The organism is Anatilimnocola aggregata, assembly GCF_007747655.1.
Lineage (GTDB): Bacteria > Planctomycetota > Planctomycetia > Pirellulales > Pirellulaceae > Anatilimnocola > Anatilimnocola aggregata.
Window position 1 is genome coordinate 8649147 of the sequence record NZ_CP036274.1, and the last position, 57671, is coordinate 8706817.

Here is a 57671-nt window from a genome sequence, read left to right on the forward strand (position 1 = left end):
TGTTCATGGTGATAACTTTGCGAATAGTGTCGATCGAGGTGAATGAGCAATTCGACAAGCGATTTTAACATGATCGTGGTCAGAATTTGGTGAGTCGCTGGTGAGCTGGCATTTGGTTCAGCATTAAGCCGCCAAACCGTGAAGTTCAGCACAAACGAAGCTGTGCGGCTATTCTCGCGGCAAATCCGGTTCGAACTTGAGAAGTTCTGGATGCGAACAGAACGGCGCTGCGGGTAGTCCGTCGCGGTTATAGAGGCGGCATTGCTGCGGATTGATTGCGTAGGCGTAACGCACGGCTGCCGGGCGTGGCAGACGCTCGTTGCGGACGATGACTGTCGCGCCGCGAATCGTCGCGTCGGCCGGATGCCAATTTCCTTCCTGGTCCGCCAACTCGAAGTGCGCCAGCGCGACCGCACGATCTTCCTTGGGTTCCGCCAGACCGTCCTTGATCGCGGTCATTAGACCGCTATCTACCTGCGTGAAGAACACAACGGCCCGGCCGTCCGCGATTTCCACACGGTCAAATTGCGGTCCGCTTGAAGGGACTTTTCGGCCGTATTCATCGGCCAGAGCCAACCGGGCGAGTCACTTCCCGACATCGAACTTGTTTGGCGGATGAATGTCCTCGTGAAATAGATCAATGGTCACCGCCATTCCCGTGTGCGGCAGACCCATGCTCAGACGCTGCTGTTCGCGCAGATACGGCCAACCGGCCCGAGCGCCGCTGCCGGGAAGCTGGACGAAGTAGACGGGAAGAGCGTCGTTCCCCAATTCGGTTCGCCAGCCGGTGATCAGCGCCCGCATCTTGTGTCGGTAGTCGCGTGGATCTTCGCCATCGCCACAGTTCGATTCCCCCTGATACCAGATTGCGCCGCGCACCGCGAACCGATTGATCGGCGCCAGACGCGAATGAAACAGTCGTCCCGGCAGCCAATTCGCATCGCGGGCTCGAACGCCGCCCGGCAGTTTCCAGATGCCGAGCAGATCTTCTTGATCCCCCAATTCCAACTCTCGCAGCAGTGTGGGGTGGGACTTGAACGCGGCGCGGGGGATGAACGGTTCGATCGGAGTTCCTCCGCGCGACGTATCGACGATTCCGATCGGAACGGCCAGTTCCAACTGAAATTTTCTCGCGAAGTAGAACGCGGCCGCTGAGAACCCGCCGACCGTATTCGGCGAGCAAACAGACCAACCGGCTTTGACCGGAATATCTTTGGTTGGCACCACTGATTGCGGCTCGTCGATTCGCCGGAAGCGAATGGTGGGAAGTTTTGCGGCTGCGATGTCCGCTTCAGCCTGTGAGAAGTGCTTGGCCACTGCCTGGACGTTCATAGCCATATTGGATTGGCCGCTCGCGTGCCAAACATCCCCGACAACGACGTCGGCGACGACTACGGTCTCGCCATCACAAGCCGCAACAAGTTTCCGGGCCTCGTCACTCGCTGCCAACGGCTTGAGGATCGCCTGCCACGTGCCATCGTCGTTCACTTTCGCTGTGATAATTTGGTCAGCGAACTGAACCGTGACGACTCGGCCTTTGTCGGCCCATCCCCAAACCGGGACGGGGCGTTCTCGCTGCAACACCATGTGATCGCTGAAAATCCCGGCCAACTTCAGCTCCGCGCGCGCAACCGAGTAACCGCTGATCCACCCATGAATGAGCATTATCGCGAGGCAAATGCGAATAGCTCGGTGCCTGACTGCCTTCGAGACCGTGTGCATCGACGTTTCCTTCCGGTGTGCGTTCTCTGGAATCGAATACGAGTCGATGCCTCAAAGTCGCTTGACCCATGTCGAAACGTCTAGCACTTCACTCAACAGCATCTGCTGAGCGCAAAGGATGGATCGGTGTAGTTCCTCAGCCGTCACCTCACCCGCCGAGTTCGATAGCGCGAGCGTTCCCGTTGCGTCCCGTAAAAACTCCACCTTCAAGCCGAGGTGAACCGCTTGTCGGGCTGTCGTGTCGCAGCACATGTGCGTCATGTAACCTGCAACCGTGACAGTGTCGATTCCCTGTTCCCGTAGCCAACTTTCCAGTAGCGTGCCCGTGAAACTTCCCGGCATAGTCTTCTCAACCAGGAGTGCATGGGGGCGTCTTTTGACCTCTGGATGCAGTTCCCAGCCCGGCGTGCCCTTCTGGAAGAACGGCATGGCCGGATCCGGAAAGTGATGCTGCACGACGATCACGGGCACCCGGCCTGCCGCTGCATCCATCGCAGCCAGTATCTGTTCCAAGTGCCCTGCGGGGTGCGTGATCGGCAGCGCGCCGGTGAAGTATTCGTTCTGAACGTCGATCACGAGGAGAGCGCGACTCATTGGAGGTTCCCGGGCCGCTTCGATGGCGGCGAATAGGCGTTTGACGGAACGAACGTGTGTGCGATGGTGCGTCGAACCAGAGTTAATAGCAAGTCGCTGGATTGTAGCCTGCCAGCTCGCGGCCATTCCTTTTAGGAGTTAATTCGCCAAATCGTGTAGTTCAGCACGGCCGCAAAGCTAACCCAGGCTAGGTACGGCGTCAGCAGCCAACCGGCGATCAGCGAGCATCGAAAGAACGCCGCCGTCGTCGCCGCGATCGCCAGCCACGGGAGCACGATCTCCGCAAGTGCCCAGCCAGGCTGATGAAGTCCGAAGAAGATCCACGGCCAGGCGATGTTCAGCGCGAGTTGCAATGCGAACAGGGTTAGTGGCGTCGAGGCGGCCGCGAAACCTGCCGGTCTCCAGACGAGCCAGGCTGCAATCGCCATCAGGATGTAGAGCGTCGTCCAGACCGGCCCGAAGATCCAGTTGGGTGGGTTCCAGGACGGCTTCTCGATCGTCCGATACCAGCCGTCAATCTCAGGCGTGGTTGCGATGGCTCCGAGAGCAGCCGCACCGAGGCAGATGGCGATGAAGATGACGAGGCCTATCCAGCAGGTGCGGTCCGTCAATGCGTTCTCCTTTTGCTTGATTCGTCTCGGCTCAAGTAAGCTCTTCTTGCTTTCAGTATGATCGTGGGCAACGCCGAGTGGGCAGGTTGATAGTATCATTGGGCGGCACGACGGACTTTCCAAGACGGGTAAATTGCATGTCTCGACTCCTTGCCTTGCTCATTACGATTAGCCTCTCGATCAGCGCGGCAGCGGCAGCCAATAAGCCAAACATCCTCGTGATCGTCGCGGACGATCTGGGTTACGCAGACATCGGCGTGCACGGCGGCAAGTCCGTGCCGACGCCGAACATTGACGCCCTCGCTGCTTCGGGCGTCCGCTGCACGAGCGGTTACGTATCCAGTCCGTATTGCAGCCCGAGCCGCGCCGGGTTTCTTACCGGTCGGTATCAAACTCGTTTCGGTCACGAGTTCAATCCTCACGTCGGTGAGGGAGCCAAGCTCGGCTTGCCCCTCGACCAACGCACGATCGCAGATCATCTACGTGCAGTCGGTTACGCGACCAGCTTGATCGGAAAATGGCATCAGGGCTTCGACTACGCCCATCATCCGCAATCACGCGGTTTCGACGATTACTTCGGCTTCCTCGTCGGCGGGCATAACTTCCTGTTGCACAAAGACGCCAAGCCGGTGTTCGGCAGTGCTCATTCGCACGACTTGATCTATCGCGGTCGTGAGGTCCAGAAGCTCGATGGCTACACCACCGACTTGTTCACCGACGAGGCCCTTGGTTTCATGGATCGCCAGGCCGAGAAGCCCTGGTTCCTCTACCTAGCCTACAACGCAGTTCACACGCCGCTGGAGATCGTCGACAAGCACAAAAGCCGCATCCCCGCCGATGTCACCGATCCCGCTCGACGCGGTTATCTATCGCTGCTGCTGGGACTCGACGATGCCATCGGCCGCATCACCGCTCACCTTGAAAAAACAGGCCGGTCGAAGGACACGCTGGTCTTCTTCTTCAGTGATAACGGTGGCTCGGGCCGCAAGCCCTACTTCGCTTACAACACGGGTGTGAACAGTCCGCTGCGCGGCGACAAGGGGCAGACGCTCGAAGGAGGAATTCGAGTGCCGTTCTTTGTCTCCTGGCCCGGCAATGTGCCTGCAGGCAAGTTATATGATCATCCGGTGATCACGCTGGACGTTTTGCCGACAGCTCTAAAACTGGCCAGAGCGCCTTCTCCTGCCGACTTGGACGGCGTCAACTTGTTGCCGTTCCTGCGAAGCGAGGCCAAGGGCTTGCCACACGATTCACTCTACTGGCGATTCGGTCCTCAGAAAGCGGTTCGTCGTGGGCAATGGAAGTTGGTGGACTGGAGAGATCACGACGCCAAGAAGAATAGCGGCTGGCAGTTGTTTGATCTGAGCAGCGACATCGGTGAGCAACGTGATCAGGCGGAAAAAGAGCCTGAATTGGTTGCCCAGCTCAGCCGGGACTGGGAGCAATGGAATGCCAAGAACATTGCGCCCCGTTGGCATGGCAGTCCTGCCGAAGATCCGACCGCCCCGCCCAGACCGGCGACCAAGAAGAAGTAGCTCCGGGTTCCTCCTATGCCTGCGGTAATCATCATGGACCAAATGATCATTCGATGTCTGTTATCCCTGACGCTGTTTTTTGGAGTGCTGGGAGCCGCTCGGGCTCAATCGCCCAAGCCGGTTCGGGTGCTCGTGTGGGATGACCAACAGCCCGAACAAGCCAAAGCCTATGAGAATTTTCTCGGTAACGCGCTGGCCGATCACCTGGGCAAACGCCCCGGCATCCGGGCGTTATCGGTGAATCTCAATTCGCCCGAACAAGGACTCGATTCCGCCACGCTCGATGCAACGGATGTCATCGTGTGGTGGGGTCACCGCAAGCATGGCGAGATTAAGAACGAACGGGTCGAGGCGGTCGTGCAACGCGTGCTCGACGGCAAACTCGGCTTCATCGCACTACACTCGGCCCACTTTGCCGAGCCGTTCATGCGATTGATGTACGAACGAGCCAAGAAGGACGCACCCAAGCAGATTCCCGAGGCGGAACGCGCAACCGCTAAGTTTGACTTCTCCGCGCCGCTCAAGCGCAACCTGGTCAATCGCGATGCCAAGCTGACCCCCTCGCTGGAAAAAGTCGATGGCGTGTGGCGACTAACCCCGCCCGCTTGCGTTTTTCCCGCCTGGCGCGCAGATGGCGCGCCGAGTCACGTCACGACACTGTTGCCGGACCACCCGATCGCCAAGGGGCTGCCGGTGAAGTGGAACATTCCGCAAACGGAAATGTACGACGAGCCGTTTCACGTTCCCACGCCGGATGCTGTGATATTCGAGGAACGGTGGGATAAGGGAGAGAAGTTTCGCAGCGGTTGCGTTTGGCAGGTCAAGCAAGGTCGAGTCTTCTACTTTCGGCCCGGACACGAGACTTATCCGGTCTACCGGCAAGCGGAGAATCTGACCGTCATTGAAAACGCCGTCCGGTGGGTTGCGCCCTAGAGCTTTCAGCAGCTGCCGATCGCGCTGCTGCTGCTTGAGGAAGGCGAGAACCTCTTGCCGCGCAATGCGGTCGATGAGGTTGAGGAACGTGACCGCTCCGCCATCGTCCATGTCGGGCGGCAATGGATCCGACAACTGGCCCGGGACAACCACTGAATGACACCATTTCTGGTTTGGCTTTCTCACCGGACGTCGCCGAATTGGCCGTCGGCGCTGTGCGAGTTAAAGTGATGCTTTATCAAATGCCTGTCGGCGATCAAGTGCCGAATTCACAGTAGTCGTTACCCCGCTTTTCATTGGATGGTGAATGCCCATGCCTGACCGACCGATTTACTTGGCGGTGTTTCTGCTCGTTTCGGCCTGTTCAGCGCTTGCGTACGCTACCGATCGGCCGAACATCGTGATCGTGATGGCCGACGACATGGGGTGGCGCGATACCAACTACGCGGGCAGTCCACACGCGAAAACGCCGCACTTGGACGCGATGGCAGCAGCAGGATTGCGTTTCGATTACTTCTATCCCGGCGGCCAGATGTGTTCGCCAGGTCGTTTTGCCGCGATGACTGGCCGCACGCCAATTCGCACTGGTTTACATCACCTAGGCGCCATTCGCCCCCAGGAATTCACGCTGCCTCAAGCGCTCAAGACGGTCGGGTACAAAACCGCGCAATTCGGCAAATGGCATTTGGGAGGGAATGAAACCAGTCCGGCCAAGATGGGTTTTGACGAAGCGACTTGGGCGATCAACTACTTTGATCTCGGCGCGAAGCTACAGATCGGCGATACGAAGGAATTCGTCGCGCTGGACGGCGACACCTCCGTCGCCACGATGGACCTGGCGCTGAAGTACATTCGAAAACAGGCAGCAGAGCAGGTACCGTTCTTCACATATGTCTGCTTTGGTTCGCCGCACCGTCCACACCAGGCCAGCGAAGAATTCAAAGCGATCTATAAGGACTTGCCCGCCAAGCAACAGGATTTTTACGGCGAGATCTCCGGCCTCGATGCGGCAGTCGGCAACTTGCGGGCGGAATTGCATAAGCTGAAGATCGCCGACAACACCCTCGTTTGGTTCACCAGCGACAACGGCGGCATTACGCCTCTCTCACAAGATCCAGCTGGCAAGGGAAAGATGAACGTCGGCGTGCGGACGGTTTCAGTCCTCGAATGGCCCGCGAAGATCAAGCAGCCCCGCATCACCGAAGTGCCATGTGCTCATATGGACATTTATCCCACGCTCCTCGCGATCAACGACATCGAACGGCCAAACCAGCCGGTGTTGGATGGCCTGAACCTGGTGCCATTGTTCGATGGCAAGATGACCGCCCGCGACAAGCCGCTGGGCTTCTTACTTTGGAACGGTTCCGGGAAATTCGACAACGTCGATTTTGAAACTGAGTTGCAAGGCGTCTGGATTGACGGGAAGTACAAATTGATCGTGCCGCCGAGCAAAGTTGCTGAGACGGAACCTAAGGCGGGCAGGAAGAAAAATGGCAAGCGGGCAAATCAACCACAGGAAGTGCAGTTGTTCGATATATTTGCCGATCCTGCGCACAAGACGAACCTCGCCGACCAACATCCCGAGATCGTCACGAGCATGCGCGCAGCGCTCGTCGCCTGGCAGAAGTCGGTGCGGTCGAGCTTCGATGGAAACGATTTCTCGAAGAAGTGAACCCTTTTACTCACTTGTCGCCACAGCCCTTTCTGCCGAACACAGTTCGCGACACGAGTCGCTCCGCCATTCGGCGTTCGGCTCGTGCTCAGCAGTATCACCAATCACAAGAGGTGAGCCTAACACCATGAACCAGTACCTTTGTATGATCGTCGTGGCCCTGATCGCGATTGCTGGTAGCGGCGGTGCGTCTGCAGCGGAGACGAAGCGCCCTAACATCCTGCTGCTGTTGAGCGACGATCACAGCTATCCCTACTTGAGTACCTATGGCAGTCCGAATGTCAAAACGCCGATACTCGATCAACTGGCTGCAGAGGGGATGAAGTTCCATCGGTTTTTTACCGGCGCGCCGCAATGCGTTCCCTCGCGGGCGACCCTGATGACGGGCCGATCGGCAGTCGTCGCCCGCATGACACGGTTCTCGTCACCCTTGCCTCGGGACGAAGTCACGCTGCCCGAGTTACTGCGTGAGAAGGGTGGTTATTTCACGGGTGTCTGCGGCCGTAATTTTCATCTGGATGGCTCGGCTCGCACCGGCGCGGCGGTAGCCCAAGTTTTTGAAACGCACAACCTGAAGACATTCAAAGACCGGGTTGATTTTCTGAACACGTGCAGCGACGCGGACGTGGCCGCCAAGTTCACCGAGTTTCTGAATCAGAAACCTGCGGACAAGCCGTTTTTCCTCTGGGCGAATTTCAGCGATCCACATCACGTTTGGAATGCCCCAGCCAGGTTCCGTCCCGATCCGGCCACCCTCGTACTGCCTGACCATTGGCCTGATTTGCCGGGACTTCGTGAGGAGCTGGCGGATTATTTCGCTGAGATCAACCGCTTGGACGAGACAGTCGCGGGAGTGCTCGACGTCCTGAAAACGCGTGGGGAGATGGACAACACGATCATTGTTTTCTGCGGCGACAATGGCGCCGCTCTGCCGCATGGCAAGGGCTCGCTGTATGACCCGGGCTCCAACGTCCCATTTTTCGTACGGTGGCCCGGCGCGGTGAAAGCGGGCGGTGAGTCTCGCGCGTTAATCAGTGCCGAAGACCTTGCGCCCACCTTGCTCGCTGCCGCTGGGGTGGCACGCAACGCCGTGAACCCTTTTTAGGCAGCGGTCGTGAGGTAGCGGGCGCGATGGATTTGGGACTTGGTAGCGAGTAGGAACTCGGGAGAGCCAGCGGGCGGGTCGGGACGTTTTTTGCGAGGATAGTTGCGGCTGGATTTGTTGGCTCGCTCGTAGGTGTCGCGCACTGCTTGAGGGAGTTGGTGGGGGAGCGATTGTTGCCGAGCCAGCGGATGTCGATAGTCGCGCATCAGCCGCCGATACGTGCGCCAGACGCCCGCTAGGCTGAGTTGAGTAGGATCTAGTTGTACGCGCGTCGCTTGGACCTGAGCATCGAGCGCCATGCTCCATAGTCCCAGCAGCGACCACTCCAACTCCAAACGCGCATGCGCGGCATTGGTGCTGCGAAGTTTGCGGCGCTGATACGTTTGCTTCAAGTGGCGAAAGAAGAGTTCCACGCCCCAGCGACGACGGTAAACGTCGAGGACTTGTCCGCGCGATAATTCTTCTTCTCCGACGCTGGTGAGCAAGTAGACCGGATACTTTCCACCAGTGGCCACGACGAGGCGTAACACGAGCGGCGGCTGACTGCGACGGGCAGCACGATCGGGCCAGAGATACACCGTGCCAACGACTTCGCGGGAGAAGCCCAGCTTGTACAGCAGACGCACATTCGAACCGACTCGCACCAGGAAATGGCGACCACTGTTAACAACGGCGCGCAGACAATCGTAACCCACGAAGCCAGCATCGGCGGTGATCAGGGCATTGCTCGGAAGTTCGTCGAGCATCGCCAACCAATGCTCGCGCTCGCTACTGCCGGTCGGACCGATTCGCCACGACCAAGGCAGTCCTGTGCCGACGTGAAACAGCAGGGTCAACCACATTTGCGGGACGCTTGCCTTGCGCGAGTGAATCGCGGTGCGCGGTTTCTGGCGACGATTGCGTTTGAGTTTTCGTCCCTTACCATCGCGAACCGGAGCATGTGCCGCCTCGTGTGACTTGCTTCGCGGCACGTCGACTCGGCTGCCATCAATGCCGAAGAGGACCAGGCCATGAACTCGCCAAAGGGTGGGTAATGCACGCTGCATCTGCCGTCGAAACGTCACCTGCAATACGCCGACCAGCAGCACCGTCCAACGCAGCAGCAACTTCATGAAGGCTTGCACCGAACTGGCAAACTCCTGTTGCGGCGCAAACAGAAATTGAGCTAATCTGCGGGCAGCAAAGAAGCGGTCCCCCAGCGTGAGTTCATCCGACCAAGCCCAGAGCAACGCCGTGGCCGCCAATTGCCGTGGGCCCCACGTGCAGTCGTCACGAAACCGAATCGCACCCCAGTCCCCCTCGCCGAGCAATCGCTCCAGTGACTGCTTGAGCTGATCCGCTTGGAACTCGGCAACGACAACCTGACTTCGACCTTGCTGACTTCGACTAGGGTCTTGATGCGACATTCCCGAATCCTTTCGGGTGAGCGGTGAACGATCCTTTCGCGGTGAGAAACGAAAGCATCGCCACTAACCTCAATCGCATCAAGACTTTTTCACTCTCGCCAAAAAGGGTTCACGGCGTTGGGTGGCACGGGTGTACTCACCCGTGTGTCTTCCTTCGCCTTATGAGTTACGGCTCTTAAGGCAAACGGGAAGAAGCCAGCACATTCCCAATACTTCCGGCAGTGCAACCCTACTCAAAAATGGCCCGAAATCCACCAAACTACTTAGCTCACTCTTCACACGACAATGGCCAGCAAACACGGGTGAGTACACCCGTGCCACCAACCGGGCTGACCTGCCTGGTCCGCGGCTCGTCTTGGTAAACCGAAAGTCCAAGTCGACCTCCCAGGCCGCTGGTCGTAGCCTGCGATCAATTTGTTCGAGTGGCCAGAAAATAAACTCACAGTACTCCGCTCCCGCGCGGTAAGAATCGTTCGGCACAAATCCGAATTGCACTTTGACGCGTCCGGGCGTCACCATCGCGAAATAACTCCCCACGTACAACACCGGCAGCAGCAATAAGAGTGCTGCGATCATCGGCGCGGCGCTGGAACGTGGCTTATCCATCTGCGCATTCTAAGGGCGGCACTTCCGGGACGTCATGCTGGCAGGGCACTCTTTTGCACGAGTAGAATGCGCGTATGGATCCGAACCCCTATGAATCACCTGAACGACCCGACCAATCGACAAAGGTGCCAGCTCGTCGACAGGGGGTGGTGATTGCGTTGGGAGTCCTCGCCATTCCCGCTGGGGCTATCGCCTTCTTCACGACGTGCGTAGCAACTCTCGAAGTTGCTCCGGGTTCCGGGGACGAACTCCCACTACTCATGGGCGTCGTTGGAGGTGCTGCTACCATCGCCCTTATGATCTTTCTGATGGTTCTCGCCTCGAAGCGCTGACGACACGGCAGGTTACACTAGCTGCCAAAGGCCCCAGACAAAGGCAATCGCGTTCGTTGTTCGAACCCTTACGTCGCTCTGCGGCCAGCCAGAATTCGGGCATTTCCCCCGTCTCTCGTCTCTCGCCTCTCGTCCCGCTCCTCCCCACTCTTCTTCAACCTAACCACCGGCACTTCATCGAAAGACTCGGGTGACCGGCGCAGCCACTTCAAGCTGACGACAGCTGCCACCGTTTCGGGATAGACGAAGGCGAGGTTGCCGATGATCATCGCCAGCCCAAAGGTGGGCATGCCGAGGAACAGGGCGATACCGCCATGCACGCCCACGGCCAGGGCGAGGCAGATGGGTCGCGTCAGTTTGGGCCAGACCAGGAAGCAGTAAAAGACTTCCCAAAAGACGGTGATGTGCGTGAGGAGCGCGATGAACCAGCGATACTGCACGAGCCATGTCAGGTCGAACGATTGATATTCTAAATTGGCGATGGCATACCAGCAGGCACTGCCGTCCCACCAGAGTTCGCCGCGGGCTTTGCCGATGCCGCCGAACAGATAGATCACGCACATGTGCAATTGCAGCAGGCGAATGGCAATGGTTGTGCCTGCCGAAGGAACAACCGGCGTTGCCGTGCCGCGGCGTTCGGCCAGCCAGCGATCGACGGAGTAAACCGCACCGCTGGGACCAAGCATTAAGTAGGTCGCGAACATCGCGTTGACCTGGTCGAGCCCAAACAGGCTGCCGGTCAAGCGATGGCAATACGAAAGCGTGATAATGAACGCCAGGACCGACACGACGCGCGTGTAGAATCCGATGGTGAGCATCAGAAACACGATCACCGCGGCCAGGTTCAACAGCCCGAGCAGGATCGGCGAATCGACATAGTACAAATAGCTCCAGGCAAAGTTGCGGCCATCGACCGACGTATTCAGCAGTTCGGCGGTGGGACCGTTGATCCAACTATCGCGGCCCAAAAACATCTGCTGGTTGATTAGCCAAACCAGGTGCGTGTACAGCAGCATTGCGCCGGCGCAAATCCGCACCACAGCCAGCGTATGAGGCTGTTGCGGCTGGAACCAAAAGCGATTCCAAGCAGCCCATACTCCGCTGAACCAATCACCCGTCGCAACCACAAGCGTGTTCATCGGTTCACTCCACTCGGGGAGGCGGGAGGTGCTTCGAGCAGGTCGACATAGGTCGTCGGGTCGCTCGGTTTCATTCGCAGCTCGCCCGCTTCGAACGGGCTGAGGAGCCGATGCTCGACGCGGGTAATGGTTACCTTATCGCCGACTTCAGCATCGCCGCCGTGCGCTTTCAGCAAGTGCTGGGTAAGCGACTTCTGCAACTCTTCGTATTGCCGACGACGAAACTTCCACTCGCTCAGCTGAGCCTCGTGCGCGAGCACACGGTCGGCATGCAGGCGGCGCTGGCGCTCGGTTTGTTGGGTGTTCAGTGGCGGCGGCGAAGGCTCCGGCGGAGCTACCGGCGACGTGTATTGATTGTTGTAAGCCTCGGCGATCATGAAGTGACGGTGATACTTCAGCCGCGGCTGTTGTTGCTGAAGATCGGGAAAGCGCCCTTCGATCGGCGCGCGCTCGCCATCGGCAAATTCGACTTTGTACTTCACCAGGTGGCTCGGCCCCGGATTGGGCGCGAAGAAGAAGTAGCCGTGATCGAGATAGAGTGCACCAATGTACGGGCGAAACCAACCGACCAGCCCATCGGCAAATGGTGACGAAGAGCCATTGCCCACGCGGCAAGCAAATTGAAATGGCGGCAGAAAGACCGCCAGCAAATGCAATAGCAACAGCGCGCTGAGGCCGATTCTCCAGCCGAGCGGGATTGAAAAAGTGTCCGGCGCTAGCTTCCGTTCTGGCGACGACTCCTGCGAAGTGTTGATGCGCGTCGTCATGCAAACGAACATCGACCCGGCAGCAATTCGCCCCGCAAGTTTTCCGCTCCGGCAAGCAAGACCGGCAAAATCGATTGTAGGGGAATCACTCGATGAGTCGCTGCGCACGCTACATCTGGAAGGCCACATCCTGATCGGCCCGCAAACAGCACTTCTTATACTTCTTGCCCGAGCCGCAATGACAGGGATCGTTGCGGCCCACCCGTTCGCCGCGGTGAATGGTTCCCGCGGTTACTCGCTCGGGCTGAACCAGGACGTCGAGATCGGACCGATTGAAATGCCAGTCAGCTTCACCGAACTCTGCCGACTGCGGGCTGTCCAGCAGAAGCCCCGGAATGCTGGAGCCAAACTGGGGCTGTTCGCGATAGTACTGCTTGCGATATTCCCGATGGTTTGCCATGTCGGCCTGCCACTCGGCCAATTCGGGAAACGGTTGCTCAAGCACAATGCTCGCCACGACTAGGGCTTCGTGAACCTCCAATGTTTCCGGGGTTCTTTGGGCGGCGAGCAGAAGTTGCCGCGCGGGTTCCATCGCTTCACTAGCAAACTGCTGCAATGCGCCGCTAAGCAGGAAGCAGCGCATGTCGAGATCTTTCTCCGTCGAATAAAGTTCCAACAGCGCGGCCGGCGCTAGCTCGGAAGGGCTGCTCTCCAACACTCCGATGACGAGCAGGCGAGAACTTGAACTTTCGCGATACTTGGCCGTGACGCGTCGCGCGACATCGTCGGTGCCGATCTTTTTCAAGGCGGCCAGGGCCGCCTCCACGAGGCCATCGTCGAACGAATCGAGCATCTCCACGAGATAAGGGACTGTCTCTTCGAGTCGCAGCTCGCCAGCCAACTCGGCCATCATCGTTTGCAGAACGATGTTGTGGTCGAATTCAGAGTCTTCCGCGGGGCTAACTTCCAGACCCTCGGCAGGCTGACCGGCGAGGATCGCTAATGCGCGCGGGGCGAACTCAGCCGGACGACGAGCCTGTTCGTGCACGAGACACTCGATCTGCTGCCATTGCTCCTGCGAAAAGTCGCCCGTGGCGGCCAGCTTGCAAAGGTTCACTGTTGTTGCGAGCAACTCTGCGGTGGTTTGCTGGCTGTACGAAGAGCGCAACTCTAAAATTCGCTGCACATCTGCCCGAAGAGTCACCGGCAGCTCGTCGGCAACCGCGAAGTTCGCCTCCATCCCGGGCGCGATTGTGCGAACCACGGCTTTGACTGCCGCCAGTTCGAATCTGCCAAAATAAACTTCGTCTGAGAGCTGAGAAGCATACTTGTCGACGTTCTGTAACAGCCAGTTCATGGTCTCCGTGTTTTGCGGCAATTTGGCCCATTCATGCGTCACCACAAAAGCCTTGGGTCCATATTGCTCGTACGCCGAGATCACGATGGGCATGATCGATTCATCGTGGCTCCAATGGTTGGCGCAGTACTCAAGCGCGGAGTTGCGCACATCAAGTTCAGGATGCAAAAGTGCCGCTTTCACTCGTTCGATCGAAGCTCGCATTGCACTTCCTCCTTGCCGGAACTTTGCCGCTATCGTTGGTGACGCAACTCGTAATCTATGCGGTCTGCCGCGAGAGAACAGGCGTCGACGAGAAAATCTGCTGTCCCCTTGTCACAAACTTCGCCGCCCAGCCGTCCTTGTTGGCGTACCGGGGAAATAACTCAGCAGATGGGGCAAAATCATGGGCGCAACTACGATTACTGAAAATGCGGTGAACCAAGCGCGTCAACGAACCGAGATCGCCGTAGTGGGGGGCGGACTGGCCGGCTTGCTCGCAGCCGTCAAGCTGGCGCGCGCTGGCAAACAGGTGGTCTTGCTCGAGCAGGCGAAGGGACTCGGCGGTCGTGCGGCGACGACGGTGAAAGGCGACGTTCGCTTTAACCTGGGCCCCCGAGCGCTCTATTTGCACGGGGCCGCTCATCGGCTTCTCACGGAACTGGAGATTCCGTTCACCGGTGCCGTTCCCAACACCGGCAAAGGTATGGGCTACTACGGCGGCCGCGAGTATCTGCTGCCGCGGAATATGTCGCAGATACTCTCCACTTCGCTCCTCTCGTGGCGCGAGAAATGGCAGCTGTTTCGCTTCTTTCAGCAGATTCACTCGTTCGATCTGGAGCCACTCCAGCGGACCAGCATTCACGAGTGGGTAACGACCCGTTATGGGACCGGCGCGCTGGCCAATCTATTCTTCGGCCTCTTTCGTCTGTCGACCTACGCTGCCGATCTGGAACTTATTTCCGCAGGGGCGACTCTTGCACAGTTTCGCATCGGGCTGACGGGCAACGTCTGGTATATCGACGGCGGCTGGCAATCGATTGTCGATCGCTTGCGCGATCGAGCTGTTGGTCTAGGCGTGCAAATTCACACCGGCGCGCATGTCCACGCCGTTCGCAGCACTGCTGCAGGCGTGCTGGTGCAGGCGACGCATCAGCCCGACCTCCACGCTGCTGCGGCGATTCTCGCGGTCAGTCCGCAAGTGGCCAGTCTACTCCTGGCGTTGCCCGAGCCTCACGAACTAGTTCGCTGGTCTGTCGACTCAAGGCCCGTGCACGCCGCTTGTCTCGATATCGCCCTCAGCCGGCTCACGCGCCCCGAGCATCGGTTTGGTCTTGGCCTCGATGAACCGACGTATGCTTCGGTTCACTCAGCGGCGGCGAAGTTTGCCCCGCCGGGAGTCGCAGTGATCCACGTCATGAAGTACCTTCAATCGAATCAGGAGCAATCGGCGCGAGATAACGAACAGCAACTCGAAGGAGTGCTCGATCGTTTGCAGCCCGGCTGGCGCACGCATGTGCTCACGCGGCGTTATTTGCCTTCGATGGCGGTGACCCATGCGTTGCCTTTGGCCGCACAGGGTGGCCTAACGGGGCGACCGAACGTCGCGGTGGCGAATCGTCCGGGAGTGTTTCTGGCCGGTGATTGGGTCGGGCAACATGGTCAACTCGCCGACGCTGCAGCTGCCAGTGCAGCCACAGCGGCCGCATTGATCCTTGGGTCGGCCACTGCAACATCCGCAATGCGAGAACTCGAATATGCCTGACGCCATGACTGCCGCGCTCGCCGATTTCGAAACGCATCGGCCCGACCTCACTCGGCTCGCATATCGCATTCTCGGTTCCCGCGCCGATGCTGACGACGTACTGCAAGAGGCCTATCTTCGTTGGTCCAATGCAGACGTGAGCGCAGTTCGCACGCCGCGGGCGTTCCTCTCCACCATCGTCACTCGCTTAAGCATCGACCGCCGCCGCGAGATCGATGCTCGCAAAGAAACGTACATCGGCCCTTGGCTGCCGGAACCTGTCGTCGAGTCGGAAGTGAACCGTCAATCCACTGACCTGGCGGAATCGGTTTCGCTCGCGCTAATGCATGTTCTCGAAACGCTGTCCCCCGTCGAGCGCGCCGCCTACTTGCTGCGCAAAATCTTCGACTACGACTATGCGGAAATCGCCGAGACTCTCGAGAAGAGCGAAACCAACTGCCGCCAACTTGTCAGCCGGGCCGAAGCACACGTGCATGCCGAGCGGCCAAGGTTCACTGCCTCGCGCGAAGCAACTCGCCGCATGAGCGAGCGCTTCTTAGCAGCCTGCGCAACGGGCGAACTTACCGGCATTGTGCAGCTCTTGTCCGATGATATCGTCATCTTCTCTGATGGCGGCGGCAAAGCAACTGCCGCGGTTCGCCCGGTGGTTGGGGTCAATCACGTCTCGCGCTTTTTGCAAGGTATCAGCCGCAAAGCCCACGCCAATGCCAGCTATCGGCACGTGCTCGTGAACGGCGAACCGGGCATTGCCGTCTTTCACGATGCTGCGCTCGTCAACATCATCGGTTTCGACCTGGTCGACGAGCAGATCCGCCGCATCTATTTCATTCGCAACCCCGACAAGCTCGCGCGGGCTCAGGCGGAACTCCTTTCCCAGTGAGCTATTCTGCCGGCGTCTGCGAACTCGTCAGCAAGCGGCGGAGCAGAATCTCGTTCACCCGACCACGGAAGCGCTCTTTGCCGTCGATAATGACGACCGGCACGCACGTGGTATATCGCTGCCGCAATTGCGCGTCGGCATCGATGTCGACGAGCGCCAGCTGCAGTCCGTATCGCTCGAGCAGTTCTTTCGCCTCGTCGCACAGGTGGCAATGGGCGCGGGTGTAAATGGTGACCTGGTGATCGCTCATGTCGAGACGCCTGAACCAAAAATGTGGAGTCTATCCGCTCAATTCTACCACGCTGTCCAGCTATGATAGTCCGCATTCCCCAAAACCAGTCGTTCACGTTGTAGCATTGGCAGGTGACCGTTGTTCGATTTGATCATTCACAGCGGCGAAATTATCGATGGAAGCGGCGCGGCACGCGTGCGGGCCGATATTGGCATTCAAAACGGCCGAATCACGACAGTTGGCCAGCTGGCGGGCGCGACAGCTGCGAGCATGATTAATGCCTCCGGGTTGATCGTCGCCCCCGGCTTTATCGACGTCCACAATCACAGCGACGGCTGGCTCCTCTCGCACCCCAACTTCTGGCCGAAAACCAGTCAGGGCTTTACCACCGAAGTGCTGATGGCCGACGGCATTTCCTATGCCCCCGTCGATCGTCATACCTGGCGGCAATGGATCTTTTATCTGCGCCCCCTCAACGGTTTGCGCCTGCAGGACTATCGCGACTGGCAGTCGCTGGGCGAATACATGCAGCAATTCGAAGGGCGCACCGCGCAGAATGTCGCCGCGCACGTTCCCTATTCCAATTGCCGAACGATCCACGCGGGCTTCGGCCACCGCTGGCTCGACGATTATCAAAAGCGGCAAATCCGCCGCGAAATCGAAATCGCCATGGAACAAGGTGGCTGCGGGCTCTCGACGGGGCTCGACTACATGACTCAGTGCGCCTCGACGACAGAAGAACTGGTCGATGCTTGCCGCGCGATCGCCCCCTTTGATGGGCTGTACGTCACTCACATTCGTTATAAGGCGGGACTGTTCGTCGCGCTCGAAGAGGCGATTGAAATTGGCAAGCGGGCTGAGGTGAAGGTTCACATTTCGCACCTCAAGGGGACGACGCCGGAAGAAGTCGAGCAAGTGCTCGAGTTGCTAGAACGAGCGCGGCGCGAGGTCGATCTGTCGTTCGATGTCTATCCCTATCAACGCGGCAGCACGATGCTCAACTATCTGCTGCCGTACGAAGCGTGGACCGATGGCCCGCTCAATGTGCTGGCGAAAATGGGGAAGGACGACCTGCTCGCGCGGTTCCGCGCCGGACTAGCCAACCTGGGCGTTCCGCTGCACAAGATCCATATCGCCTGGACGAGCAGCTGGGATAACTCGACGCATCACGGCAAGCTGCTTTCCGACTACATCGTCGAAATGAATCGCCCGCCCGAAGAGGCTCTCTATCACCTGCTGGTCGAAGAAAATCTGGCGGTGCTGCTGGTGATTAATGCCGGCGATGACGAACTCGTCCGGCCACTGCTAGCGCACGACTTATACATGATGGGGAGCGACGGCATCTGGTTCCCGGATAGTGTCGTGCATCCGCGGGTCTATGGTTCTGCTGGTCGCTTGCTCGGGTCGTGCGTGCGCGATCACAAACTCTTCTCACTCGAAACGGCCGTCCAGAAAATGACGAGCATTCCCTGTGCGCGCTTCGGGCTGAAAGACCGCGGCGTGATTCGCGAAGGTGCTTGGGCCGATATCACAATCTTTAACGAGACCGACGTAGCCGACCAGGCAACCTACGAACAACCGCACCAGGTCTGCAGCGGCATCGAGCATGTTCTCGTCAACGGCCAGCCCATCGTTCTCAATGGCCGGCCGATCGACTTTCAAACCGAAGCCGCCCCGGGCAAATATTTGCGCTACCACAAATAGCTGTCAAAGTGCTCCTCACGCTCCGTCGTGAGGTTCTGCTGTCGCGCGGCGCATGAAGTGTACGAATAAGCGCGAACCTAGCGGGCACAAAAGTTTCTATCCCTTGTCAGGCCTTATGTTGTTTGTCCCGCGTGAGTTTGAATTTTGAAACCCCGTCGACCATCGAGCCGCGTCTTGCGTAGCCTGTGCGCTGATTTGTCAGCCGAAGACGGTGTGGATCCGCGGCTGCTAGCTCGCGGCGGCAATACTGACGACCGCCGCAAGACCTGGCAACTCTGCAGCCAGGTGCATGACTCACTTCGCTTAATCCTGGCCGAAGCAGCCGACGAGCGGTTGCAAGCGCTCGAAGTGCGCGAGGTGTTGCCAGTTCCCAACGCTGCGCAGTTGCTGGTCCTGCTCGTGCCGCTCGATCCGCTTGGCGACGAAGAGCGGCAAGCAACCGAAGCTGCGCTCAACTCAGCTGCGGGTTGGATTAGGAGCGAAGTCACCCGCGATATCACGCGCAAACGAGCCCCCCGTTTGCTTTTGCAGTTGTTGCCCGGTGTTCCCAAAACGGTCAGCTAAGTCCGCACGACTCGTGCCGGCTGCCAAGCCCTCCTGCTATCGCAAAGAGGCAGAAAATCCCGGCCGAGTTGACCATTTTCGGCAACGCATCAAAAAGCCTTGATTATTCCGCCAGGACTGCTAATATCCTCCATAGCTGCCCAGCCGAGGCCGATTTTCGCGTCATCTGCTGGCACTATCCCGCCTTCGTCTGCACACCACATTTTACCTCGGGTGATCGGAGACCTCGCCATGCTCAAGCTGCGCTTTGGGAATCGGGCTGGTTTTTGTGACGGCGTTTCGCGCCGCAACTTCTTGCAACTGGGCGCCCTAACGCTCGGTGGGACGCTGGGTGGTTTAACCCTCGGCCAATTGTATGCCGCCGAAGCTGCCAACGGCTTGGGTTCTTCGAACAAGGCGATCATCAACGTCCACCTGAGCGGCGGTCCCTCGCACCAGGATATGTTCGACCTGAAGCCCGAAGCAGCGAGCGAATTTCGGGGTGAGTTCCGCCCGATCTCGACGAACGTATCGGGTATGGATATTTGCGAGCACTTCCCGCAACTGGCAACCATGGCCGACAAGTTCGCGATCATCCGCTCGCTGATCGGCTCGACCGGCGCGCACAGCAACTATCAAACGCACAGCGCTTACGACCAGCGCGACCTGCGCAATGCCGGCGGTCGTCCCGCTATGGGAAGCGTAGTGAATAAGTTGCAGGGTGGCTCGGCCAACGGTGCTCCGGCGTTTGTCTCGTACAACGGCGGCAGCCCCGGCTACCTCGGTGCGGTGCATAAGCCCTACGAGCCGATGGGGGGTAGCTTGCGACTGAACGACAGTCTCACTTCGGCCCGGCTCGACGACCGGACCAATCTTCTTGGCCAGCTCGATACCATTCGCCGCAACATGGATACCAGCGGGCAGATGGCCGCGCTCGATTCCTTCACCCAGCGCGCCGTCGGCGTGGTCACATCGGGTGCGGTCGCCGATGCTCTCGATTCGAACAAGACCAGTCCGAAAGATCAGGATCGCTATGGCAAAGAAGGGACGAGCTTTTTGCGAGCTCGCCGCCTGGTCGAAGCGGGTGTACGAGTCGTCACCTTCGGCTGGGGTGGTTGGGACACACACTCCGGCAACTTCACCTCGCTGAAGCGGCAATTGCCGCGGCTCGATCAGGGCCTGAGTGCTCTGCTCACCGACTTGCACGATCGTGGGCTGGAAAAAGACGTGACCGTTGTCGTTTGGGGCGAATTCGGTCGGACGCCGCGCGTGAACATGAGCGCCGGTCGCGATCACTGGCCCCAAGTCATGGCTGCGTTCCTCGCGGGTGGTGGCATGAAAATGGGACAGGTTATTGGCTCGACGACGAAAAACGCGGAATATGCCAAGGACCGCCCGATTCAATTCCAGGAAGTGTTCGCCACGCTCTATCGTAACTTGGGCATCGATACAGGCCGGGCTCAACTGATTGACACTGCTGGTCGCCCGCAATACTTACTCGACCGTCGCGATCCAATCAGCGAACTGGTGTAGCACTCACCTGTCATTCTGCTGCCAATCACCCCCCGGCATTTTCTCGTAAGATGCCGGGGTTTTTGTTGCGCTATGCGCGAAACGCTTTGTTTGCTTCATTCCAGCGGATGCGCGCGACCCACACGCTGCCGTCGCTGCCGTACTTGTTATCGACGGCCATGATGTGATTCGGTCCCCAGGTCTGCATCCACTCGGCAACAGTCACCCAAGTTTCGCTGGGGCTGACCTGCGTAACGCCGAAGTTCCCCAGTCGTGCGCCCCGCTCGGGCACGAGGACCTGCTCCGTCGCGCGAATGACTTGTAATGTCTTGGGATCAACCTGCCCCATGAAGAGCGGCGCGCGATGCCGAAAGACGTGATCGTTATTGGCACCTTTGCGCGTGTATACCAGGTACATCGCGTCGGAATGAGTCACCCAATGCTGCTGCGTGTTGTAGTTCCCAAGGTCGCTGCCGTCGTCGAATTTCCAGGGCTGAATGGGGCCATATTGCAGGCCATCCTTACTGCGCGCGACGAAGCCCTGCTTATCGTTACGGAGAGTAAGAAAATACTCGCCGCCAAATCGCGTGATCGACGGCTCATGCAGGCCGCGCGTCTTGTCGTCGATCGATAGCTCGTTGCCGTGTTCTTGAAACTTGAGATCCTTCCCATCGAACTTGCACTTAGCGACGGAGACGCGCGAGTTCTTGCCGGTTGGCTTGTAGTAAAACGGCAGCAGGATGGAACCATCTTCTTCGTCGAACCGCTGCACGCAACCGGGGCCGGAGTTTTTGAACTGCTCGCCCTCGATCTTCATCCTTGTCCACGGCGTCCAAGTGTCTGACTGTGGATCATAAGTGGAGTATGTGGTGCTGCGCGGGCGCGGGTCCTTCACCTTCCAGTCAGGCGTATAGACCACGTCGTGCCCGGTGCCGAGCAGTGTTTTCGAAGCTGCGTGCCACGTCGGCCAGCAATCGCTGAGCGCCACGGGACGCTCTTGTCCGTCGTGAACCTCTGTTCGCGGCTTGAGCGGATCCTGCGCTGCGGGCTTGGTCCACGTCTTGCCGAGGTCATCTGTGTGGAGGGCGTAGACCGCTTTGAAGACGTCACTCCCGTTCACATCGAGCGTGTTCATCGTCATCACGACGCGCGGCGCTCCGTTCACGCCAACGCCCGGCACAATGCCCGCCCGTGGATGACACCAACAGGTCTTGCCGTCGTAAAACTTCGTTGGCACTTCGCGGCCGAGCTTGTAAGGCTGCGACGCACTCGTGGGCACATCTTCACCCAACAAGTGCCCGCTGCGCGCAAGCGACAGGAACGAAACACCGGCAATCAAACTGTTGCGAGTGAACTCTCGGCGTTGCATGGTCGCTAAGCTCCGTTAGTCAAAGAGAGGACTTCGAATTCAGTTAATGAGCGTTACCAGGCGGTCCAACCGCCATCGACGAGCAGATTCTGTCCGGTGACGTAGCTGCTGGCGTCACTGGCAAGGAACACTACCGCGCCCTTCAGTTCGTGTGGCTTTCCCATTCGCTGCATGGGGCTCTTCTGTTTCAAACGGTCGACCATTCCGGCCGGCGCGGTATCGCGGGGGAATGGCCCCGGACTGAGGCAGTTCACGCGGACGCGATCCGGTCCCCAGTACACAGCCAGGTGCCGCGTCATGTGGACGATGCCACCTTTAAGCGTGTGATAGGCGACCGGACTCGCGGGACAAACACCTTCATAGGCTTCGGGATATGAGCCGACCACGCCGTACATCGAGCCCAGCATAATCACGCTCGCCGGCTGCTGCTGTGCGACGGCGCGGTTCCGCACCAGGCGAGCCAATTCGAAGTAACCGGTTGCATTAGCCAGATGATGACTGAATTGCTCGGCAGTCACCGTCGTCCAGTCAGCTCCTAGCGCTTCGTGCCCATTATTCAGCAACACGTCGACTTTGCCCGCCAGCGCGATGGCGCGCTCGAACGCAGCCGGCAATGACTCGGGCTGCATGTGATCGAGCACCAGCGGAAAGTGTTCGGCCCCTTCGCTGACGGGCAGCGGCTTGATTGCTTCCCGCGCGCGGGCCTCATCGCGGCTGGAAAGAATCACCGACGCTCCGGCTTCAGCTAATCCGCGGGCCAGTGCCGAGCCCAAGTGCCCGCTGCCGCCGGTGACGAGCGCCACCTTGCCCCGCAAACTGAAGAGTTCCTGAACGGTTGGTTCTACCGCCATCAAGCACACTCATCTTTCAAATTTTGCCACGCGCGACTCTCACAACTGGCCAGCGCCGCCAGATTTGCCCGTAACGTCGCGGCACCGGCATCCAGCGAACAGGTTACCGGCCGTTTCCTTTCGACTGCATCCAAGAACAGCTTTGCTTGTTCGATAAACAGAGTATCGCGCTCCAGCGGCGGAAACGTTTCATCGTGCCAGGAATCACCCGGCGTGGTTTGCCACCGCCAACGAGACTCGTGCCCTTCGAATCGCACGGTCCCGCGCTCGCAAACAACAGTGACTATCGTCTCGTTCGGGGCCTGATGTTGATTGAGTGCATAACTGGCCAGCACGCGACCATGCCGGGCCAGCAGGTGGACCGTATCTTCCACTTCGACACCCGGCAGCAATTGATGCTCGGCATCGGCGACAAGCTGCGACATTGGTCCGACTAACCATTCGCCAGCATTCAGAATGTGCGTGAGCGCATCCTGAATGGCACCGCCCCCCGTCGCGCGATCCTTGTAATAGATTTCGCGATAGGCCGGGCGATACGTCGGAAAGTGTTGCCCGCAAACGGCGACAAGTTCCACGGGCTGACCGAAGCGTCCACTGGCAATCGCTTCGCGCATGGCCCCCAACACCGGATGACTCCGATAGACATAGGCCACGCCGCAGACGATCTGCTGTCGCGCAACGAGTTCGCTAAGTTCTTTCACACCCTGCGTGCTCGTGCTCAGTGGTTTCTCGATCAGCAGGTGAACACCTGCCTGCGCGAGTTGGCTGGCAATCTTCAAATGCAGATGTGCGGGAACTGCGACGACCGCTGCGGTGGGCTTCGTTGCCAACGCTTCTTCGAGCGAAGCATACCCGCGCACGTTGTAGCGCTCGGCGACTGCTTGCCGCAGAGCTGGGTTGATTTCGACGAGTGTGACCTCGCTTCGTCCCGTCCCTTGAAAGCAACGAAGATGGCGCTCGCCAATCGAACCGACGCCAACGACGAGTACGTGATGAGAAGGGGATTCGGACATCGGTGCTCGCTTGATGCGCGGGATTGCGGATCGGTTAACTAATTAGCAGCAGCCCCTCACCCCAACCCTCTCCCCGGCCGCATTTGATTAAATTCGGCGAGGAGAGGGAGTGAAGAAGCAGAAGATTAGACGCGACGGTCGAACGTCACGCCGAGCGGGGCGAACTTCTTGGCGATATCTTCCAGGCCGTTCTTGACCATCAGCAGGTCAGCGCCGTGACAGAGGAAGCGGCCGCCAAGTGCGAGGACTTCTTTCGCGTGTTCAACGGAGAAAATCGGCATGCCCCAGTGCTTGCCGGCCTTCTTCGCAGCAGCAGCCACTTGTTGCATCGCGTCCTTGATCTTCGGATGGTCGAACTGCCCTGGAATGCCGGCGAGAATGCTGAAGTCGCCAGGACCCAGGAAGAGAATATCGACGCCATCGACGGCGGCCATCGCTTCGGCATGCACGAGCGCCTTGGGATCTTCGATCTGAATGACGATGAATGTTTCGTCATTCGCGGCCTTGATGTATTCGCCAAGCGGCATCATGCAGTACGGGTTGTCGCAGTTGCCGCTATCGATGCCGCGCTCACCCATGGGCGCGAACTTCGACCAGCGGACGACCTGCTTCGCCTCTTCCGCGTTGTCGCAGCGGGGATACATGATGCCGGTCGCACCAATTTCGAGAATCCGCCCCATCCGCATGAACTCGCCCTTGGCCGGGCGAATCATGATGTCCGAAGCGCCGACGCGCGACGCGCGGGCCAAGTGAGCGGCTGTCTCGACGCTGTGGCCGTGGTGCTCCAGGTCGAGCCACAGACCATCCCAGCCCATCAAGCTGGCCATTTCAAACACCGAGGCATCGCCAAAGTGCATGGTCGTAAGAAGGACGGGTTGATTCTGTTTCAGCTTGGCTTTGATCGTACTCTTGCGCATGGTTCAGGTGAGCTTTCGAGCTAGGAAGGAAGTTATATCGAGGATGACGGCGACACTTGTCTCCGTCGCAATGCGTGGGAATGTATGCAGCACAATGACGACACCAGTGTAACGAGCACGGATGACGGCAACATGCTGCCCGAGGGGATCGGTGACCGTACCGAGCACGTCCCCCTCTTGCACGGTCTGACCGAGTTCGACATGGGCCTCGAAGAAGCCTTCGCAGGGTGCCGGATGATTGATTTGCATGTGCCCCGACCCAGGCCGGTCGTCTTCGATCATGAGGGGTTCACCACCGACGGCCGGGGAGGTCAAGCGAGGCAACAGACCAAACTCGCGCATCACACCCAAGCAGCCCGCGACATACGCGGCCGTGCCGGCCGGATCGAGCCGAGCGCCGCCGAGATACTCGGTATAAATTGCGGGGATATTGGCATCGCGGGCCACCGACAACGAGCGGCCACTGAGCGTGGGATCGGTGCCCCAAATGATCGGCAAGCCGAACGCGCGGGCCATGCGCCGCTGCTGATTGAGGACGTGCTCATCGCGATGGAGTACATAACCGGAAAGAGGTGCCACCATCAGCCGCGTCCCCCCGGTGTGCAGATCGATATACAAATTGGCCGTGCGAATGAGCGTCGACAGTGCGAAAGCAATTTGCTCGGTAACGCTGCCATCCGCGCGACCCGGGCAAGTGCGCGCCAGGTCGAGGCCATCTTCGGCCGTGCGCTGACCTAGCTTGAAAGCGGGCTCATTGACGATGGGGACGAGCGTGACACGGCCGGACAATTCGACGGGATTAATCGCGGTCATCAGCAGGCGAATCGCAGCCATCGGCTCGAACTCATCGCCATGCACTCCACCGGTGATGAGTAAGTGAGGACCGGGCGCATTGCCCACGATTTCGTGAGTCGATAGTTGCATGTCGTGCTCGCTTCGCGAATGATGCCGAGACGAATAGCATAGCAATCTCAGGGAACGAGCGGGTCATGGATCAGCAGCCGACAAATCTCACCAGCCAATCGCAGGCGCTGTACCGCGAAGCGCGCCAGCTGATGCCCGGCGGCACTCAGTTACTCAGCAAGCGGCCCGAGTTGTTTGCGCCCGAGCAGTGGCCCGCCTATTATTCCGCGGCGAAAGGGTGCGAAGTCACCGATCTCGATGGCCGGAAGTACCTCGACTTTTCGCACAACGGCGTCGGCGCTTGCTTGCTTGGCTATGCTCATCCGCGAGTGAATGAAGCGGTAATTCGCCGCGTGGAGCAAGGTTCGATCTGTTCGCTCAATAGTCCCGATGAAGTTCGACTAGCCCGCGAACTAGTACGCTTGCATCCCTGGTCTCAGCAAGTGCGATTCGCCCGCGGCGGCGGCGAAGCACTCGCGGTCGCGGCACGCTTTGCCCGGGCGGCGACGGGGCGCGACGTCATCGCCTTCTGCGGTTATCACGGTTGGTGCGATTGGTACCTGGCCGCGAATCTCAATGGCGATCGCGCGCTCGATGGCCACCTGCTGCCGGGATTGAGTCCGAGTGGCGTACCCCGTGGTTTGCAGGGGACCGCGCTGCCGTTTGCTTACAACAGGCTCGATCAACTGGCGGCCATTGTCCGCGAACAAGGTCTGCATCTGGCCGCGGTCATCATGGAGCCAACGCGCAACATGCCTCCGGCCGAAGGCTTCATCGCTGGTGTGCGTCAGCTATGTGACGACTGTGGAGCGAAGTTGATCTTCGACGAAGTGACTACGGGCTTTCGGCTGCGGCACGGCGGCGCGCATCTCGATTTCGCAATCGAGCCTGACGCAGCAGTCTTTGCAAAAGGGCTTGGCAGCGGACATCCGATTGCCGCGATCATCGGCAAGGCCACCATGCTGGAAGCCGCGCAGGAGACGTTTGTCTCAAGCACATATTGGACCGATGGCGTGGGTCCAGCGGCGGCGCTCGCCATGCTGGACGTATGTGCCGAGATCGATGTCCCCGGGCATTTGCGAAACATCGGTCTGCTCCTTCGCCGTGAGTGCGAGCAATTGGCCGCGCAGCACGGTGTACCGCTTACAGTTGGCGGTTATCCGGCGCTCACTTCGCTGGCGTTTCAACATCCAGAAGCTGCGGCCCTGCAAACACTCTTCACCGTGCGGATGCTGGAGCGCGGCTTTCTCACCGGCAGTGGGTTTTATCCCACACTGGCGCATGAGCCAGCGCATGTCACTGCGTTTGCCAAAGCTGCTGAGCCCGTGTTTGCAGAACTGGCGATTGTAATTCGCCAGCAAGACATTGCGGCACGCATCGGCGGGCCAGTAAGACACGCCGGCTTTCACCGGTTGACTTGACCCGTCATCGCCCGATGCGTATGCGAAGGTGATGTGCCACTCGGCTTTCGATTGCCGATCGACCTCGAGCCGCACCACCCACTGGCAAGCTGCCAGTGGCACTCCAAGAGTCGTGGGAAAATCGAGGCAGTGCGTTCGATTTTCTAATTCTTCACGCCGGTAACGGGCGGGCGAGTTGGCGCGGGAGCAGGTGTGGTAGCGATTAGTTGCAGTTCTTTCGCCACGCTGGCTTGCAAGTCTTGAGCAGCGCCGTGCATCACGCTGCGAATCTTGCCAGCGCGGTCGATGATGACCACGGCTGGTAATTCACCAATCCGAAACGCATGGCTCACCGTTCCCGATGGATCGCTGACCGCAGCGGAGGTGAAGTCGTGCTTCGTGGCGAAGCGACGCACCGCGCTAATGTCTTCGCCCACATTGACCGCGTAAAAGGCCACGCCTGTGGAGGCAGTGTTCTTCACGAAGCCGGTTACTTTTGGCATCTCGGCGGTGCTGGGCGTGCACCACGAGGCCCAGAAGATGAGAACGGTTGCAGCCTTGGCGTCTTCCGGATTTAGCTTGATACGGCTGCCGTCGAGTTGAATCAGTTCGACGGGCGGCATCTGCTGGCCGATAAGATCGGCCGATTCGTCGCAGGCGAGCGATTCGTAAATGCAATGCACGCGGCGCACTTCGCGCGGCAAGCTGATCTGGAACGCGTCTGCGGGAATTTGTCCGCCAATTTTCCAATTCAGCTTGGAAGTGGCGATCATTTGAAATTGATTGTCGGGGCCGATGTTCACTTCGGTGGTGCGGACGAATTGCCGTAGCATTGGTTCGCCTTGCGCAGCGATCCAGATATCGACCCGCTGTTGGCCCCATTGCATTTGAAAGTGATGGCAGCGGACGTTGTCGATGGGTTCGATGCCCGCGTACTTCACCGCCGAAACTTGAGCGTGGACAAATTCCAGCAAGTTGGGCTGCATGAGAATATCGATTCCCGAGCCCGACAAGCTCTGCGCGAGCATTACGTTCCGTTGCAGTTCCCCTTGTTCGCCCACCGGATGTTGCGAATAGAGAAGTTGTAAGTCGTAGAGCGTGGTTACTTGCTGGCCGTCGTTGACGCAGATCAGTTCCGGCGATTTGCTGAAGCCCGACTGGACTTCAATGCGAAACAGATTCGGCCGCTGATAAACCATCGTGTAATGGTTCTTCCCTTCGGCACCGCGCGAAGTCTTCCAGTTGTTGGTTACATCCAGCTTGTAGCTGGGAGTGGTTCGCAAAAAGCGAACAGCTTCGGTAAGCACTTCGTCGAACTTGTGCTGATCGGCCGAGGCCTGGGCATAAGCGGCGGGCTTGACCTGGTTGTCGTGAATGACGCCGCTCGATTGTGGCCGTGCCGGTTTTTGAACAGGTTGCTGCGCGGGGTTTTGACCTTGCGCAGTGACCGTGGCGGCAACCAACATGAGCGAACCGGTAAGCAGAGAAAAACGCATCGTTCGGACTCCTTCCCACAGCTGGCGAGCAGTCTGGGTTCTACTCGGCAGCGAACTAAACCAACGAACTGTGAACTCTCAAGAATTGATGGCAAGCAAACGAGCGCGAACCGTTATTGATTCACTTCGCGCTCGAGGTCGTTGAGCGCGCCGTTGATTCGTTCGAGCGAACGACGGAGTTCTGCACCCCGCAGTTGACCGTCGCGATCTCGCAAGGCCAGCGCCCGATCTTCGAGCCGGACGGTGTTAGCATCGATGTTTTGCGCTACCCGTTGCATCAGCGCGACGGTGCGGCGTTGATCGTCGTACGTGCGAATGCGATCGCGTTGCAAATTGGCGAGCGTCTGCGAATAGCTATCGAGTTGAGCCAGCGATTGCTGAATCGCCCGTTGCTCGGTGTAGCTCACCAACCCTTGCAGGGCCGTTTGTGCTGCTGCCGAATCCTGATTCAACGCTCGCAGCAGTTGCTCGACACGCGAACCGTACACGGGGCGAGCCACATCGACATACGTCTTATCCTGCTGCAACATCAGGTCGATCTGATCGATGCTGCGGCCCACAGGCGATAGCTTGGTGTAATTGATGAGCTTGTAGCCTTCGACAATCGTGCTCCAGCGAGTGTAGGCCGTATCGAAGTCGATCTTGATCAGCCGCATCTGTTCGCCGCTGGCCAGTTGAGCATCCCCCTGCACCACACTTTGCCGCACTTCGGCCAGGTGCCCTTTCAGGGTGCGGACGTCGCGTTGCAGGCGGGGGACTTCAGGAATGCCAAAGACGAACGGGGTGAGACCGGCAAGGAAGGCATCGCTTTGCGCCATGGCTTGATCGATGGCCAGCAGCAGGTCTTGATTGGGCCGATAGATCGGGCCGGGATTGGTCGGCGTACCACCGGGGAAGTTGCCGCCGGGAACTGTGCCACTCGGAATGCCCGTGCTCCGTGCGAGCGTGTCGCTCAATTGCAGCAAGCCACTCTCCACACTTTGCCAGTAGAGGCGAGTGAACACGGGTGGCTGACCTTGCATCAATTGCGGCGTGATCCGGGCCGCCTGTTGTTGCAACTGCTGTAATTCCCACTGCAAGCGTTGTCCCGACGAGGATCGTTGCACCGACAGGCGGAAGTTATCGAGCTGGCCGGCGAAAGTATCAAGATCACGCAGCGTGGTGTTGTAAGTGTAATCTTGATTGCCACGCGATTGATACATTTGAATGATCGACTGCGTGCCACGACTGATCGAGTCGATCTGGGCGAGCAGGCGTTGGGTTTCGATAGCACCAGTACCACCGGGATTGCCGGGCAACGGCTGCGGATAGCCACCGCCATAGATCGGATCGGTCGGTAGGCGAAGCGAAGCGCGCGTGTCGCTCAGCAGCGTGCTAACGCGGCGGGCGATCGACGCGGTCGAAGGTGCAGTGCCCGGCGGATTGCTGAGCGAAGTCTGCACAGCGTCAAACGAGCGTTCGACAACTCGCAGTTCTTGGTCGAGTGTTTCTGGGCGAAAGTTGCGCTGAGCAACTGCTCGGCGGAACGATTCCGTCGCATCGTACAAAGCCTGCGAACGGAGCGACACTTGTTGCCCTTGCAGCGTGCCGGTCAGTTCAAAGGCGGCAGTGTCGCCAAGCAACTTGGCCGCCGCGACCAGACGCGTCGAGAGATCGACAATCGTCCCCGCAGCGCCATTGGGCTGGCTGGCTGTGTTCGTCATCAGAATTTCGCGAACCAATGCGAAGCGATCGCCGCGCAGTTGTGTCAGGCGATCGGTCCATTGACGCAAGTCCGTCGCCGTAGGTTGATTCCATGTGACCGCCTGCAGCGTTTCGAGGACGAATGTTTGTTGATCGCGTCCCTTCGAGTTGAAGAACTCGTCGGAACCGAGAATGGTGGCTTGCACATCGACAGGGGACATCCCGCCACGCAGCAATTCAACCCAAGCGGTTAACTCGGGCCCCGGTTCGCGACCCAGATAATCGCGATACCAACCGCGCACTTGTTCCGCTTCGGCATTGCGCTGCGGCTGCGCGAGAATGGGCTGAGCATAGACCGGCTGGGCCAGCGGCTGAGCATTGAACGCCGGCACCACTTGGGCCAGAGCTTGCGAATGCGGGACCACTAAAGGGGCCCCAGCAACAAAGAAAAACAACACTGCGACCACCATGGCGATCCGTCTCATGGCAAGCATCCCCAATTCCAATGCGGGCAAAACCTATCCTGACCAGTCCGTTGGCAATCACTATAGCGCATCGCGGCAATTCATTACAATCGCAGCTTCGGCGTGCTAGCACGGGCAGCGTTCTGTTCCAAACTCACGCTGCCTGCGGTGCATCCTTGCGAACTGGTTATTGCACTGATGGGTACGAGAGCCCCAAGAAAATGGTTCGCTGCAGGGAACGCGTTGTTCATCTCGACTGCAGCGCCGATCCGCCTGGCAGCATAAGAATTGACTTTCCGCGATCGTCGCCACCAGCCTATTGTTGTCCGCGTTACCTGGCACTCGATGGAGTCGGGAAAGAACTGTGAGTGAGCGACCTAACTGATTGCCCCGTAATCACTTAGCGTAGTCCGTGGGTGATAAGGTATGCTTCACTTGTACACGGAGACTCAACCGAATCTTTATTTTCGAATTAGCTTGGCGCGGTAGACTCGCTGGTTCGGATACCGAGGCCAAGTTTGGCATTCGACTTCAGGCGCTGCCCGTTCCCGCAGTGCACAGCTCTTCTAGTGGCAAGTTATCCACCGTTGTCGATACCGTGAAAAGGTCCAAGGGAAGCCTGCGGCACACTGCGACAAGCTGGCTTAATGAAGTTTCGCTAATGCTAGGTCAGCGAAAATTCGGAATTGGTAATTGACCGCGAACCATTGGCCGAATATTCTGTCATATCTTTCACTGATTTAATGTCACCCTATTATCGCCGGGGGTGATCTCGTCGAACGTCAGTTTTCGCCATTCCAAATTCCCGTCGCCCGGCCAGCACCGTCATGCAACTTAAATCGCTGAAATTGTTCTGCGATATCGTCGGGCGGCGAAGCTTTTCGCGGGCAGCGGCTGAAAACGGCATTTCGCAGTCCGGTGCCAGCCAAGTGGTGAACACGCTGGAAGAAGAACTGGGTGTGAAGTTGCTGGACCGGACCCGCCGTCCGTTTCAGTTAACTCCCGAAGGGGAAGTCTATTACGACGGCTGCCGCAAGATGGTGCAGCAGTACTTTGCCTTGGAGGAAGAGGTCCGCACCCTGCACGCCGAAGTTGCCGGCCGCGTGAGCGTTGCGTCGATCTATTCCATCGGCCTGTCGCACATGAACCGCTTCGTGCAGAGCTTTTTGCGGCTCCACCCGAAGGCGAACGTCCGCGTGCAGTATCAGCATCCGCATCGCGTCTACGAACTGGTCGAGACCGACCAGGTCGATCTGGGCCTGGTCAGCTTTCCGCGTTCGACCCGCGCGATCAAAGCGACGTTGTGGCGCGAAGAACCGATGGTGCTCGTCTGCGCGCCATCGCATTCGCTCGCGCAAAAAGAACGAGTCACCCTGCACGACCTGCACGACCAGGTGATGGTTGCTTTCGAGAGCGATCTGGAAATTCGGGCTGAAATCGACCGCGCGCTGTCAGATGCCAATGTTGAAGTCCGCGTGTCGATGGAATTTGATAATACCGAGACGATCAAGCGGGCCGTGGAGATCGACGCGGGCATCAGCTTGCTGCCGGAGCCGACCGTCGATCGCGAAGTCGCCGCCGGCGCGCTCGTGGTTCGTCCGCTGGCTGGCACTGAACTCAAACGCCCCATTGGAATTATTCAGCGCCGCGGCAAAGAGCTTGGTCAAACAGCTCAGCGCTTTCGGCAACTCCTTCTAAAGCATCCGGCGAGCGCGACCTTAGACGGCGTGCTCGAAAATGCTGCGCACGAGATTGCAGCGCTCGATCAAGATGACGAGCAAGACGACACGGATGTAGCGACCACTGACCTTTCGTCAGCACGTCGGTCGCGCGGTAATGAGGTCGCAGCCGACGAGTCACGCGAGGCCACGGCTTCGCTCGTGGCAGTCGCGTCGCGGCCGAAAGTTTCGTAACTCCGCCGCTGCAACGAACTGCGCTCGGCAGAACGTCGCGGCGGCTCAGGCAGGTGAATGAGCCATGACGATCGAATTCGAAAACGGCTTGCCCAAAAAGCAAGGCTTGTACGACCCAGCCTTCGAAAAAGATAGCTGCGGCGTGGGCTTCATTGCACACTTGAAAGGGCAGCGCAGCCACAGCATCGTGCGCGATGCACTCGAAGCGCTCAAGAATATGGATCATCGCGGCGCTTGCGGCTGCGAAACCAACACGGGGGACGGCGCGGGCATTCTCACGGCCATTCCCGATGAGTTCTTCCGCGCCGAAGCGCAGCGGCTGTTCATGGCCACGTTGCCGGAAATTGGCCGTTACGCGATTGCGATGGTGTTCTTGCCCAAAGACGCCGGCGAGCGCGAAATCTGCAAAAAGACGCTGGAAAAGTACGTTAAGCGGCAGGGGCAGAACGTGATTGGCTGGCGGCCAGTGCCTACCAATCCCACGCTCGCCGACGTTGGTCCGACGGCGATGAAAGGCGAGCCAGTCATCGAGCAGTTGTTCGTCACGGCGAGCGACAAAGATGATCGCACGACCTTCTGTCGCCAACTGTATTTGATCCGCAAGCAAACGTATCATGCCGTGCGCAAAGAGAACCTCACGCAGCGGCACATGTATTACGTCTGCAGCTTTTCGTCGCGGATTCTCATCTACAAGGGTCAGCTCACCGCGCCGCAAGTTCCACTCTATTACCCCGACTTGCTCAACCCCGAGTACACCAGCCACCTGGCGATGGTTCACTCGCGGTTCAGCACGAACACGTTCCCTTCGTGGGAGCGCGCTCAGCCGATGCGGTTCATGTCGCACAACGGCGAAATCAACACGCTCCGCGGCAATGTGAACTGGATGACCGCGCGGCAAGGCCAGCTTGAGAGTGAGTTGTTTGGCGAAGACCTGAAGAAGCTGCTGCCGATTACCGACACCAACACCAGCGACTCGGGCGTCTTCGATAACGTGCTCGAACTGTTGCTGATGGCTGGCCGCAGTCTGCCTGAAGCCGTGATGATGATGATTCCCGAAGCGTGGCAGAATCACGAGTCGATGCCCGAGAACAAGCGGGCTTTCTACGAATACCACAGTTGTTTGATGGAGCCTTGGGACGGCCCAGCGTCCGTCGTGTTCTGCGACGGCCGCTACATCGGTGCCACGCTCGATCGCAATGGTCTCCGCCCCAGCCGCTATTACTACACGACCGACGATCGCGTCATCATGGCCAGCGAAGTGGGCGTGATTCCGATCGACCCGAAACTGGTGAAGGAAAAGGGGCGTCTGCAACCGGGCCGCATGTTCCTGGTCGACTTCGAGCAAGGCTGCATCATTCCCGATGACGAACTGAAGAAGAGCATCGCGAACGAAAGGCCTTATGCCGAATGGCTCCGCAATCAACGCATCGAGTTGCGCGAGTTGCCGAAGTGCGAAGAAGCTCACGGCTTCGATCCCGACACGCTCGAGCAGCGGATGCAATCGTTTGGCTATTCGGTCGAAACGATGCAGTTCATGCTGCTGCCGCTCGTGGCAGAAAAGCGCGATCCGCTCGGTTCGATGGGGAACGACGCCGCGCTGGCGGTCCTCAGCGACCAGCCTCGAATCATCTACGACTACTTCAAGCAGTTGTTCGCGCAGGTGACGAATCCGCCGATCGATTCGATTCGCGAAGAAGTCATCATGTCGCTGGAGTGCTACATTGGACCCGAGCAGAACTTGCTCGCGACGACCGAGAAGCACTGCCATCGCTTGATGCTGCCGCATCCGATTCTCAGCAACGAAGAATTGGCCTCGCTCAAGCACCTTGATCATCGTGGTTGGAAGACCAAGACGATCGACATCACTTGGGATCGCAAGGAAGGAACGGCGGGCCTGCTGCCGGCGCTCGACCGTATTTGCGCCGAAACCGAGCAGGCGATTAGCGACGGGTTCTCCCTGGTGATTTTGTCGGACCGCGCTTCGGGTCCAGATCGCGTGCCACTGAGTTCGCTGCTCGCTTGCGGTGCGGTGCATCATCACCTGGTGAAGCAGGCCAAGCGAACGCAGATTGGCATCATTCTGGAAACGGGCGAAGCCCGCGAAGTGCATCACTTCTGCCTGCTCGTGGGTTACGGTGCCGATGGTATCAACCCGTACCTCGCTTTCGAAGCACTGTGGAACGCCCAGCGCGAAGGCTTGCTCCCTGCCGAATACACGGACGAGAAGATCGTCCACGGCTATCAAAAGGCCGTTGCCAAAGGCATGCTCAAAGTCATGTCGAAGATGGGCATCTCGACGCTGCAGTCTTACAAGGGCGCGCAGATCTTCGAGGCCGTCGGGCTCGATAGCGAAATCATCGACCGTTGCCTGGTGGGTACTGCCAGCCGCATTAAAGGCATTGGCTTTGAAGTCCTGGCTCAAGAGGCCATTCGTCGTCATGAAATCGGCTATCCCAGCCGCGAACAGCAAAGCTTGCCGGTGCTGCCGAACTTCGGCGAATATCACTGGCGCGCGGATGGCGAGCGGCACATGTGGGATCCGCAATCGATTTCCGATCTGCAAACTGCAGCCCGCGAAAACAATGCCGACGCTTATTGGAAGTTCAGCAAGCACACAAACGAAGAAGCGACTCGCAAGAGCGCGCTGCGTGGCCTGCTGAAGTTCAAAGAGCGCGTCGGTCACGGCCCGATTCCCATTTCGCAAGTCGAGCCGGCGACGAGCATCGTCAAGCGATTCTGCACCGGCGCGATGAGCTTCGGCAGCATTTCGGCCGAATCGCACGAGTCCCTCGCGATCGCCATGAATCGCATCGGCGGCAAGAGCAACACGGGCGAAGGTGGCGAAGACCCCGAGCGTTTCCAGGCGTTGCCGAATGGCGACAGCAAGCGGTCGGCGATCAAGCAAGTAGCTTCGGGCCGCTTCGGCGTGTCGATCAACTACCTGACCAACGCTGACGAATTGCAGATCAAGATGGCCCAAGGCGCGAAGCCGGGCGAAGGTGGGGAACTGCCGGGCCACAAAGTGGACGAGAACATCGCGCGGATTCGTTATTCGACTCCGGGCGTGGGTCTCATCAGCCCGCCGCCGCACCACGACATCTATTCGATCGAAGATCTGTCGCAATTGATCTACGACCTGAAGAATTCGAATCCCGCCGCCCGCATCAGCGTTAAGCTGGTGAGCGAAGTGGGCGTGGGGACGATCGCTTCCGGTGTGGCCAAAGCGCATGCGGACCACATCCTCATCGCCGGCGATACGGGCGGCACCGGTGCTTCGCCGCTGACGAGCATCAAGCACGCGGGCCTGCCGTGGGAACTCGGCATTGCCGAGACTCACCAAACGCTGGTGATGAATGACCTGCGCAGCCGGGTGGTGTTGCAAACAGACGGTCAGATTAAGACCGGTCGCGATGTCGTGATGGCGGCCATGCTGGGGGCTGAAGAAATCGGGTTCTCGACCGCGCCGCTGGTCACGCTGGGCTGCATCATGATGCGCAAGTGTCACTTGAACACTTGCCCGGTCGGCATCGCCACGCAAGATCCCGTATTGCGACAGAAGTTCATGGGCAAGCCCGAACACGTGATCAACTACTTGTTCATGGTGGCCGAAGAGGCTCGCCAGATCATGTCGCAATTGGGCTTCCGAACCTTCAACGAATTGATCGGCCGCGTCGATTGCCTGGAAACAGACGGTGCGATCTCGCACTGGAAGGCCCGGGGCATCGACCTGACGCCACTCCTCACGATGGCTGCCAAGCCGCATCCAGACGTAGAGGTCTATTGCACGCGCAAGCAAGATCATCAACTCGATCTGTCGCTCGACAACGAACTGATTCGCAAGGCGCGCCGTGCGATCGATCGTCGCGAGAACGTGAAGTTCGAGAGCAAGGTAATTAATACCAACCGCACTGTCGGCACCACGCTCAGCCATGAAATTGCCAAGCGTTGGGGCGAAGATCTGCTGCCCGACGGAACGATTCACATCAAGTTCACCGGTTCTGCCGGTCAGAGCTTTGGCGCGTTCCTCGCGAAGGGCGTGTTCCTCGAACTCGAAGGGGATGCCAACGACTACGTCGGCAAGGGTCTGAGCGGTGGCCGGATCGTCATCTATCCGCCGAAGGTCAGCTCGTTCAAGCCCGAAGACAACATCGTCGTGGGCAACGTGCTGCTGTACGGTGCCACGAGTGGCCAGGCCTTCTTCCGCGGCCGCGCTGCCGAACGGTTTGCCGTTCGTAACAGCGGGGCTCAAACGGTGATCGAAGGCGTGGGGGACCATGGTTGCGAATACATGACCGGCGGTCGCGTCGTGGTGCTCGGTCCGACCGGGCGCAACTTCGCAGCGGGCATGAGTGGTGGCATCGCTTACATCTGGGATCCGAATGACGAGTTCACCGCCAAGTGCAACCTTGGTTTGGTCGAACTCGAAAAGGTCGAGACTCCCGACGACGTCGCGGAACTGCTCAACCTGATCGAACAGCACTTCAAGTACACCGGTTCAACCGTGGCCGAGAAGATTCTCGCCAGTTGGCCCGAAAGCACAGCCCAGTTCGTCAAGGTTATGCCGACCGATTACAAACGCGTGTTACGCGACCGTGCCCGTCACGACGAAGAAGTCGAGGCGGGCGTGCATGGCGTGCCGAATGGCCGCTAAATCAACTCGTCACTTCGTAGCATACGCAGTTCCCGCACACATTCCTTTTTGAACGAGCTCTGCCAAGAGCGCCAGACTGCCATGGGTAAACCAACCGGATTTAAAGAATTTCCTCGCAAAGCGGTGCCGTATCGTGAGCCGATGCAGCGACTGGGCGATTACGGCGAAATCTTCACGCTGCCGCCCGAAGAGCACCTGAAGACGCAGGGCGCGCGGTGCATGGACTGTGGCGTGCCGTTTTGTCAAAGCGACTCGGGCTGCCCGATCGATAACCTGATTCCGGAATGGAACGACCTGGTTTATCGCGGCCGCTGGCGCGAAGCGCTCGATCGTCTGCATAAGACCAACAACTTTCCGGAGTTCACTGGTCGCGCTTGTCCCGCGCCCTGCGAAGGGGCCTGCGTGCTCGGCATCACCGATCCGGCTGTCACGATCAAGAACATCGAGAATGCGATTATCGACCGCGGCTTCGCCGAAGGTTGGGTGAAGCCTGAACCGCCGCCAGTTCGCACCGGCAAGAAGGTAGCTGTCATCGGCAGCGGCCCTTCGGGGCTCGCTGCGGCCGCCCAGCTCAACAAGGCAGGGCATCTGGTCACTGTGTACGAACGGGCCGACCGCATTGGTGGTCTGCTGATGTATGGCATTCCGAATATGAAGCTCGATAAGGGTGTCGTCGAGCGACGCGTGCAACTGCTCCGCGACGAAGGGATCAACTTCCTCACCAAGCAGGACGTTGGCAACAAGGACTCTGCCAATTATGTCGATCCGCAAAAGTTGATGAAGGAGTACGACGCCGTTCTCCTCTCGACCGGCGCCACGAAGCCCAACGATCTGCCGATCAGCGGTCGCGGGCTGCACGGCATCCATTTCGCCATGGAGTTTCTGACTGCCAACACCAAGAGCCTGCTCGATAGCAAGCTCGCGGACGAGCAGTACATCAGCGCGAAGGATAAGAACGTCATCGTCATCGGCGGTGGCGATACCGGTACCGACTGCATTGGCACCTCGATGCGGCATGGCTGCAAGAGCATGGTCAACTTCGAACTTCTACCTCAACCACCGAAGGATCGCGCGCCGGATAATCCCTGGCCGCAGTGGCCGCGCATCTTCCGGACCGATTACGGCCATCAGGAAGTTGCCGCGAAGTTCGGTGCTGATCCACGCGCCTATTGCGTGATGAGCAAGGAGTTCGTCGGCGATGAAAATGGCCGCGTGGCCGGCATTCGGACTGTGCAGGTCGAATGGCACAAAGTCGAAGGCCAATGGAAGCTGAAGGAACTGCCCAACAGCGACAAGTTCTATCCGGCCGACCTCGTGTTGCTGGCGATGGGTTTCAAAGGTCCCGAGCAATATGCTGCGGAAATCCTCGGCATCGAGTACGATCCGCGGAGCAACTACAAAGCGGCTCACGGCAAGTTCGCGACGACCGTTCCCAAGGTCTTCGCCGCCGGCGACTGCCGTCGCGGTCAGTCGCTGGTCGTCTGGGCGATCAACGAAGGACGGGGCGCTGCCCGCGCTATCGACGAATTTCTGATGGGCAACAGCCAACTACCCGCGCCAGGCTTATCGCTGGGAATTGCGAAGTAGATTTGAGAAGGCGAACGATCCGGGTCACTTCAGTGCGAAGTGACCTGCTCTGGTTTCAAGTTTCGAGATCTTTGCTGACTAAAACCCTGCGCCGGTCAGTACTTGCTGCAATTCGGTCATCGCGGCCAGGTCGTCGTGCCGCCCTTCTTTGGCGAAGAGAGCTTGCAGGTTCGCCAGGATCCGCGAGAGCCACTGGCTGTGTGTCGCAGGGGCGAGGTAGTTTTCGTCTCGCACAATCTTGCGCCCAGCAACTTGCTCGATGCGACGAAAGGCTTCTTCGGTCGAAAGTGCCTGACCGCCGTAGAAGGGATCGATCAGCAGCCAGCCTTCGTTGGTCCGCACGCGAGCCAGAAAGTGAGCTGGCGAATTAACGCCTTCAATCTGTAGCCCCACTCGTTCGCCAACTGCTTTGTAAAGCAGGGCGAGAATGATCGGCAGACCGCGCCGCGTGTTGAGGACCACGGGCACGTAGCTGTTCAGGGCGAAGTAGTAATTGTCGAGATTGCCGACAAAACGTTCCTGGTCAAAGAAGACATCGTGCAGGTGGGCCAGGCGCGCGGTGGAACTGGAGTCGTGGCACTGTGCGCGAATCCGTTCGGCCAGGCAATGCACGGTCAATTCGACCCGCTCGGGTTGCACATCATCGAGTGCATGCAGCGAGACGGCAGTCGCTGCCCGCAATAGCCCGGCCGTGGTATTCAGGTCGGACATTTGATCGACGAACCAACGATAGGCTTCCGGCCGACAATAGAGGGGTTCAATCCCGGTCTCTTGGCGCATGGTGGACCTCTCTCTGGCAGAGAATGGATGCGAGGAAGACTGGCAGGCAAAACGGAGAACGTACGGATGCCGAACCGAGACAATGTTGACAAGTCGCAGAGTCTTATGGTTCGACAATCACCAAACCGACAAAAATTCTTTGTGTGCGACTCAGATTTTCGAGAATATGTTCGCGCTAACTATCGCCGCAGTTTTGCCTGAATCGATCGTTGCCACAGATAAGTTGTTGTGGCCTTCGACTTTCCGCTGCGAACGAATTTTTTTGCGAACTCACAATCCTTTTTGAGTCGCAGTGCGTTTAAGACTGCAACTCACTCGAATCACTGATCCCACTGACGCAAACGCGTCACGAGCGATTGAACTTGGGGGCGATTCTTCTCGAAGAAGGCCAGCATCGCGAGAATGCCGATCCCCATGCCGATTCCGAATGCCCACCAAGGCCACACGTGCTCGATTGCGCGAGCGGCGTGCCACACCATGCTCACCATCGCGAGCAGAGTGAACACAGCGCCTAGGTAGAGAAACGCACGGATTCTTAAAAGTACTCCTGCTAGTGCGCCAGAAAGTGATAAACAGGCCAGAATTATTGGTGGCCAAAGACTGGATTCCGCGCGATGCAGGAAGATCTCAAACGTTGAGCTTACATAAATCACGATCAACGATGCATAACGAATCGCCGATATCGATTCGTCACTCAATTTCTTCCGGTTGATATGAGCAGCAATCAACACAACAACTGCGGGTGGAATCAACCAGAACTGGGGATGTTGCAAAATGCTCCAGTTTGCTTCGTGCAAAAGTGACCACAGTGCGCCGTTCCCCGCGATGGCTGCAGCGACTGCAGCTGCCCACGATTTGCGGACCAGGCTCAGAATCAAATACATCATGCCTGCGGTGAAGAGCAAAATTGTGTAGTTGAACTCTTCACGGTCACTTACCACCCACAATCCCAAGATAGGTAGTAGTGGCAGGAATGAGCCAGTTCGCTGGAACGGCTCCGCGAGAACCGGCAATCGCAAACGCCAGAACATTTCACCAAGACCCACTCCGCCAAACGCGATCGCCATAATGACAAACGGCCAATATGGCTTTAGCACTCCGTCGAACCACGCAGGCTCGCAAAGATAGAGATGTGCGAAGAGGAGACCACCGACGAGCTGAGCGCCATAGACAAAATAGGTACGCCGCTGTTGTTCCGCCGGGGTCGCTGCGCCCGGTGCGAGGGCCAGCGAAATCAGCCCGACGATGAACAGCACTAGCAGCACGGCGACCGCAGCCACCTGCACTCCCTCGATGCCAGCTCCTACGCCGGGCTCGAACAGGGCGATCTCCATGCCAAGCAGGCCCAGCAGCGTAATAATCGCCAACGTCGAAGAAACATAGCCGGCGTGCAGGGAACTCTGCAGCCACGACTCCTGGCGGAACACCAAGCGCGGCAGAACCAGGCCATATCCGAGCGTCACGACGGACAGCACCATCAGCAGCCGAAAGGCACGCGTCATCCAGTCCATGAGCATCCAGCCCGGACTTAAATCGGACCAGCCGAGATAAATACACGCCAGTCCACCAAGTAGTAGCGCGGTTAGTTGAAATGAATACTGCCGCCGTTGCTGCGCGAGGCACGCCAGGGCATATCCGATGAGAGCCGGGGCCAGCGCGATCGCCACTCGTTGTTCGCGCAATGGCAAATTCAACATGCCGGCCAACTCGAGCCCGCAGATCAGCAGTCCAACCACGAGCGTCAGATTCGGCAGCCAGCGCTCGATGCGCGTGAGCCCGCCAATGGTATCACTGATGCCCAGCTTCTCGCCCCAGGCTGCGAGGTTCGCACCAAAGCTCCACAAGTGCCCGGCGAGTGCAAATACGCCGGCAGTGGCTAATGCGTGCAGGCAGAACATCGGCAGCGGCTGGAGTCGCAGCGGAGCAAGTCCCAACGCGCAGGCAATCCAGAGCCAGGTGAATAGGATCGGAAATATCTTCGTCGCCCGGCGATCCCACAGCGTGCCGATGCTGACGGCACCGAGCAACAGCCAGGTGACCAGTGACGCAAACAGACCATAGTCATAAGCTTGACTCCCGCGCCAATACCAGTCTGTGCTGACGAAAACTAAGTGAGCGGCGCTAATGACCGCGAGGGTGATCGTGACTGCCGCAATTGCGATCATTCCCGCCCGCGGACCAATCCAGCCCGGCGAAAACGTTTGTTGCAGTTGGCTCTGAAAGCGAATCTCGATCCACTGCCACCAACCGCCGACGATGACCGCCGCAAGCAAGCAACCGTTGAGGGCAACTAAGAATTGCGAGTTCCCCAGCCAGCCGAAGATCGGAGTGCCACAAAGCCAAGGGAGCAAAGCTGCCAGGGGAGCGACGATGACGGTTGCGATGGCATAAGGCTGACTCCGCCGAGCAAGTCCCAGAACGAGTAACGTAAAGCAGACTCCGGCGACGATTAACGCCGACGTTGAGGGATCCCAATTGACATACATCGCCAGCGGCACAATCAGACCACACAAGATCGCAGCGATGGCATGATGAGGCGCAATACCCCGCCGAGAACGTGGCGAATGGATATCGCCCCGCAGTTCGCTGGGGGCACGCCATTCGTTCCAAGCATTGAATCCTGCAACGGAGGCAGCGATGAACAGCCAGCCGAGTTCCAGCAAGTGGTAGGCAAGGCTGGGGCTGCCGACAACGAGCGCTTGAGTGCGCAGCGCCATCATTGGAACTGCACCCGCAAGTAGGATCGCCAGCACACTCGCACCCTTCGACCAGGTTCGCCGTGCGCGCGAAACACCAACCGCGATGAGGAGGGGGACGGTGAGCAAGGCGAGGGCAAGCAATGTCGACCAATGTGCGACATGCTGCGCTTCGGCGGCAGTTCCTAGGGGTAAGTAGACGATGCAGCCGATCGACCACAGAATCGCGCCGGCCAGCATCAAACCACCAAGGCCCACAAACGATTGAAAGCAGGGTTCGTGTTGGAGGCGTTCGCCAAAACGTTCCGGTGAGCGTGGCAGCAACCAGTGGGCCAGTCCCAGCCAAAGAACGGCGTAGATGCTCGCGGCCAGGATGTTCCATTGCAGGCACTCGGCGGCGACCATGCTTTCGGGAATGGTCCTGCCGGCGATGTGCAGAATGAACGCCAGGTTGGCGGCGAGCTGAAACAACAGTCCGCCACCAAAGGCAAATGCTGGTTGGCGCTGGTTGATCGCCAGGCCGAGAAACACGACCACGCCGAGCAAGATCGGACCGGCATACGAGGCAGTCGGCCCCATCCACTCAAAAATCGAACCAGCCTTCGGCGGATGCATCGGAATGCCAGACGCATTCTGGGCGACAGCGAAGATGGTAAGTGCGAGCAGTGGCAACACGCCGAGAAATAATGATTGAAAGCGAAACCATTCGTGCGCGTAGGTTTCCGAAGGCTTCCAGCGAAGCCAGCCTAGGGTCTGCAACAGCTTAGAGAGGTGGTTGCGAGCGATATACAGACTCAGCAACACGATGCCATAGATGCCAAACAGCCAGCGGGCAGCGGAGGCGGTCGCCTGTTCGGCCTGCCAGACTTGAGCCAGCAAGAACAGGCTCGCCCAACCGGCCAATGACAGGCCGATCAATTTGAGTGAAGTAATGCGATCGACGAGGGCGATGATCAGGGCGCTAATTACCACCAATAAACCGACGGCCAGACGTCCCCGGTGGGCTTGATCGAGCCAAGGGATGTCGGCCGAGGTTAAGTCTTTGGCGATGGCTCCTAGCTCCCAGGCCATTCCCGACCAGGCCGACGAAATGGTGAGCAACAGCAGCAGCGCCACGCTCAAGCCCAGGAGCATGTGATCGCAAGCGGGAAACTTCGGATGGAGAAGTTCATATAGAGCAGTTTTAGGGACCGTCAGGCGGCGGACCAGGCTCCAGGCGCCTGCCGAGGCAGCAATCGCCAGCAGTTGGGCTTGCAAGTGTTCGCCGCGCAGGAACCACAGTTGATCGGTCGAGACAGGCGGCCAATAGGCGGCAATCGCAAAGGCAATGGTGACGGCGACCATTGCTTGGGCAGCCGCCAGTGCTTCGGGCCAACGCCTCGCGAGGCAGACGATGGCCCAGATGCTGAGCGACAGTCCGGCGTAAATCGCATGAACGGCGAACTGCCCCGGCAATACCCACAGCACAAACGGCGAAGCAGCCATTACTGCTATCGCCGCTCCATGCGTTAGCGGCATGATTAACTTCGAGAAGGTTGCGTCATTCTCCCCAGCAAGAAACTCGGTCGGTGACAGTCGCCAACTGGGTCTGCTGAGCACGAGCGCGATGATGCTGAGGATTTCGGCCGTGAGTAAAGTCGCCATCAAGATTCTTCGCTCGGGCAACAGCTGAAGTTGCGCGAGAATGGCTTGCAGCGTGCCGTTCACTTCCAACAATTGCACGAGCGCGATCCAGAGCAGGGCCATTGCCGCCGAGACGACAAAGTCGTTCTTGAAGCGGATCGCAATAACGAACAGTGCCACCGCATAGGCCAGGAATAACGGCCCGGTAAGATCGCCGTCGCCAGTCCAATCGGCGATGGGTACAAAGCCCGACCAACCGGCAACGAGCAGACTCAGGCTGCTCATCGCTGCTGCGGTCAACAAATAGGCGAGCCCAATCGAACGGTCTTTGCGCAGATAGAGCCAGGCTCCCCAGGCACCCACGAGCAAGGCAAGAATGGTCAGCAACAGACTGGTGCGGCCAAGCAGGGAGGCTTGCACCCAGTTCATCCCGAGCGGGTTATCACTGCTAACCAGTTGTTGCCACCAGATAAAGCCCATCACGGCTGCCAGCGAAAGCGAAGCGGCGGCGGCAGCATGGAGAGCCGGCATTCGCGTTCGAATCGCAATGACCAGCAGACCCGCGCCGGTCAGCAGCGCGACATCGAGCATTAACTCTGGGCGCGGCCAGACCACGACCCACATCAGAATTTGCGCCGCACCGCCCAAGAGCGCGATGGCCGTGCCAGCAGTGCGTTGCGTCGCCAGCGACTTCGCGGTCGCGCGGCGATGTACCACCAGACCGAGCGCTAGGATCGAACCCGCGACCAGACTCAAGAGTGGAGCCAGCCGTGCGAAGGTGAACCAATGGGGTTCGCTCTTGAAGATCAACAGTCCCAGGGGCGGCAGAATCGCAAACAGGCTGATGCCGAGTACGAGAAACGTTTGCTCAATCCGCGGCAGCGACATCCTGCGCCAAGCCTGCGCGCGCCAGATTTGTCCGATTGTGGCAGCCAGAAACGATGCCACCGGCAGCAAGCCGAGCGCCGTGATGACCGCGCGCGAGCTATCGACGGCAGCGCCGCGATTGATGACGACTTGCGCCAGGCAGCAGCCCATGATGGCCGTCGTCAAGCGCAACGAGCCTTCGCCCGTCAGTACGCGACTACCGGAATAGGCAACCCAGCCGAACAGACTCAGGCCAATCGCGAGTGCCAACATCAACAGTGGATCACCGAGCGGACGCTGAGCTTCACCTTGCCCAGAGAGAACCACGCCGGCACTAAAACTGAGCGGCACCAGAAGCTGAGCGATGATCAAAATTGCTCGACTGACGGCTGACAAGTTCCAGCGGCGCAGCGTATAGAGCCCCGCACTGTGAAACGAGACTGTGAAGAGCAGAAAGAGAAGTGCAGGAAAATATGGAATGTGCTGCAATGTCGCCCGCAGGCTGATGACCAGCCCAATGGCGCTGATCACAATCACCAGCCCGGCGATCACTTCGCCCCAGCGGATGTTGCTCTCCTCCATGAAGCCTTGCAGCATGTCGGCCAGCGTGCGCGAAGGAGTAGTCTTCTCCGGCGGCAACGTGAGTGGCGTCGGCGAAGAGGCTATTGCGGACTTTTGACCGAGCAAGGCGAACGGATTATCGACTGCTGCTGGCTCGGCGGCGAGCGCGCGGGTTACTGGTTCGTCGACAATCGTCGCCTCAATTACCGTGGCTTCGAGTGGTGTCTCGGCTGCGATATCGCGCGCCGTAGTTTGCGCAACGAACGGAGCAACAATGTCCGGCGCAGTCTCCGGGCCAATCACCAGCAGATCGGCGTCTTTCGATTTTTCAACCGGGTTAGAATCGGGCTGCTTTGAATATTCGGGCCAGCAATCTTCGGGAACCTGGCTGCCAAAGCGGGCCAGGTCTTGATTCAAAACCTTCAGCAGTGCGAAGCATTGCTCGTAGGTCAAATGCCCGCTGTTCTGCAGGCGGTGTAATTGCCGCGCGGTGGCCAGCAGTTCGTCGCGAGTTTTATTTTCGACCGAGACCAGCGGCACGCTGCCACAATAAGCACAGCGGCCATTCTGCACAGAAGTCCGGCCGCAGCGGTTGCAGCGCACGGCTTTGCCGGCAAGCTTAGCGCCGGGCTTGGCGTCTTGCTGTTCGCCAAAGATGGCCTGAAAGATGGCAGCGAAGAATAGCCAACTGACATGGCCGACGATGGTGACAATCGCGAGCAGGAACGCCAGCCCGCAGAGGAGTCCCGCGATTTCGCTGTTCATCGAATCACCACCCGTGAAGCGGCACTGCTGCGCGTGGTCGGGACCAAGCGGAACCGGCGGGCAACATAGCACACGGTTTCGTCAGGCAAATCTACCCACCAGATTCGGTGCAAGTTGCCGAATATTCGTCAGAAAGGTTACTATTTCGCGCTCCCTGCCTGGTATTGCACCGTCTTTACCCGTGTGAGGCGAAACTTTTACGACTGACACAAGTTGCGTCACGATTCGGGCTGTGAAACGTAACCCGCTTGTAACGAATATCCACCGCGGTGCTTGCTCAAGGCACCAGCAGGGTGAAAAGATGGTTAGCTGCGGGCAGCAACACTCACTGCGGAGATGAAACGATGACGAAATCAACCTGGCTGGTGCTGAGTCTGGCGATGCTCGCGGTCGTCATGGGGGCGAATGCCCAGGACCGAAGCTCCAGCGACACGCGGGCTGTCAGCGATCCCCGAAGTGTCAGCCTGGCTTTCACCGACGGCAGTCATTTGAAAGCGCTGCTCGCTGAAGAACAGATCGAACTGCAGACTCCGCACGGTAAGCTGGTGTTTCCGATTGCCGACATTCAGCGAATTGAGTTCGCCCAGCGCACTTCCGTTGAGTTGACCTTGGCCATCGATAAAGACATCAGCGATCTCGGCAGCGACGAGTATCGCGTGCGCGAGAAGGCAATGGCCAACTTACTCGAACGCAAAGAAAAGAGTTTCGCCCCGTTAGCACGAGCTGCTCGGCAACAGAACGATTTGGAAATGCGCCAGCGGATCGAACACCTGCTCGAGAAGCTGCGCGCGGCAGTGCCGGAAGAACAGCTCAACGTGCGCTTAAACGACATCGTGCATACGGCCGAGTCGAAGATTGCCGGCAAGCTGCTGGCATCGAGCTTTAAGATCAGTTCGTCGCAGTTCGGTCCGCTGCAGGTGAAACTGGCCGATATTCGTGAACTGAAGTCGCAAGCGGCTGGCCCGCCGCTCGACGAAATCGATCCGAAAAATATCCTGGCCGATCCCGGCAATATGCGCGGGCACGAAGCCGAAATTGGTAAGTCGTTTGCCTTTCGCGTGACTGGCGCACAGCACGGCAGCTGCTACGGCACCGATGTCTATACGACCGATTCCACGATTGCGACTGCCGCGGTCCACATGGGTTTGCTCAAGCCGGGCGAGACTGGCGTGCTAGTTGCCACGATCATTGGTTCGCCCGCGGGCTTTGTCAGTTCAACGCGCCACGGCATCACCAGCAGTCAATGGAGTTCCTATCCGGCTGGCTTTACATTGCGGAAGGCAAAATTGGCTGCCGATGTGAATGGACCGTAGGCATGACCGCGAAAGGCTTGCCATAACCGCCAGCCAGCCGCTGCAGACGCAAAGCGTGCACGGACTTGACTGAAGAAGTTGTAATCTGCGTGCTCAGGGCAAAAACAATTTGTTTTGCCCTGCCAACTATCGGTTGAAGAACCGCGTACTACAGGTGAGCGAAGCTTAGCTGACCTTGGCAGCCAGCTTGGCCTTGGGTTTGGCCTTTGCCTTCGCTTTGGTCGCCTTGGCGGGAATCAAGCTCGGGTCGCTGATCTTGCGGAGTTCGTCGAGCTCGACGCTCAGCCGATGGCGGAGCGGGCTCTCGGCACGCAGTTCATCGAGCAGGTTCTCGGCCTTGTCAAAGTTCTCTGGAGGAAAATCCTTGGTCTTGAACAGATTGCGAAAGCTGCGTTGAACTTGATCTTCGGTAAGCAAGGGAGCCTCCCCGCCAGCGACACGCGATGCGAGCGCGCTGTACAGGCAATAAAGTAAAACAACACGGCCGACACCTCGTCGATTGCGTCAGCCCACATCTCTAATTTTAGTGACCGCGTGAGCTGTTGCAAGATCAGCCGACCGCTGCGGCGCATCTTCAGTGCAAACTCGTCACACTATTTTCTGTGCAAATTTCTCGCAATTTCAGGGCTCGCTGCTATTGCGTTCCGCAGCTTCACTGGTTTGAGCACCCGCGTCGAGCAAACGCACAACCTCGGCGACGGCTGCAGTCAGTGACAGCAATGCCATTTGAAAATTCGTGTGCTGCGAGATCTCGGGCTGAATTCGGGCGAACGATTCGCGGGCCCGTTTCAAGCGGGCCAGCTTCTTCCGAGCCAGGCGCAGGTAATCGTCCGCATTGTTTTCCTTGAGCGGACCCCCGAGCGCGAGCATGTAGTCGTACAACTCGCGGTGGACTTCGGCCAGCTCGTCGTCGTCGGCCGCTTCTTCGCTGTGTTTGAGAAAAGCGCGCACCATCCACACATGCGCTAGTTGCGTGTCGATAGCCTGCATAAGATGGGCGGGTGTCATAAGGTTAGTTTAGTTGGTGATCTTCCTCCCCAGTAGCCCGACGCGTCAGCGAGGGGACTTCCCCGTTTGATGCTCTAGCTCAACTGAACGCCCGACTCCTTAGCTCCCTCGCTAACGCGTCGGGCTACTTTGTGAAGACAGCGGAGAATTTGACGATGCAACGGTGGTGCCTGCCTGCTCTCCTGTGGTTGTGCGTTGTTTCGCCCCTGCTCGCTGCGGATCCCTTTGCCGAAGGGGTGCGCACCACGCCGTGGCTCTCGCCCGCGGACGAGCAAAAGGCCTTCAAGCTGCCCGAAGGGTTCGCGATTAACCTCGTGGCGGCCGAGCCGGATATTCAAAAGCCGCTCAACATGCAGTTCGACGAACGGGGCCGCATCTGGCTCACCTGCTCGGTCGAATATCCCTACGCCGCGCCCAACGATCGGCCCGGCAAGGACAGCATCCGCGTTTTGGAAGATACCGATGGCGATGGCCGTTTCGAGAAGATGACGATCTTCGCCGATGGGCTGAATATTCCCATCGGCATCTATCCCTGGAAGGGAGGCTGCATCGCCTTCAGCATTCCAGACATCATTCACTTCGAAGATACCGACGGCGACGGCCTGTGCGATAAGCGCACCAAGCTCTACGGCCCGTTCGATACCTCGCGCGATACCCACGGCATGTGCAATGCCTTTCGCCGCGGCTTCGATGGCTGGCTGTATGCCTGCCACGGCTTCAACAACCAAAGCAAGGTGAAAGGAGCCGACGGCAACGAAGTGACGATGAACTCGGGGAACACATTCCGGTTCAAACTCGATGGCTCGCGGATCGAGCATTTTACCTATGGCCAGGTGAATCCTTTCGGCATGTGCATGGACGAGCGGTTTAACATTTTTACCGCCGATTGCCACAGCAAACCGATTTACCAATTGCTCCGTGGCGGCTACTACCCCAGCTTTGGCAGGCCCCACGATGGCCTCGGCTTTGTGCCCCCAATGATGGATCACTTGCACGGCAGCACGGCCATCTGCGGGCTGACGACCTACACCGGCGAGAACTTTCCCGAAAAGTATCGCGGGCTCTTCTTCAGCGGCAATGTGATGACTAGCCGCATCAACTGCAACGCCGCCGAGTATCACGGCAGCACCATCCGCGCGAAAGAACAGCCCGATTTTCTCAGCACGAGCGACCCGTGGTTCCGCCCAGTCGATATCCACATCGGCCCCGACGGCGCGATGTACGTCCTCGACTTCTACAACCGCATCATCGGCCACTACGAAGTGCCCCTCCCTCACCCCGGCCGCGATCGGACCAGCGGACGCATCTGGCGAATCGCTTACACGGGGAACGATCCGAAAACCAAACCGGCGAAGATGCCGCGCGATTTAAAAGGACTATCGACGAAAGAACTGCTCGTTGAGCTAGAAAATCCCAACCTGCAGCGGCGCTTAACGGTGCAGCACTATCTCAGTGATGTGGTAGGAGAGAAATGCAAGGAGGAAGTCGTCGCGTTTCTGAAAGCCGCGAAACCGCAGTCGTCTGCGTTCGTACATACGCTTTGGATGTTGGAGCGATTTCGTAGCAACGACTCGGACGAAGCTCTTATGCGGTCGCGGTCGACAACGGAGCTGAGTCAGATTCATCACGCGAAGATTGTCGCGAATCGCCCTGAGGCGGAATTTCTTCCCGAAGCGATTACTTTGAGTTTCACTGAAACGCCACCCTTCGTTCGCCGCGCCGATGCCGAGGCGATTGGCGCCCACCCGAACCCCGATGCAATCAAAATTCTGCTGGAGTCGCTGGGAACGGTTGCGAAGGATGACACTCACCTCTCGTACACCATTCGAATCGCCCTGCGGAATCAACTATCAGCGACGCAATCACTGCAACGACTCGATGCGTTGGAGTTGACTCCTGCAGAGTCAGCGGAACTCGCGTCCATCTGCCTCGCCGTCAATTCGCCAGCTGCAGCGACGATCTTGCTCCGTCAGATCGAAGCGGGCAAAGTCAGCGGCGATCAACTGGCGATCTACATTCAGCATGCGGCCAAGAATGCATCGGGCGATGTCGTCGCGCGAATGGTTCCGCTGGCAAAGAAGCAATTCGCTGACGATCTGCCCCTGCAAGCGCGGATGGTGCTCGGCATTCAAGCTGGACTGGCGACGCGCAATGAACAGCCTGGCGAACAATTGCAAACGTGGGCGCAGGAGTTATGTCAGCAACTACTGGCGGCAGCGAAGACCGAATCGCTGCCGTGGGAAGCAGTTTCTGTCGAGGGACTGCCACCATCGCAGCAGCCTTGGGTCATGCAAGAGCGGGCGAGCAAGGACGGCGATAAGGAATCAAAATTCTTCAGCAGTTTGCCGCGCGGTGAAACGCTCACCGGCATCTATCGCAGCAAGCCGTTCGAGCTTCCCGTGAAGTTCAGCTTTTGGGCAGCTGGTCACAACGGTGTGTCGAATCAGCCCGCCACCGACAAGAACAAGATCGTGCTGCGTCATGCGGAGACCAAAGAGATCCTGGCGGAAAGTGTTCCTCCGCGCAACGACGTCGCCCAGCGGATTGAATGGGACCTGCAGAAATTCGCTGGCCAGCGCGGTTACTTGGAACTCATCGATGGCGATACTCGCACCGGCTATGCCTGGCTGGCTGTTGGCCGCTTCTCGGTGAGCGCCCTGAATCCTGTGCAACAAGTGGCTCAGCAAACCGCAGGCTGCGAATTGGCCACCAAGTTCAAGCTGGCCGATCTTCGCCCTCGCTTGGGTGAGTTGCTCGCCGGCGACAACACCGACGCGGCCGTTCGCGCGGCAGCAGGGCTCGCCTTTGTCGCGCTCGAATCGCAGGCCGCGAACCGCGCGGTAGCGACCGCGCTGGGCAGCAGTGAACTCGCCGGTGTCGATCGCGCCAAACTCCTGAACGATCTGTCATCGGGCGACGAGGCTCGCGTGGCCGAAGCACTCAAGCTTTCGTTGAAAGCCAGCCCCCTGCGCCTGCAAACCCTCATCGCCGATACGCTCACCAGTGATAAGCCCGGCGCGGAAGTCTTGTTCAGCCTGGTGAAAGCGGGTCAGGCATCGCCGCGGCTCCTGATGATTCCCGCCATCGCGACTCGGCTGAATGCCATGGGGGGCCAGCCGTGGAAAGACCGCATCGCGGAACTGACCGCCGGGCTGCCGACCGATGCTGAAGCTCGCGACAAACTGATCGCCGAACGAAAAATCGCGCTCGATAAGAACTTGGCCAGCGGCACGCGCGGTGCGGAACTCTTCACCAAGAACTGCGCCAACTGCCACCAAATTGCCGGCAAAGGTGCGCTCGTCGGCCCGCAACTCGATGGCATCGGCCTCCGCGGCCGCGATCGCATTCTGGAAGACGTTCTCGATCCGAATCGCAATGTCGATGTCGCCTTCCGCACCACCACCTTGCAACTCGCGGACGGCCGCGTCGTCAGCGGGCTAGTCCGCCGCGAAGAAGGAGCGCTACTCGTGCTGGTCGATGCGCTGGGCAAAGAATTCACCATTCCCAAGAACGACATCGAAGAGCGGAAGCAAACCCAGCTTTCCCTGATGCCCGCCAATGTCGGCGAAACCGTCTCGCCGGCCGACTTTGCTGATCTGGCGACTTACTTGCTCGAACAAAAGAAGCCGCAAGAGAAGTGAGGTGGCGCGAGGCGAGAAAAAAGACGATTCCGTAAATCAGGTAGCCAAGAAATGAAACAAGGGAGCTGATTGGCTCCCTTGATCGTTGTAGCGTGGGCTTTAGCCCACGTATTTTTTCGTGGATGAGTGACGTGGGCTAACGCCCACGCTACATCGATAACGCAGTTAGCAACTACCCGGCCTTTGTCGACTTCTTGCTGCCGGCAGCTGAGCCTTGGGGATTGCGGAGAATGCGGGTCAGTTCGTCGACACCGTCTTGTTCTTCCTTGAGGATGTCTTCGAGGAAGACAACCAGGGCGCGGTCCCCTTCGGCGACAACCAGGGCTTCGTTGTACATCTTGACGGCCTTCGATTCGAACTCGAGGGCATGGCCGAGAATTTCCATCAGGTCGTCACTCTGCTTGATGGGGTTCCGTTCGACAGTGGGAACGCCACCGAGGGCAACGATCTTCTCGCCGACCTTTTTGGCATGTCCAAACGACTCTTTGGCGCTGTCGTAAAACATGTCGGCGTAAACGTCTCGCCACAGGCCAGAGACCACAAAGCCGGCCTGAGCATATTGGGCGACGCCGGTCCACTCGTGACGCAGGCAGTCGTTCAGTTTGTCGATGATGGCGGAATTATCCATGTTGAGTACCCCTCATTATTTGGTGAAATCTCGGCCAGAAGTTTGGCCAGTGCTGCAACCATTTCAAACGACCCATGACAGATCAGCAAAAGACGAGGAAATGGCTGGCGAGCGAAAAATCGATTAGCTGGCTGAAAGGCCTCGTCTGCTGGTGAATCTTATCGACCATCGGCGGCCTGTCCAGTGTCGCGGTAACTCTTTTTGCCAGAATGTTTTAGGTTTCTTCGCTAACGAGATTTCATCTCAAAAAAACGGCCTGCCGGCAGCGATACCGAGTGTCAGGAGGATGGTTTTTGAAGTCTGAAGAAGTCGTCAGCGGGTCGGGCAGGCCATTTCCAATGCGCCCGTTGATGGCAGGAGTTGTCACCTGAGGAGGCATTTGGTGAGAAACTGCGGCAATCGCAAAGTCACTAATACCAAGTGATTTGGTTGACAACGTCCCTGCGCCCGGTAAACTTGGCTTCGCTTCTTGACGAAATGTTCACAGTTTTGAACATGGGAGGGGTGCAGATCGTGCGGTTTGCTTCCCTATAAGACCGATGTTGAGCCCTGCCAGCTCGCTGGTTCCAGACACATTGCAGCCGCTGCTAACAACGCCGCCGCAGCCAAGATGGACTGCCCATGAAACTATCACGAACCGTCGCCTACGCGGTGAGAGCCACGTTGCAACTGGCCCAGTTGCAATCGGAAGGCCCCGTGCCGTGTAGTCACTTGGCGTCGACAGGCAAGATGCCTGAGCGTTTTCTGCTGCAAATCCTCCGCAACCTCGTGACGCACGGCATCCTCCGTTCGACCCGCGGTGTGGATGGTGGCTACGCGCTGGTGCGGCCAGCCGACCAGATTTCACTGCTCGAAGTGATCGAAGCCATCGAAGGCCCCTACGATCAGTCGCTCGAACTGGGCGATGGCCTGACCGACGACGCTCAGAATCAACTGCGCGAAGCCTTCCTGCAAGTGACCAGCAACACGCGCACCCAGCTCGAAGCGATCAAGCTCTCGCAGTTGCTCACCCCGCCAGCGATGTAGTCTCTACTCGGCACGGCGGTTCGGCAATTTGGGAATCAGGAGTCGGGAGTCAGCTTGTTTGTCTTTATCCTACTTCTGCGTTCTTATTTCTAATTTCTGCATTCCATGAAGCTCGCAGTGATCATCGGCGTCGAAGAGTACGCTGATTCGAACATTGCCCGGCGAGCTTTCGCAGCCACCGATACCACCGCCTTTGGTCTGGTTATTCGCGCGCTCGGATTCGAAGAAGCCGATCAACTACTGCTCGTCGATGCGCAGGCGACGAAGACCACCATCGAGTCGAAGTTGCGGCGGACATTTCGCTCGCTGGCAGTTGAAGATGAACTGCTGCTGTATTACGCGGGGCATGGCTTTGCCGAAGCGGGGCGCGGTTATTTGACTTGTCACGACACGCAAGCAACAGACCTGGCGGCTACGAGCATTGCCTGGCGAACCGTGCTCAAGCAGTTGAGCGAATCCGATTGCCGGCATGTGGCACTGCTGATCGACAGTTGCCGCGGCGCGAAAGGGAGTTCACTTGGCGACGATCCGCTTGTTTACGACGAGTTCGAGGCCTTTTGTGCCGCCGAGGAAGGGCGGGCTTGCTTCGTTGCGTGCCAGGCGGGCGAAACCAGTTGGCCCGCAGCGCAGGTGAAGCACAGCGCGTGGGGCGCGAACGTGGTGACAGCCTTCGCGGGCCAGGACAAAAGCGCACTCAATAGCGCGAACCTACTGACTTCGACTTCGCTGCAAACTTATCTCGTCGAGGCGGTACCGCGGACGTTGCAGCGGGCCTATAGCGATCAGAAACAGCAAACGCCGGTCAGTTATGGTCCGGTCAGTGGCAATTTTGTGCTGGCCGATCTCGGCGAGATACTTGCCAAACGCAAGGACTCTGCCACCGCGCACCTGAGCGACGTCCACCGCGTGACGCTCTGGCGCGAGAACATCGAAGGAATTCGAAGTCTCGCTGGCTTTAAGAAAACTCAGGCCGTACCGGATGCGGTGAATAGTTACGCGCGAGCCCTGGTGACTCAACTGGCCGCCAGCGAGATCGAGCAGGACATTGGCGAGATTCGCGATAAGTTGCGACAAGAGTTTTCGTTCAAGCGGCGCGATCTGGAAGCGACCATTCCAGGCGATGGAACGGGGAGCATTCTCACCCCTTACTTTTGCTACAGCGTGACGGTGTCGCTCAATCCGGCGAATCCCGCGGAAGTCATCTGGCGGCGGCAGGTAGCGGAAATCAAAGAGCCCGAGCAGATCCTTTCGCCCGCGTTCGAGTTGGTCTTTCCCAAGAAGTTCAGCGCCGTCGAGTTCTCACCACCTGTACCTATCAACCTGGCCGATTTCATCGACCAACTCGAAGAGACCGGCGACCAGCGCGTGAAACTGGACTACGACTCGGCAGCAACCTGGTGCAAACTCACGATCAAAGGGATTCCCGGCCAGATCGCCATCTCGCCGACGAACTTTGCCATCGTCCATCCGCGGGCCGAATCACCCCGCCTGCTGCTCGACGCCTTCTTCAAAATCCAAGCGATGCTCGTCGATACCTACGACGTGCGCGCAGTGGGTTTCCGCCGCGACTAGCCCTCATCGAGGGGCTGCGTTTCGCTCGCTGTGCAGTTAGCGCTAAATCCTTTTGGACCTTCTCCATGCTCGCCTGAAGACGTAAAACGGCCCGCGCGCCGGCGAAGAAGACTTTCGAGAGCTTGCGATCCGCGGACCAAACTAGTCACGGCCCCAGCGTCTAATGATGGCGGAATGTTGTCGAAGACATCGGTAGTAAACGCATATAATTTATGAAGTTAGTCACAAGGAATAACGAATGTTGGCGTCGCAAGTTACCGTTTGTTAACGGCGTACGATTGTTCTTAGCTATCGACGGCGGTACTCACCGTGGAAGCGAAGCTGGTGGTTACGTAGGGGCGAATTCAATCCGGAAATTGAGGAAATCGATTTTGGAACTTTCCGCTACCGAAACGGGAGTTACGGCGTGTGAGGAGGGCGCAAACACCTGTTAGGAAAGCTGTTGAGCGATCGTGAACCGTCGCGGATGCGAATCGCGAACGTTGTGAATAGTGGAAATTTCCACGGCGGGCGAAGGCAAGATGGGCGGTGCTGCTGCTAGGGCCGACGACGTGGCCAGGGGAGGATTCATCGCCGCAGTCGAACTTCGGGGCAACTGCCGAATGAGGAAATTTCCACCTGCAACTGCTTTGGTCAACTGAAAGGCAGCAGCCCCCAGTTGGGGGATAATGAAGCGCAGAGGGTCGTTGCGCTAGGATTGATGCGGACTATTCTGACCTTAATTTGCCTTGGTAGTATGGCAGGTGGTATCGTAGCGGACCTTGAGATGTCGGTTCCGTAAGCTGGCGCAGTGGTTGGTGAAAGGGAGGGGTGATGCCTACGGTCTTGGTGGTGGACGATTCGGCCGTTGATCGCAGACTGGCGGGCGGACTGCTTGCGCGCTCGGGCGAGTGGAAAGTGATCTATGCCGTGGATGGTCCGTCTGCCCTCGAGCAGTTGGCCACCGCCGCACCTGATATCGTCCTGACCGACCTCATCATGCCGGGTATGAATGGTCTGGAGTTGGTGGCGGCCGTCGTGCAGCAGTTTCCGCATGTGCCTGTCATTTTAATGACCGGCAAAGGAACCGAGGAAACCGCGCTGCAGGCTTTGAATGCCGGTGCGTCCAGTTATGTGCCGAAGATGGCCCTCAATCAATTGCTGTTGCAGACCGTGCGCGATGTGTTCGCGCTGCGAACTTCGCAGGCCTATCAGGTGAAGTTGATGGGCTGCATGGAGCAAGGCGAAGTTCAATTCACGCTCGGCAACGATGCCGAGTTCATTCCGGCGCTGATTAACTATGTGCAGACGCTGCTGTGCAATGTCGGGCTCTGTGATGACTCGAGCGTGATTCGGGTTTGCATCGCCTTTGAAGAAGCCTTGCGGAATGCGCTCTTTCACGGCAACTTGGAACTGACCAGCGAACAGCGCGATGGCGATAGCCAGGTTTATCAACAACTGGTCGACGAGCGATTACAGTCAGCGCCGTACAAACAGCGGCGGTTGCACATCACCTTATCGGTGACACAACACAGCGGCAAATTCGTGGTCCGCGATGAAGGGCCGGGCTTCGATCCTGGTGCCTTGCCCGATCCGACCGACCCCGCCAATCTCGATCGCGTGAGTGGCCGCGGCCTGCTGCTGATGAAGACGTTTATGGACGAGGTCAGCTATAACTCGGCCGGGAACGAAGTGACGATGATTAAGCGGAATCCCGTGGAATCTGCCGTAGCCGCCAACTGAGTTGTTAGCGTGAAATCTTGCCGCTTGCTTCCTGCAACAGCGGGGCAAGGTCGAGGGTCGTAGCAGGCATTCCTTTCTCGAAGTCGAGAAGCAGCAGCCGGCCAGCATCTGCGGCGAGGCCGATGCGTTTTGCATCGGCAGAAACGCCCACCAACTGGCGATAGTTATCAACCCAGGGAATGGTGAGATGGACTTTGCCGGTGACGCCATCGACAAACTCGAGCACCTTGGCAAAACCTCGTTCCCGGGCAATTAACGGCGTATCTTCGGCATGGAACAAGACGCGTATGGATTTGTCGTCGTCGGTTTCAATGATGTTGTCTCGCACCTTGTTGCCAGTTTTGGTGTCCCAGACTTCGATCAGGTTGTGCTTGTGGGCGAGCAAGAACTTTTCGTCCTTCGTAATCCAGGTGGAACTGGCAGCATAGTTGGAGCCTCCCGGCGGGGGTGGATTGAAGTCGAACCGCTTTCTGGTAGCCACATGAATGCCAATCATCGAGCCACCTGGCAACGAGATGGGAATGACGCCATTGCGAATACTGCCGCCGTACATTTCAAAGTTGGCACTCGGCATCAGGTGATCGATTTGGCCAGTCTTCACGTTAATTAAGTCCAACGAGACGCCCGGTTTGTTAAAGGTTTTGGTGGCCACCGTCACATTGTCTACAAAGAAGAAAGTGTGAGGATGGTGATTGCCGGTCGACAACGTGCGCGTGAGTTTACCGCTACTCAGGTCCCACACCAGCTGCTGTTCATTATGGGCACCCGGCGGCTGAGTGGGTCCGACCAGTTGCACGAGTGCCACGATCAGTTTTTCGTCGCGAGAGAAAATAATGCGACTGATACGCATGCCAGAAAAGTTCGTTTCCGCGCCGTGATCGGCTTCGT

At 58.5% G+C, this 57671-nt stretch carries 42 protein-coding genes (2 of these 42 cut by a window edge); 19 read left to right on the forward strand and 23 right to left on the reverse strand.

Features of this window, described 5'->3' with window-relative positions; genetic code table 11:
* The 5 genes from ETAA8_RS32920 to ETAA8_RS32935 form a co-directional block, all read right to left on the reverse strand.
* Positions 1–7: the beginning of a sialate O-acetylesterase gene (locus tag ETAA8_RS32920; protein ID WP_145099276.1), read on the reverse strand. It extends 1424 nt beyond the left edge of the window; 7 of the gene's 1431 nt are visible here — the first part of the coding sequence; the start codon lies at positions 5–7; the stop codon falls past the left edge of the window.
* A gap of 161 nt (positions 8–168) precedes the next feature.
* On the reverse strand, positions 169–459 hold the full coding sequence (locus tag ETAA8_RS35515; protein ID WP_238397632.1) for a hypothetical protein: 291 nt from the start codon (positions 457–459) through the stop codon (positions 169–171).
* A 126-nt stretch (positions 460–585) separates the two neighbouring features.
* The gene (locus tag ETAA8_RS32925) at positions 586–1722 is read right to left on the reverse strand and encodes a sialate O-acetylesterase (protein ID WP_238397633.1); all 1137 of its coding nucleotides are present in this window, start codon (positions 1720–1722) and stop codon (positions 586–588) included.
* A gap of 51 nt (positions 1723–1773) precedes the next feature.
* Entirely contained in the window at positions 1774–2316 is a 543-nt protein-coding gene (locus ETAA8_RS32930) for a cysteine hydrolase family protein (RefSeq protein ID WP_145099279.1), read from the reverse strand.
* Positions 2317–2447: 131 nt separating this feature from the next.
* Positions 2448–2927 carry a TspO/MBR family protein gene (locus ETAA8_RS32935; RefSeq protein ID WP_238397634.1) on the reverse strand — a complete coding sequence of 160 codons (480 nt, stop codon included), beginning with the start codon at positions 2925–2927 and terminating at the stop codon, positions 2448–2450.
* A gap of 137 nt (positions 2928–3064) precedes the next feature.
* Between ETAA8_RS32935 and ETAA8_RS32940 the strand changes: the two genes are divergently transcribed.
* From ETAA8_RS32940 to ETAA8_RS32955, 4 genes are all read left to right on the forward strand, one after another.
* On the forward strand, positions 3065–4462 hold the full coding sequence (locus tag ETAA8_RS32940; protein WP_145099282.1) for a sulfatase family protein: 1398 nt from the start codon (positions 3065–3067) through the stop codon (positions 4460–4462).
* A gap of 15 nt (positions 4463–4477) precedes the next feature.
* A complete protein-coding gene (locus ETAA8_RS32945) occupies positions 4478–5395 on the forward strand; it encodes a ThuA domain-containing protein (RefSeq protein WP_145099285.1) in 918 nt (305 codons plus the stop codon).
* A 313-nt stretch (positions 5396–5708) separates the two neighbouring features.
* The gene (locus tag ETAA8_RS32950; protein ID WP_202921422.1) at positions 5709–7067 is read left to right on the forward strand and encodes a sulfatase family protein; all 1359 of its coding nucleotides are present in this window, start codon (positions 5709–5711) and stop codon (positions 7065–7067) included.
* A 127-nt stretch (positions 7068–7194) separates the two neighbouring features.
* Positions 7195–8172 (forward strand): sulfatase-like hydrolase/transferase, encoded by a 978-nt coding sequence (locus tag ETAA8_RS32955; protein WP_202921423.1) that lies wholly within the window; start codon positions 7195–7197, stop codon positions 8170–8172.
* Here ETAA8_RS32955 and ETAA8_RS32960 read toward each other — a convergent pair.
* Positions 8169–9578, reverse strand: coding sequence for a transposase (locus ETAA8_RS32960; protein WP_145083689.1), 1410 nt, complete (start codon positions 9576–9578; stop codon positions 8169–8171). The genes ETAA8_RS32955 and ETAA8_RS32960 overlap by 4 nt on opposite strands.
* A gap of 680 nt (positions 9579–10258) precedes the next feature.
* Here ETAA8_RS32960 and ETAA8_RS32965 point away from each other — a divergent pair.
* Positions 10259–10516 (forward strand): hypothetical protein, encoded by a 258-nt coding sequence (locus ETAA8_RS32965; protein ID WP_145099294.1) that lies wholly within the window; start codon positions 10259–10261, stop codon positions 10514–10516.
* Positions 10517–10584: 68 nt separating this feature from the next.
* On the opposite strand, the gene ETAA8_RS32970 is transcribed toward ETAA8_RS32965, so the two are convergent.
* The 3 genes from ETAA8_RS32970 to ETAA8_RS35105 all read right to left on the reverse strand — a co-directional run bounded on the left by ETAA8_RS32970 (position 10585) and on the right by ETAA8_RS35105 (position 13923).
* Positions 10585–11655 carry an HTTM domain-containing protein gene (locus ETAA8_RS32970; RefSeq protein WP_145099297.1) on the reverse strand — a complete coding sequence of 357 codons (1071 nt, stop codon included), beginning with the start codon at positions 11653–11655 and terminating at the stop codon, positions 10585–10587.
* Positions 11652–12422, reverse strand: coding sequence for a hypothetical protein (locus ETAA8_RS32975; protein ID WP_145099299.1), 771 nt, complete (start codon positions 12420–12422; stop codon positions 11652–11654). Before ETAA8_RS32975 ends, ETAA8_RS32970 begins: the two co-directional genes overlap by 4 nt.
* A 109-nt stretch (positions 12423–12531) precedes the next feature.
* Positions 12532–13923 carry an SEC-C metal-binding domain-containing protein gene (locus ETAA8_RS35105; protein ID WP_202921424.1) on the reverse strand — a complete coding sequence of 464 codons (1392 nt, stop codon included), beginning with the start codon at positions 13921–13923 and terminating at the stop codon, positions 12532–12534.
* A 181-nt stretch (positions 13924–14104) separates the two neighbouring features.
* Here ETAA8_RS35105 and ETAA8_RS32985 point away from each other — a divergent pair, with 181 nt between their 5' ends.
* Together ETAA8_RS32985 and sigJ are read left to right on the forward strand one after the other, a co-directional pair.
* On the forward strand, positions 14105–15463 hold the full coding sequence (locus ETAA8_RS32985) for a phytoene desaturase family protein (RefSeq protein ID WP_145099302.1): 1359 nt from the start codon (positions 14105–14107) through the stop codon (positions 15461–15463).
* Positions 15456–16343, forward strand: coding sequence for an RNA polymerase sigma-70 factor (sigJ, locus tag ETAA8_RS32990; RefSeq protein ID WP_145099305.1), 888 nt, complete (start codon positions 15456–15458; stop codon positions 16341–16343). The genes ETAA8_RS32985 and sigJ overlap by 8 nt, the downstream gene beginning before the upstream one ends.
* Position 16344: 1 nt before the next feature.
* Here sigJ and ETAA8_RS32995 read toward each other — a convergent pair whose 3' ends face one another.
* Positions 16345–16593 carry a glutaredoxin family protein gene (locus ETAA8_RS32995; protein ID WP_145099308.1) on the reverse strand — a complete coding sequence of 83 codons (249 nt, stop codon included), beginning with the start codon at positions 16591–16593 and terminating at the stop codon, positions 16345–16347.
* A gap of 120 nt (positions 16594–16713) precedes the next feature.
* Here ETAA8_RS32995 and ETAA8_RS33000 point away from each other — a divergent pair, with 120 nt between their 5' ends.
* From ETAA8_RS33000 to ETAA8_RS33010, 3 genes are all read left to right on the forward strand, one after another.
* Positions 16714–18279, forward strand: coding sequence for an N-acyl-D-amino-acid deacylase family protein (locus tag ETAA8_RS33000; RefSeq protein WP_145099311.1), 1566 nt, complete (start codon positions 16714–16716; stop codon positions 18277–18279).
* Positions 18280–18453: 174 nt separating this feature from the next.
* Positions 18454–18843, forward strand: coding sequence for a ribosome-binding factor A (locus ETAA8_RS33005; RefSeq protein WP_145099313.1), 390 nt, complete (start codon positions 18454–18456; stop codon positions 18841–18843).
* Positions 18844–19074: 231 nt separating this feature from the next.
* Entirely contained in the window at positions 19075–20355 is a 1281-nt protein-coding gene (locus ETAA8_RS33010) for a DUF1501 domain-containing protein (RefSeq protein WP_145099316.1), read from the forward strand.
* Positions 20356–20425: 70 nt separating this feature from the next.
* Here ETAA8_RS33010 and ETAA8_RS33015 read toward each other — a convergent pair whose 3' ends face one another.
* From ETAA8_RS33015 to ETAA8_RS33035, 5 genes are all read right to left on the reverse strand, one after another.
* On the reverse strand, positions 20426–21703 hold the full coding sequence (locus ETAA8_RS33015; protein ID WP_145099319.1) for a sialidase family protein: 1278 nt from the start codon (positions 21701–21703) through the stop codon (positions 20426–20428).
* 53 nt (positions 21704–21756) lie between these two features.
* Positions 21757–22554, reverse strand: a complete 798-nt coding sequence (locus ETAA8_RS33020; protein ID WP_145099322.1) for an SDR family oxidoreductase — start codon at positions 22552–22554, stop codon at positions 21757–21759.
* Entirely contained in the window at positions 22554–23567 is a 1014-nt protein-coding gene (locus tag ETAA8_RS33025) for a Gfo/Idh/MocA family protein (RefSeq protein ID WP_145099325.1), read from the reverse strand. Before ETAA8_RS33025 ends, ETAA8_RS33020 begins: the two co-directional genes overlap by 1 nt.
* 125 nt (positions 23568–23692) lie before the next feature.
* The gene (locus ETAA8_RS33030) at positions 23693–24484 is read right to left on the reverse strand and encodes an HpcH/HpaI aldolase family protein (protein WP_145099328.1); all 792 of its coding nucleotides are present in this window, start codon (positions 24482–24484) and stop codon (positions 23693–23695) included.
* 3 nt (positions 24485–24487) lie between these two features.
* Entirely contained in the window at positions 24488–25408 is a 921-nt protein-coding gene (locus tag ETAA8_RS33035) for a succinylglutamate desuccinylase/aspartoacylase family protein (RefSeq protein WP_145099332.1), read from the reverse strand.
* Positions 25409–25473: 65 nt separating this feature from the next.
* On the opposite strand from ETAA8_RS33035, the gene ETAA8_RS33040 reads away from it, so the two are divergent.
* Entirely contained in the window at positions 25474–26808 is a 1335-nt protein-coding gene (locus ETAA8_RS33040) for an aminotransferase class III-fold pyridoxal phosphate-dependent enzyme (protein WP_145099336.1), read from the forward strand.
* A 143-nt stretch (positions 26809–26951) separates the two neighbouring features.
* On the opposite strand, the gene ETAA8_RS33045 is transcribed toward ETAA8_RS33040, so the two are convergent.
* A complete protein-coding gene (locus ETAA8_RS33045) occupies positions 26952–28283 on the reverse strand; it encodes a DUF2092 domain-containing protein (RefSeq protein ID WP_145099339.1) in 1332 nt (443 codons plus the stop codon).
* 113 nt (positions 28284–28396) lie between these two features.
* Positions 28397–30451 (reverse strand): hypothetical protein, encoded by a 2055-nt coding sequence (locus ETAA8_RS33050; protein ID WP_145099342.1) that lies wholly within the window; start codon positions 30449–30451, stop codon positions 28397–28399.
* A gap of 806 nt (positions 30452–31257) precedes the next feature.
* Here ETAA8_RS33050 and ETAA8_RS33055 point away from each other — a divergent pair.
* The 3 genes from ETAA8_RS33055 (at position 31258) to ETAA8_RS33065 (ending at position 38581) form a co-directional block, all read left to right on the forward strand.
* Positions 31258–32343 (forward strand): LysR family transcriptional regulator, encoded by a 1086-nt coding sequence (locus ETAA8_RS33055; RefSeq protein WP_145099345.1) that lies wholly within the window; start codon positions 31258–31260, stop codon positions 32341–32343.
* A 64-nt stretch (positions 32344–32407) separates the two neighbouring features.
* Positions 32408–36994 (forward strand): glutamate synthase large subunit, encoded by a 4587-nt coding sequence (gltB, locus tag ETAA8_RS33060; RefSeq protein ID WP_145099348.1) that lies wholly within the window; start codon positions 32408–32410, stop codon positions 36992–36994.
* Positions 36995–37075: 81 nt separating this feature from the next.
* Positions 37076–38581, forward strand: a complete 1506-nt coding sequence (locus ETAA8_RS33065; protein WP_145099351.1) for a glutamate synthase subunit beta — start codon at positions 37076–37078, stop codon at positions 38579–38581.
* Positions 38582–38659: 78 nt separating this feature from the next.
* Here the strand turns inward: ETAA8_RS33065 and ETAA8_RS33070 are convergent, their stop codons facing one another.
* Both ETAA8_RS33070 and ETAA8_RS33075 read right to left on the reverse strand, forming a co-directional pair.
* Positions 38660–39361 (reverse strand): transglutaminase family protein, encoded by a 702-nt coding sequence (locus ETAA8_RS33070; RefSeq protein WP_145099353.1) that lies wholly within the window; start codon positions 39359–39361, stop codon positions 38660–38662.
* 320 nt (positions 39362–39681) lie between these two features.
* Positions 39682–45873 (reverse strand): hypothetical protein, encoded by a 6192-nt coding sequence (locus ETAA8_RS33075; protein WP_145099356.1) that lies wholly within the window; start codon positions 45871–45873, stop codon positions 39682–39684.
* Positions 45874–46217: 344 nt separating this feature from the next.
* Here ETAA8_RS33075 and ETAA8_RS33080 point away from each other — a divergent pair, with 344 nt between their 5' ends.
* Positions 46218–47186 (forward strand): LCCL domain-containing protein, encoded by a 969-nt coding sequence (locus tag ETAA8_RS33080; protein ID WP_145099359.1) that lies wholly within the window; start codon positions 46218–46220, stop codon positions 47184–47186.
* 165 nt (positions 47187–47351) lie between these two features.
* Here ETAA8_RS33080 and ETAA8_RS33085 read toward each other — a convergent pair whose 3' ends face one another.
* Together ETAA8_RS33085 and ETAA8_RS33090 are read right to left on the reverse strand one after the other, a co-directional pair.
* Positions 47352–47603, reverse strand: coding sequence for a hypothetical protein (locus tag ETAA8_RS33085; RefSeq protein WP_145099362.1), 252 nt, complete (start codon positions 47601–47603; stop codon positions 47352–47354).
* 204 nt (positions 47604–47807) lie between these two features.
* Positions 47808–48194 (reverse strand): amidohydrolase, encoded by a 387-nt coding sequence (locus tag ETAA8_RS33090; protein ID WP_145099364.1) that lies wholly within the window; start codon positions 48192–48194, stop codon positions 47808–47810.
* 155 nt (positions 48195–48349) lie between these two features.
* Here ETAA8_RS33090 and ETAA8_RS35110 point away from each other — a divergent pair, with 155 nt between their 5' ends.
* Entirely contained in the window at positions 48350–51835 is a 3486-nt protein-coding gene (locus ETAA8_RS35110; protein ID WP_202921425.1) for a PVC-type heme-binding CxxCH protein, read from the forward strand.
* 172 nt (positions 51836–52007) lie between these two features.
* Here ETAA8_RS35110 and ETAA8_RS33100 read toward each other — a convergent pair whose 3' ends face one another.
* Positions 52008–52463, reverse strand: a complete 456-nt coding sequence (locus ETAA8_RS33100) for a ferritin-like domain-containing protein (protein ID WP_145099367.1) — start codon at positions 52461–52463, stop codon at positions 52008–52010.
* A gap of 621 nt (positions 52464–53084) precedes the next feature.
* Here ETAA8_RS33100 and ETAA8_RS33105 point away from each other — a divergent pair.
* The 3 genes from ETAA8_RS33105 to ETAA8_RS33115 all read left to right on the forward strand — a co-directional run bounded on the left by ETAA8_RS33105 (position 53085) and on the right by ETAA8_RS33115 (position 56783).
* The gene (locus ETAA8_RS33105; RefSeq protein WP_145099370.1) at positions 53085–53489 is read left to right on the forward strand and encodes an RrF2 family transcriptional regulator; all 405 of its coding nucleotides are present in this window, start codon (positions 53085–53087) and stop codon (positions 53487–53489) included.
* Positions 53490–53594: 105 nt separating this feature from the next.
* On the forward strand, positions 53595–55061 hold the full coding sequence (locus ETAA8_RS33110) for a caspase family protein (protein ID WP_145099373.1): 1467 nt from the start codon (positions 53595–53597) through the stop codon (positions 55059–55061).
* Between the two features lie 813 nt (positions 55062–55874).
* Positions 55875–56783, forward strand: a complete 909-nt coding sequence (locus ETAA8_RS33115; protein ID WP_145099376.1) for an ATP-binding response regulator — start codon at positions 55875–55877, stop codon at positions 56781–56783.
* Positions 56784–56787: 4 nt separating this feature from the next.
* Here ETAA8_RS33115 and ETAA8_RS33120 read toward each other — a convergent pair whose 3' ends face one another.
* A protein-coding gene (locus ETAA8_RS33120) for a hypothetical protein (protein ID WP_145099380.1) crosses the window boundary here: on the reverse strand, positions 56788–57671 show its 3' portion. 757 nt of this gene lie beyond the right edge of the window; the window shows 884 of its 1641 coding nt (coding positions 758–1641); its start codon lies beyond the right edge, outside the window — the gene reads right to left on this strand; its stop codon occupies positions 56788–56790.

Coding starts and splice junctions, on each gene's coding strand:
- ETAA8_RS35515 (WP_238397632.1), bottom strand. CDS start 459: ATGACCGCGATCAAGGACGGTCTGGCGGAACCCAAGGAAGATCGTGCG.
- ETAA8_RS32925 (WP_238397633.1), bottom strand. CDS start 1,722: ATGCACACGGTCTCGAAGGCAGTCAGGCACCGAGCTATTCGCATTTGC.
- ETAA8_RS32930 (WP_145099279.1), bottom strand. CDS start 2,316: ATGAGTCGCGCTCTCCTCGTGATCGACGTTCAGAACGAATACTTCACC.
- ETAA8_RS32940 (WP_145099282.1), top strand. CDS start 3,065: ATGTCTCGACTCCTTGCCTTGCTCATTACGATTAGCCTCTCGATCAGC.
- ETAA8_RS32945 (WP_145099285.1), top strand. CDS start 4,478: ATGCCTGCGGTAATCATCATGGACCAAATGATCATTCGATGTCTGTTA.
- ETAA8_RS32950 (WP_202921422.1), top strand. CDS start 5,709: ATGCCTGACCGACCGATTTACTTGGCGGTGTTTCTGCTCGTTTCGGCC.
- ETAA8_RS32955 (WP_202921423.1), top strand. CDS start 7,195: ATGAACCAGTACCTTTGTATGATCGTCGTGGCCCTGATCGCGATTGCT.
- ETAA8_RS32960 (WP_145083689.1), bottom strand. CDS start 9,578: ATGTCGCATCAAGACCCTAGTCGAAGTCAGCAAGGTCGAAGTCAGGTT.
- ETAA8_RS32965 (WP_145099294.1), top strand. CDS start 10,259: ATGGATCCGAACCCCTATGAATCACCTGAACGACCCGACCAATCGACA.
- ETAA8_RS32970 (WP_145099297.1), bottom strand. CDS start 11,655: ATGAACACGCTTGTGGTTGCGACGGGTGATTGGTTCAGCGGAGTATGG.
- ETAA8_RS32975 (WP_145099299.1), bottom strand. CDS start 12,422: ATGACGACGCGCATCAACACTTCGCAGGAGTCGTCGCCAGAACGGAAG.
- ETAA8_RS35105 (WP_202921424.1), bottom strand. CDS start 13,923: ATGCGAGCTTCGATCGAACGAGTGAAAGCGGCACTTTTGCATCCTGAA.
- ETAA8_RS32985 (WP_145099302.1), top strand. CDS start 14,105: ATGGGCGCAACTACGATTACTGAAAATGCGGTGAACCAAGCGCGTCAA.
- sigJ (WP_145099305.1), top strand. CDS start 15,456: ATGCCTGACGCCATGACTGCCGCGCTCGCCGATTTCGAAACGCATCGG.
- ETAA8_RS32995 (WP_145099308.1), bottom strand. CDS start 16,593: ATGAGCGATCACCAGGTCACCATTTACACCCGCGCCCATTGCCACCTG.
- ETAA8_RS33010 (WP_145099316.1), top strand. CDS start 19,075: ATGCTCAAGCTGCGCTTTGGGAATCGGGCTGGTTTTTGTGACGGCGTT.
- ETAA8_RS33015 (WP_145099319.1), bottom strand. CDS start 21,703: ATGCAACGCCGAGAGTTCACTCGCAACAGTTTGATTGCCGGTGTTTCG.
- ETAA8_RS33020 (WP_145099322.1), bottom strand. CDS start 22,554: ATGGCGGTAGAACCAACCGTTCAGGAACTCTTCAGTTTGCGGGGCAAG.
- ETAA8_RS33025 (WP_145099325.1), bottom strand. CDS start 23,567: ATGTCCGAATCCCCTTCTCATCACGTACTCGTCGTTGGCGTCGGTTCG.
- ETAA8_RS33030 (WP_145099328.1), bottom strand. CDS start 24,484: ATGCGCAAGAGTACGATCAAAGCCAAGCTGAAACAGAATCAACCCGTC.
- ETAA8_RS33035 (WP_145099332.1), bottom strand. CDS start 25,408: ATGCAACTATCGACTCACGAAATCGTGGGCAATGCGCCCGGTCCTCAC.
- ETAA8_RS33040 (WP_145099336.1), top strand. CDS start 25,474: ATGGATCAGCAGCCGACAAATCTCACCAGCCAATCGCAGGCGCTGTAC.
- ETAA8_RS33045 (WP_145099339.1), bottom strand. CDS start 28,283: ATGCGTTTTTCTCTGCTTACCGGTTCGCTCATGTTGGTTGCCGCCACG.
- ETAA8_RS33050 (WP_145099342.1), bottom strand. CDS start 30,451: ATGAGACGGATCGCCATGGTGGTCGCAGTGTTGTTTTTCTTTGTTGCT.
- ETAA8_RS33055 (WP_145099345.1), top strand. CDS start 31,258: ATGCAACTTAAATCGCTGAAATTGTTCTGCGATATCGTCGGGCGGCGA.
- gltB (WP_145099348.1), top strand. CDS start 32,408: ATGACGATCGAATTCGAAAACGGCTTGCCCAAAAAGCAAGGCTTGTAC.
- ETAA8_RS33065 (WP_145099351.1), top strand. CDS start 37,076: ATGGGTAAACCAACCGGATTTAAAGAATTTCCTCGCAAAGCGGTGCCG.
- ETAA8_RS33070 (WP_145099353.1), bottom strand. CDS start 39,361: ATGCGCCAAGAGACCGGGATTGAACCCCTCTATTGTCGGCCGGAAGCC.
- ETAA8_RS33075 (WP_145099356.1), bottom strand. CDS start 45,873: ATGAACAGCGAAATCGCGGGACTCCTCTGCGGGCTGGCGTTCCTGCTC.
- ETAA8_RS33080 (WP_145099359.1), top strand. CDS start 46,218: ATGACGAAATCAACCTGGCTGGTGCTGAGTCTGGCGATGCTCGCGGTC.
- ETAA8_RS33090 (WP_145099364.1), bottom strand. CDS start 48,194: ATGACACCCGCCCATCTTATGCAGGCTATCGACACGCAACTAGCGCAT.
- ETAA8_RS35110 (WP_202921425.1), top strand. CDS start 48,350: ATGCAACGGTGGTGCCTGCCTGCTCTCCTGTGGTTGTGCGTTGTTTCG.
- ETAA8_RS33100 (WP_145099367.1), bottom strand. CDS start 52,463: ATGGATAATTCCGCCATCATCGACAAACTGAACGACTGCCTGCGTCAC.
- ETAA8_RS33105 (WP_145099370.1), top strand. CDS start 53,085: ATGAAACTATCACGAACCGTCGCCTACGCGGTGAGAGCCACGTTGCAA.
- ETAA8_RS33110 (WP_145099373.1), top strand. CDS start 53,595: ATGAAGCTCGCAGTGATCATCGGCGTCGAAGAGTACGCTGATTCGAAC.
- ETAA8_RS33115 (WP_145099376.1), top strand. CDS start 55,875: ATGCCTACGGTCTTGGTGGTGGACGATTCGGCCGTTGATCGCAGACTG.